The organism is Collinsella sp. HCP28S3_E12 (assembly GCF_052065595.1).
Classification (GTDB): Bacteria; Actinomycetota; Coriobacteriia; order Coriobacteriales; family Coriobacteriaceae; genus Collinsella.
On record NZ_JBQHTS010000011.1, the window covers coordinates 1 to 54,879 of the forward strand.

The 54,879-nt window shown below is 58.9% G+C and carries 54 protein-coding genes, 6 tRNA genes and 1 pseudogene; 43 read left to right on the plus strand and 18 right to left on the minus strand.

The genetic code is table 11. The annotated features are described in order from the left end of the window. The first annotated feature begins 427 nt into the window (after positions 1–427). The 16 genes and pseudogenes from ACTNBY_RS05600 (at position 428) to folB (ending at position 11,490) form a co-directional block, all read left to right on the plus strand. Positions 428–517: transfer RNA gene (locus tag ACTNBY_RS05600), tRNA-Leu, on the plus strand. Positions 518–576: 59 nt separating this feature from the next. Beyond that, positions 577–2,922 (plus strand): GAF domain-containing SpoIIE family protein phosphatase, encoded by a 2,346-nt coding sequence (locus tag ACTNBY_RS05605; protein ID WP_441063735.1) that lies wholly within the window; start codon positions 577–579, stop codon positions 2,920–2,922. Positions 2,923–3,003: 81 nt separating this feature from the next. Beyond that, the gene (locus ACTNBY_RS05610) at positions 3,004–3,750 is read left to right on the plus strand and encodes an anti-sigma factor antagonist (RefSeq protein ID WP_441063736.1); all 747 of its coding nucleotides are present in this window, start codon (positions 3,004–3,006) and stop codon (positions 3,748–3,750) included. Positions 3,751–3,855: 105 nt separating this feature from the next. After that, positions 3,856–3,931: transfer RNA gene (locus ACTNBY_RS05615), tRNA-Gly, on the plus strand. A 35-nt stretch (positions 3,932–3,966) separates the two neighbouring features. Further along, positions 3,967–4,040 (plus strand) — tRNA-Cys (locus ACTNBY_RS05620). 42 nt (positions 4,041–4,082) lie between these two features. After that, positions 4,083–4,158 (plus strand) — tRNA-Gly (locus ACTNBY_RS05625). Between the two features lie 312 nt (positions 4,159–4,470). After that, positions 4,471–5,070 (plus strand): annotated as a pseudogene (locus ACTNBY_RS05630) (alpha-amylase family glycosyl hydrolase); the annotation flags it as partial. A 32-nt stretch (positions 5,071–5,102) separates the two neighbouring features. Next, the gene (locus ACTNBY_RS05635) at positions 5,103–5,369 is read left to right on the plus strand and encodes a hypothetical protein (RefSeq protein ID WP_441056995.1); all 267 of its coding nucleotides are present in this window, start codon (positions 5,103–5,105) and stop codon (positions 5,367–5,369) included. A 33-nt stretch (positions 5,370–5,402) separates the two neighbouring features. Further along, a tRNA-Gly gene (locus ACTNBY_RS05640) sits at positions 5,403–5,478 on the plus strand. A gap of 3 nt (positions 5,479–5,481) precedes the next feature. After that, positions 5,482–5,556 (plus strand) — tRNA-Val (locus ACTNBY_RS05645). Between the two features lie 203 nt (positions 5,557–5,759). After that, the gene (locus tag ACTNBY_RS05650; RefSeq protein ID WP_427794838.1) at positions 5,760–5,954 is read left to right on the plus strand and encodes a hypothetical protein; all 195 of its coding nucleotides are present in this window, start codon (positions 5,760–5,762) and stop codon (positions 5,952–5,954) included. A gap of 567 nt (positions 5,955–6,521) precedes the next feature. Beyond that, on the plus strand, positions 6,522–8,744 hold the full coding sequence (nrdD, locus tag ACTNBY_RS05655) for an anaerobic ribonucleoside-triphosphate reductase (RefSeq protein ID WP_441063738.1): 2,223 nt from the start codon (positions 6,522–6,524) through the stop codon (positions 8,742–8,744). Between the two features lie 426 nt (positions 8,745–9,170). Further along, positions 9,171–9,752 carry an anaerobic ribonucleoside-triphosphate reductase activating protein gene (gene nrdG, locus ACTNBY_RS05660; protein WP_441015851.1) on the plus strand — a complete coding sequence of 194 codons (582 nt, stop codon included), beginning with the start codon at positions 9,171–9,173 and terminating at the stop codon, positions 9,750–9,752. Positions 9,753–9,819: 67 nt separating this feature from the next. Then, a complete protein-coding gene (gene folE, locus ACTNBY_RS05665; RefSeq protein ID WP_427795955.1) occupies positions 9,820–10,377 on the plus strand; it encodes a GTP cyclohydrolase I FolE in 558 nt (185 codons plus the stop codon). A gap of 2 nt (positions 10,378–10,379) precedes the next feature. Then, positions 10,380–10,961 (plus strand): HD domain-containing protein, encoded by a 582-nt coding sequence (locus ACTNBY_RS05670; protein ID WP_195838586.1) that lies wholly within the window; start codon positions 10,380–10,382, stop codon positions 10,959–10,961. Between the two features lie 43 nt (positions 10,962–11,004). After that, on the plus strand, positions 11,005–11,490 hold the full coding sequence (gene folB / locus ACTNBY_RS05675) for a dihydroneopterin aldolase (protein ID WP_427718610.1): 486 nt from the start codon (positions 11,005–11,007) through the stop codon (positions 11,488–11,490). A gap of 6 nt (positions 11,491–11,496) precedes the next feature. On the opposite strand, the gene ACTNBY_RS05680 is transcribed toward folB, so the two are convergent. Beyond that, on the minus strand, positions 11,497–12,273 hold the full coding sequence (locus ACTNBY_RS05680; RefSeq protein WP_441063739.1) for a M48 family metallopeptidase: 777 nt from the start codon (positions 12,271–12,273) through the stop codon (positions 11,497–11,499). Positions 12,274–12,347: 74 nt separating this feature from the next. Then, complete coding sequence (locus tag ACTNBY_RS05685; RefSeq protein WP_441063741.1) at positions 12,348–13,361, minus strand: dipeptidase; 1,014 nt, start codon at positions 13,359–13,361, stop codon at positions 12,348–12,350. Between the two features lie 120 nt (positions 13,362–13,481). Here ACTNBY_RS05685 and ACTNBY_RS05690 point away from each other — a divergent pair, with 120 nt between their 5' ends. From ACTNBY_RS05690 to ACTNBY_RS05700, 3 genes are all read left to right on the plus strand, one after another. After that, entirely contained in the window at positions 13,482–13,910 is a 429-nt protein-coding gene (locus ACTNBY_RS05690) for an FKBP-type peptidyl-prolyl cis-trans isomerase (RefSeq protein WP_117640821.1), read from the plus strand. A gap of 3 nt (positions 13,911–13,913) precedes the next feature. After that, on the plus strand, positions 13,914–14,492 hold the full coding sequence (locus ACTNBY_RS05695) for an urease accessory protein UreE (protein WP_441048578.1): 579 nt from the start codon (positions 13,914–13,916) through the stop codon (positions 14,490–14,492). An 83-nt stretch (positions 14,493–14,575) separates the two neighbouring features. After that, a complete protein-coding gene (locus ACTNBY_RS05700) occupies positions 14,576–15,373 on the plus strand; it encodes an HAD-IIB family hydrolase (protein ID WP_427718600.1) in 798 nt (265 codons plus the stop codon). 75 nt (positions 15,374–15,448) lie between these two features. Here the strand turns inward: ACTNBY_RS05700 and ACTNBY_RS05705 are convergent, their stop codons facing one another. From ACTNBY_RS05705 to ACTNBY_RS05725, 5 genes are all read right to left on the minus strand, one after another. Next, complete coding sequence (locus ACTNBY_RS05705) at positions 15,449–15,829, minus strand: Fur family transcriptional regulator (protein WP_154517406.1); 381 nt, start codon at positions 15,827–15,829, stop codon at positions 15,449–15,451. Positions 15,830–15,890: 61 nt separating this feature from the next. After that, positions 15,891–16,301 (minus strand): acylphosphatase, encoded by a 411-nt coding sequence (locus tag ACTNBY_RS05710; RefSeq protein ID WP_441063743.1) that lies wholly within the window; start codon positions 16,299–16,301, stop codon positions 15,891–15,893. Between the two features lie 2 nt (positions 16,302–16,303). Continuing rightward, complete coding sequence (locus ACTNBY_RS05715; protein WP_427795949.1) at positions 16,304–17,410, minus strand: Gfo/Idh/MocA family protein; 1,107 nt, start codon at positions 17,408–17,410, stop codon at positions 16,304–16,306. Positions 17,411–17,484: 74 nt separating this feature from the next. Then, on the minus strand, positions 17,485–17,970 hold the full coding sequence (rnhA, locus tag ACTNBY_RS05720) for a ribonuclease HI (protein WP_427727777.1): 486 nt from the start codon (positions 17,968–17,970) through the stop codon (positions 17,485–17,487). A gap of 140 nt (positions 17,971–18,110) precedes the next feature. Continuing rightward, entirely contained in the window at positions 18,111–19,058 is a 948-nt protein-coding gene (locus tag ACTNBY_RS05725; RefSeq protein ID WP_427747969.1) for a LysR family transcriptional regulator, read from the minus strand. 274 nt (positions 19,059–19,332) lie between these two features. Here ACTNBY_RS05725 and ACTNBY_RS05730 point away from each other — a divergent pair, with 274 nt between their 5' ends. From ACTNBY_RS05730 to ACTNBY_RS05740, 3 genes are all read left to right on the plus strand, one after another. Then, the gene (locus ACTNBY_RS05730) at positions 19,333–20,643 is read left to right on the plus strand and encodes an O-acetylhomoserine aminocarboxypropyltransferase/cysteine synthase family protein (RefSeq protein WP_441056953.1); all 1,311 of its coding nucleotides are present in this window, start codon (positions 19,333–19,335) and stop codon (positions 20,641–20,643) included. 312 nt (positions 20,644–20,955) lie between these two features. Continuing rightward, the gene (locus ACTNBY_RS05735; protein ID WP_427747967.1) at positions 20,956–21,732 is read left to right on the plus strand and encodes a hypothetical protein; all 777 of its coding nucleotides are present in this window, start codon (positions 20,956–20,958) and stop codon (positions 21,730–21,732) included. Between the two features lie 185 nt (positions 21,733–21,917). Further along, the gene (locus ACTNBY_RS05740; RefSeq protein WP_154517389.1) at positions 21,918–22,136 is read left to right on the plus strand and encodes a hypothetical protein; all 219 of its coding nucleotides are present in this window, start codon (positions 21,918–21,920) and stop codon (positions 22,134–22,136) included. A gap of 91 nt (positions 22,137–22,227) precedes the next feature. Here the strand turns inward: ACTNBY_RS05740 and ACTNBY_RS05745 are convergent, their stop codons facing one another. Together ACTNBY_RS05745 and ACTNBY_RS05750 are read right to left on the minus strand one after the other, a co-directional pair. Then, positions 22,228–23,142, minus strand: a complete 915-nt coding sequence (locus tag ACTNBY_RS05745; protein WP_441063744.1) for a ketopantoate reductase family protein — start codon at positions 23,140–23,142, stop codon at positions 22,228–22,230. Positions 23,143–23,259: 117 nt separating this feature from the next. Next, complete coding sequence (locus ACTNBY_RS05750) at positions 23,260–24,030, minus strand: cyclase family protein (RefSeq protein WP_441063745.1); 771 nt, start codon at positions 24,028–24,030, stop codon at positions 23,260–23,262. Positions 24,031–24,192: 162 nt separating this feature from the next. On the opposite strand from ACTNBY_RS05750, the gene ACTNBY_RS05755 reads away from it, so the two are divergent. The 7 genes from ACTNBY_RS05755 (at position 24,193) to ACTNBY_RS05785 (ending at position 31,171) form a co-directional block, all read left to right on the plus strand. After that, a complete protein-coding gene (locus ACTNBY_RS05755; protein WP_441063747.1) occupies positions 24,193–25,383 on the plus strand; it encodes an aldo/keto reductase in 1,191 nt (396 codons plus the stop codon). 90 nt (positions 25,384–25,473) lie between these two features. Next, complete coding sequence (locus ACTNBY_RS05760) at positions 25,474–26,493, plus strand: Gfo/Idh/MocA family protein (RefSeq protein WP_441063748.1); 1,020 nt, start codon at positions 25,474–25,476, stop codon at positions 26,491–26,493. Between the two features lie 166 nt (positions 26,494–26,659). Then, a complete protein-coding gene (locus tag ACTNBY_RS05765) occupies positions 26,660–27,526 on the plus strand; it encodes a deoxyribonuclease IV (RefSeq protein ID WP_441063749.1) in 867 nt (288 codons plus the stop codon). A 147-nt stretch (positions 27,527–27,673) separates the two neighbouring features. Further along, positions 27,674–28,534: an ABC transporter substrate-binding protein gene (locus tag ACTNBY_RS05770; protein WP_441063751.1), complete on the plus strand. Its 861-nt coding sequence runs from the start codon at positions 27,674–27,676 to the stop codon at positions 28,532–28,534. A 116-nt stretch (positions 28,535–28,650) separates the two neighbouring features. Next, positions 28,651–30,012, plus strand: coding sequence for an ABC transporter permease subunit (locus ACTNBY_RS05775; protein WP_233540353.1), 1,362 nt, complete (start codon positions 28,651–28,653; stop codon positions 30,010–30,012). Between the two features lie 12 nt (positions 30,013–30,024). After that, positions 30,025–30,777 carry an amino acid ABC transporter ATP-binding protein gene (locus tag ACTNBY_RS05780; RefSeq protein WP_022094423.1) on the plus strand — a complete coding sequence of 251 codons (753 nt, stop codon included), beginning with the start codon at positions 30,025–30,027 and terminating at the stop codon, positions 30,775–30,777. A 175-nt stretch (positions 30,778–30,952) separates the two neighbouring features. Next, complete coding sequence (locus ACTNBY_RS05785; protein WP_441063753.1) at positions 30,953–31,171, plus strand: heavy-metal-associated domain-containing protein; 219 nt, start codon at positions 30,953–30,955, stop codon at positions 31,169–31,171. A 20-nt stretch (positions 31,172–31,191) separates the two neighbouring features. Here the strand turns inward: ACTNBY_RS05785 and ACTNBY_RS05790 are convergent, their stop codons facing one another. Then, a complete protein-coding gene (locus ACTNBY_RS05790; RefSeq protein ID WP_441048588.1) occupies positions 31,192–31,617 on the minus strand; it encodes a hypothetical protein in 426 nt (141 codons plus the stop codon). Beyond that, a complete protein-coding gene (locus tag ACTNBY_RS05795) occupies positions 31,610–33,127 on the minus strand; it encodes a Y-family DNA polymerase (protein ID WP_441063754.1) in 1,518 nt (505 codons plus the stop codon). Before ACTNBY_RS05795 ends, ACTNBY_RS05790 begins: the two co-directional genes overlap by 8 nt. A gap of 289 nt (positions 33,128–33,416) precedes the next feature. Between ACTNBY_RS05795 and ACTNBY_RS05800 the strand changes: the two genes are divergently transcribed. Beyond that, positions 33,417–33,920, plus strand: coding sequence for an iron-containing alcohol dehydrogenase (locus tag ACTNBY_RS05800; protein WP_441063755.1), 504 nt, complete (start codon positions 33,417–33,419; stop codon positions 33,918–33,920). A gap of 199 nt (positions 33,921–34,119) precedes the next feature. Next, entirely contained in the window at positions 34,120–35,814 is a 1,695-nt protein-coding gene (pgi, locus tag ACTNBY_RS05805) for a glucose-6-phosphate isomerase (protein WP_118345572.1), read from the plus strand. A 141-nt stretch (positions 35,815–35,955) separates the two neighbouring features. On the opposite strand, the gene ACTNBY_RS05810 is transcribed toward pgi, so the two are convergent. From ACTNBY_RS05810 to ACTNBY_RS05820, 3 genes are all read right to left on the minus strand, one after another. Continuing rightward, positions 35,956–37,260: a VirD4-like conjugal transfer protein, CD1115 family gene (locus ACTNBY_RS05810; protein ID WP_441063757.1), complete on the minus strand. Its 1,305-nt coding sequence runs from the start codon at positions 37,258–37,260 to the stop codon at positions 35,956–35,958. Then, positions 37,253–37,870: an ATP-dependent Clp protease proteolytic subunit gene (locus ACTNBY_RS05815; RefSeq protein ID WP_427718549.1), complete on the minus strand. Its 618-nt coding sequence runs from the start codon at positions 37,868–37,870 to the stop codon at positions 37,253–37,255. Before ACTNBY_RS05815 ends, ACTNBY_RS05810 begins: the two co-directional genes overlap by 8 nt. Positions 37,871–37,933: 63 nt before the next feature. Further along, on the minus strand, positions 37,934–38,824 hold the full coding sequence (locus ACTNBY_RS05820; RefSeq protein WP_427718547.1) for a hypothetical protein: 891 nt from the start codon (positions 38,822–38,824) through the stop codon (positions 37,934–37,936). Between the two features lie 489 nt (positions 38,825–39,313). Between ACTNBY_RS05820 and ACTNBY_RS05825 the strand changes: the two genes are divergently transcribed. Both ACTNBY_RS05825 and ACTNBY_RS05830 read left to right on the plus strand, forming a co-directional pair. Continuing rightward, positions 39,314–40,156, plus strand: coding sequence for a Cof-type HAD-IIB family hydrolase (locus ACTNBY_RS05825; RefSeq protein ID WP_427795939.1), 843 nt, complete (start codon positions 39,314–39,316; stop codon positions 40,154–40,156). A 64-nt stretch (positions 40,157–40,220) separates the two neighbouring features. Further along, positions 40,221–40,880, plus strand: coding sequence for an HAD family hydrolase (locus ACTNBY_RS05830; protein WP_427794852.1), 660 nt, complete (start codon positions 40,221–40,223; stop codon positions 40,878–40,880). A 60-nt stretch (positions 40,881–40,940) separates the two neighbouring features. Here the strand turns inward: ACTNBY_RS05830 and ACTNBY_RS05835 are convergent, their stop codons facing one another. Together ACTNBY_RS05835 and ACTNBY_RS05840 are read right to left on the minus strand one after the other, a co-directional pair. Further along, on the minus strand, positions 40,941–41,723 hold the full coding sequence (locus ACTNBY_RS05835) for a TatD family hydrolase (RefSeq protein WP_441063760.1): 783 nt from the start codon (positions 41,721–41,723) through the stop codon (positions 40,941–40,943). A gap of 14 nt (positions 41,724–41,737) precedes the next feature. Continuing rightward, complete coding sequence (locus ACTNBY_RS05840) at positions 41,738–42,535, minus strand: tRNA threonylcarbamoyladenosine dehydratase (RefSeq protein WP_441063761.1); 798 nt, start codon at positions 42,533–42,535, stop codon at positions 41,738–41,740. Between the two features lie 300 nt (positions 42,536–42,835). Between ACTNBY_RS05840 and ACTNBY_RS05845 the strand changes: the two genes are divergently transcribed. The 3 genes from ACTNBY_RS05845 (at position 42,836) to ettA (ending at position 45,672) form a co-directional block, all read left to right on the plus strand. Next, entirely contained in the window at positions 42,836–43,114 is a 279-nt protein-coding gene (locus ACTNBY_RS05845; RefSeq protein ID WP_441063763.1) for an autorepressor SdpR family transcription factor, read from the plus strand. Then, complete coding sequence (locus ACTNBY_RS05850; RefSeq protein ID WP_441063764.1) at positions 43,107–43,808, plus strand: SdpI family protein; 702 nt, start codon at positions 43,107–43,109, stop codon at positions 43,806–43,808. The genes ACTNBY_RS05845 and ACTNBY_RS05850 overlap by 8 nt, the downstream gene beginning before the upstream one ends. 184 nt (positions 43,809–43,992) lie before the next feature. Beyond that, a complete protein-coding gene (gene ettA, locus ACTNBY_RS05855) occupies positions 43,993–45,672 on the plus strand; it encodes an energy-dependent translational throttle protein EttA (RefSeq protein WP_055251458.1) in 1,680 nt (559 codons plus the stop codon). 59 nt (positions 45,673–45,731) lie between these two features. Here the strand turns inward: ettA and ACTNBY_RS05860 are convergent, their stop codons facing one another. Continuing rightward, a complete protein-coding gene (locus tag ACTNBY_RS05860; RefSeq protein WP_441063765.1) occupies positions 45,732–47,039 on the minus strand; it encodes a hypothetical protein in 1,308 nt (435 codons plus the stop codon). A 139-nt stretch (positions 47,040–47,178) separates the two neighbouring features. Next, entirely contained in the window at positions 47,179–48,141 is a 963-nt protein-coding gene (locus ACTNBY_RS05865) for a hypothetical protein (protein WP_441063767.1), read from the minus strand. 203 nt (positions 48,142–48,344) lie between these two features. Between ACTNBY_RS05865 and ACTNBY_RS05870 the strand changes: the two genes are divergently transcribed. The 7 genes from ACTNBY_RS05870 (at position 48,345) to ACTNBY_RS05900 (ending at position 54,863) form a co-directional block, all read left to right on the plus strand. Next, complete coding sequence (locus ACTNBY_RS05870) at positions 48,345–50,324, plus strand: NAD(+) synthase (protein ID WP_441063768.1); 1,980 nt, start codon at positions 48,345–48,347, stop codon at positions 50,322–50,324. A 118-nt stretch (positions 50,325–50,442) separates the two neighbouring features. Beyond that, positions 50,443–51,606: a pyridoxal phosphate-dependent aminotransferase gene (locus ACTNBY_RS05875; protein WP_427718501.1), complete on the plus strand. Its 1,164-nt coding sequence runs from the start codon at positions 50,443–50,445 to the stop codon at positions 51,604–51,606. 201 nt (positions 51,607–51,807) lie between these two features. Then, positions 51,808–52,758, plus strand: a complete 951-nt coding sequence (locus ACTNBY_RS05880) for an L-lactate dehydrogenase (protein WP_441063770.1) — start codon at positions 51,808–51,810, stop codon at positions 52,756–52,758. Between the two features lie 172 nt (positions 52,759–52,930). Then, positions 52,931–53,935, plus strand: coding sequence for a nucleoid-associated protein (locus tag ACTNBY_RS05885; protein WP_441063771.1), 1,005 nt, complete (start codon positions 52,931–52,933; stop codon positions 53,933–53,935). 12 nt (positions 53,936–53,947) lie between these two features. Beyond that, a complete protein-coding gene (locus tag ACTNBY_RS05890) occupies positions 53,948–54,370 on the plus strand; it encodes a hypothetical protein (RefSeq protein WP_441063773.1) in 423 nt (140 codons plus the stop codon). Then, positions 54,367–54,711, plus strand: a complete 345-nt coding sequence (locus ACTNBY_RS05895; RefSeq protein ID WP_441063775.1) for a type II toxin-antitoxin system RelE family toxin — start codon at positions 54,367–54,369, stop codon at positions 54,709–54,711. The genes ACTNBY_RS05890 and ACTNBY_RS05895 overlap by 4 nt, the downstream gene beginning before the upstream one ends. Continuing rightward, a complete protein-coding gene (locus ACTNBY_RS05900) occupies positions 54,708–54,863 on the plus strand; it encodes a hypothetical protein (protein WP_441063776.1) in 156 nt (51 codons plus the stop codon). The genes ACTNBY_RS05895 and ACTNBY_RS05900 overlap by 4 nt, the downstream gene beginning before the upstream one ends. Positions 54,864–54,879: the final 16 nt, after the last annotated feature.

Genomic DNA, 54,879 nt, shown 5'->3' on the forward strand with positions numbered 1-54,879 from the left:
GCGATTCCTTGATCGCTCACTTAATCTAATAAAAAATTGAGCGAGGCCGGAGCTTTAGCTCCGGCCTCCCCATAAAAGGGCTCGGCAAAGCCGAGCCACTAAATTAATATCAGCCCCCAGAACATGTTTGAGAACTGTGCATGAAGCATGTGCCCCTAGGGCAGGAATGAGGTTGACTTCCAACGCATTCCGCAGGGGGCGGCATTATTTTGTAGCGCGAAGCGCAGATCAAAATAATGCCGCATGCCCGAGGACGCGTTGGAAGGCAACCCCATTCCTGCCCGAACAGGTCAGTCTACCTGCGCATTTTCAAATTCGTAAACTTTTTTGAAAAAAGTGCTTGCACAGTTCTCGAATCATAGGTTATTATCTTCCTCGTTGAAAGCGCGGGTCCAACAAAACGAACTGCGAATCAACAACATAGCATGTCGGAGTGGCGGAATTGGCAGACGCGCTAGCTTGAGGTGCTAGTGACCGCTTTTTGGTCATGCGGGTTCAAGTCCCGCCTCCGACACCATCGCATTTGAGAAGCCTCTTCGGAGGCTTTTTTGTTACCGATAGACGGTGAGGTTCACGATGGAAACGCTTGAGCGCAATGAGTGGGTTGACGTTGCCCAATTGGTCGATATTACGAGCGATGCTGTCATTATCTGCGAGCTCGACGGAACCATTTTGCATGTAAACAATCGCTTGCTCGACTTGATCTGCGAGGAACGTTCCGATGTGATCAACGGGGACGTTAAAGATCTCTTGTACTCGTCAGCATTTGAACGCGCGACAGAACATCGTCTTCCTTTTGAGACCAATGGTACCGAGAGCGAGTTGATGCTTAAGCTCAGTGACGGCTCCTTTATTCCCGTCCTAGTTTGTGCCGGCTCGGTTACGCCGCCTCGTATCTTTGGCCGCCGTGCGCCGCGTGTCCTCGTGGCGCTCCATAGTATCGAAGAGCAGTATTCGCATGACCGTCAGCTCAAGCGTGCGCTTTCGGAGCTCAGAGTGGCGAATAAGCGCCTCTCGGGCACGTTGTCGGTCATTATGAGCACGGTGGGCTCCGATGAGCTGCCTAGTTTGTTGGATACCGTTTTGAACCAGCTTGTAGGAACCCTCGATGCCTCGGGTGCTGCCATCTATTTTTCTGAGAGCGGCGGTTTTAAGCTTCGCGGTGTTTCCAAGGAGCTGTATGACAGCTACCTGCCCGAGTTTATGCCGTATGGTGCGGGTATCCCGACGTATGTGCTCCGTGAGTCTCGTGCCTGCCGCCTGTCGATTCAGCAGGACCTCGAGGGCGATAGGGTTGCCTCGGGTATGTTTATGGACCTGGACAATCGTTCTAAGCACCTGCTACGCGTGCAAGATATGCCTCCATACCGCAGCGAGATATGTCTTCCCGTGTTTTATGGCACTCAGGTGCTCGGTGTGTTGGAGGTCGGTTGGAAACGTCCGCAGGCGCCGCTTGCCTATGATGTCAACGTGCTCGAGGTCATTTGCGATTATCTCTCCATCCAACTAGTCGGCATGGCATCGAGTCTGCGTTCACGTCGCACGGCAGAGCTTGGCCGTTCTCTCAACGTGCTGCGCGATGAGTTGTTTGCCTATCTCGATGATCCTATTGCCGCCTCGCGTGCGGTGTCGACCGAAATCTGCGCTGTGCTCAGTTGCCATTTCTGCCCCGTGGAGTATGATGCGGGCCTCGGAACCTATGTCATCGATTTTGAAGGCGGCAGTCGTGTGGCATTGCCGGGCGATCCGGAGTCACTCTTCTTTTCTGTCACGACGCCGGCGGCGCGCCTGGGGGCAATTTCCGATGGATTTGAGACATCGGTGCTGGGTGGGACGAGCGCCGACGACCTCAAGCACGTGCGCCTTACGCGCGTGGACGAATCCACGACTATGGGCGCATGGTTGAGAGCCCACGGCCTGCCGTGTCAGGGACTTTATGTCGATTCCGGTATCGAGGCGGGGCGCTGCCACTCGGAGGCGGATGGTACGCGAAGCAACGATGCAATCGTGCCCGCTGATATCGCCAAGGGACCGACGAGGCGCGTTTTGCTGCTCCGTGATGGCAGCCAGGAGCCAATCGACGACCTTGAATACGATTACATGGTGCATTTGGCACACGACTTTGAGCTGATCTATGAGGGCGAGTCTCAAAAGCGTGAAGAGCGTCATATCGCTCAGACGCTTCAGATTGGCATGAGAAATTCGCTCAGCGACGTTCCGGGCATCGCAACCGATTCGGTATACCTGTCGGCAACGAATTCGGCGTTGGTCGGTGGTGACTTCTATACGCTTGTCCGTCTTCCCGACGATTGCGCCGTTATGATATTGGGCGATGTCTCCGGCAAAGGAATTGAGGCGGCGTCGATGTCGGCGCTCGTCAAGACGGCGTTGACGGCTTATGCCTGGGAGGGTGCGGGACCCGCTCGCATGGCCCGCTCGCTCAATAGCATGCTCATGGGCTTTTCGAGGGTCGAGACGTTTGTGACGGCGTTTATCGCCAAGATTGATCTTAAAGCGGGCCGCGCTACCTATTGCTCTGCGGGACATCCTCCCACTATGGTCATTAGGCCGTCGTCGACGCCGCATGGCGGAGGAGAGACCTGCGGGGGAGAAGTGGAGCTCCTTGGGTGCCAATCGGGCGTGATCGGTGCCTTTGAGAGCATGGTGTACGAGACGGGCGTGTTTTCGTTCGATCCTGGTGACATGCTGTTTATGTATACCGACGGAACGATCGAAGCACGCGACCGCTCGGGTGCTTTCTTTGGCGAGCAACGCCTGCGCGACCTTCTACTCTCTGTTTCGGGTGAGGGCGTATCGGGCATCTGCGGTAAGGTCTTGGGCGAGCTTGACCGCTTTACCGACTCGGCGCTGGACGATGACATTGCATTGGTGTCCCTTGAGTTTTTACGGGGTCGATCGTAGGTCGCGACGTTGGGCATACAGAATCCTAACGGTTGCAGAAAAGTGTGCATCGAGCGAGCTCTTTTGGGGAACCATGGTCGCATGAATGAGTGGAATGACATAGCGGTTTTGACGCCACCGGGCGATATCGATATCGCCTCGGTGCCCGAGCTGCGCCGACGGTTGGATAATTTAATCGACCGGGGCGTGCGCCGTGTTGTCATCAATTGCCAGACCGTGGCTTTTATCGACTCGACGGGTTTGGCGTTTTTGCTTACGCGTGCCAGAGAGCTTATGAGACGAGAAGGGCTGCTTTCGCTTGTTAACGCCTCCGATGAGGTCGTTCGCTTTTTGGAGATTGCCCGACTTGTCGACATCCTTCATGTTGCGGGTCCGGTGCGGGAGTCGATTCCCGCCATTCCGGTGGGGGAGTTGCCGCGATGGAGCAAGAGCGTCAAGGTGCAGCGAGGCATCGAGAATCTCCCGTATTATCGGCACCGTGTGGCCGAGATTCTCGAATCGCTTCCCCTGAGGCGTGATGAGCGCTATGACGTCGCATTAGCGTTGGGGGAGGCATTGGGTAACGCATATGACCATGCGGGCGGTGTTGGCTGTATCCTGACGATTCAGGCCTATGGGGACCGTGTTGTGCTTGAGGTGCTTGATCGAGGTTCTGGCTATTCTATCGATGGGGCGAGCGAACCGATGGCATCCGAGGAACGCGGACGAGGTATCAAGCTTATGCGCATGCTCGTCGATAATGTGGAGGTTGCCCGTCGCACGGATGGTGCCGGCACACGCGTTCGGATGGTGAAGCTGTTTAGCTCGGCATTGGAATCGTGCGCTTAGCGCCTTGGGTCGACATGATTTTCCTGCGTGAACTTGCTTTGGGCAACTTTTTTGAAAAAAGTACTTGCGTCTTTTGGATAACTCGCGTAAATTAATAACCCGCAAGCGGACATGGCTCAGTTGGTAGAGCACAACCTTGCCAAGGTTGGGGTCGCGGGTTCGAGCCCCGTTGTCCGCTCCATTGCATTTCCGGACCGTTCTTAACGGTCCTTTTTCGGCGAAGTGGCCAAGTGGTAAGGCAGAGGCCTGCAAAGCCTTTACCCCCGGTTCGAATCCGGGCTTCGCCTCCAGGCAACATCCGGGCGCTCCGGCGCCCGTTTTGTTTTACATATGCGGACATGGCTCAGTTGGTAGAGCACAACCTTGCCAAGGTTGGGGTCGCGGGTTCGAGCCCCGTTGTCCGCTCCAACTATCTTACGCGGTTCTAACGAACCGCGTTTTTTGTTGACGCTGCGCGAGCCCCGGGCACCCCATCTTGCCCCTCAATCGTCGGTCGCGTACATAAAGTACGCTTCCCTCCTCTTTCGCGGCAACCTGGGGCACCCGGAGCCCGCTCGCTGTCGTGGCCGGGGGAGTGGGTTTTCCGTTCTTTTCACTAATCGGTCGATTCGTCCCGGGAGGCTCGAACCCGAGAGGGGGCGAGCGTCTTGGGGCGTGGCCGTGGCGTTGTTTGCCGCGAATAACAGCTTTGGGCGTATCATCGTGGGCATTACCCAGCAGATGGACTATCTTGAGCGGCTGGGCATCGAGGCCATCTGGCTGAGCCCGTTTTACCCATCGCCTCTTGTCGATGGTGGCTATGATGTGGCGGACTACTGCGATGTCGACCCACGTCTCGGCTCGCTTGACGACTTCGATGACATGGTCGCTGCGGCTCACGCGTGCGGCATCAAGGTCATCGTCGACATCGTGCCCAATCATTCATCCAACCAGCACCCCTGGTTCAAAGCCGCTCTTGCCGCCGGCCCTGGATCGCCCGAGCGCGCCCGTTATATCTTCCGCGATGGTCGCGGCGAACATGGCGAGCTGCCTCCCACCAATTGGAATGCCAACTTTGGCGGCCCCGCCTGGACGCGTGTTGCGGACGGTCAGTGGTAGCTGCATATGTTTATGCCCGAGCGGCCGGACTTTGTCTGGTCATGCCCCGAGGTTCATGCGTTCTTTTGCGACGTCCTGACGTTTTGGAGCGATCGAGGCGTTGATGGCTTTCGCATTGATGTGGCGCACGGTCTCGCCAAGGACCTCGACCGCGATGACCTTGACCGGTGGCATCTCGCCGAGGGCGATGACATGGTTGACGACGGCACCCATCCGCTGTGGGACCGCAACGAGGTCCACGAGATCTATCGCGCGTGGCGACGCGCTATGCCCTGCCGCAAATCAAGGCGACGCGCTACCACCAGATTGCGCTCGACTGGCTCTTACGCGACGGGTCGTCTTATGACGAGGACCGTGAACTCGGCGAGCGCCGCGCGCGGGCGGCCCTTTTGCTTGAGCTGGCGCTTCCGGGCTCGGCATACGTGTATCAGGGTGAGGAGCTCGGCCTTTTTGAGGTGACTGATGTCTTCGTGAGGTTCGCGAGGGCGTCGCAAAACTTTTCAAAAAAAGTTCTTGCATAGGATGCGGGCATCACGTAAGATTAATCCCCGTAAGCGGACATGGCTCAGTTGGTAGAGCACAACCTTGCCAAGGTTGGGGTCGCGGGTTCGAGCCCCGTTGTCCGCTCCATTTGGGCGTTTAGCTCAGGGGGAGAGCGCTTCCCTGACACGGAAGAGGTCACAAGTTCAAATCTTGTAACGCCCACCAAATGTTCGCAGTCCAGAGGCTTTGCTTCTGGACTGTTTTGTTATAAACACACATAATATGCCGTCAAATTATCGACCTCGGTCGCTTTTCACGTTGCATTTGCTGCCCAGCATAATTTGTCGTTATTGGCCTCTTGGTCTCGTGGGAGATGATTATTTTGATCATAACCGTGCACGTCGCCCGCGTTTCCATGGTTGACCCCCATGCAATCTTTTATGGTGATCGGTTTTGGCGAGATTGCCTTCCAGGGAGGATTCGGAACGATTGAAGGCCGTACGTTCTTCGCGCGCTGGGCGGGCCTTGTCACAAAGGGGTGGGCTTTTGTGGTTATCGCCGGCGTGCTGCTCGATCCCTTTACAGCGGCTCTCGGCCGCATGATAGCTCGCGAAGAGAGGTAATAGCTCCTCGCCTATCGAATGCCGGCGGACGGGGTGCCGGGGCTGTAGTCTTCCGAGCGTTTGCAGCCCCGTCGCTCCGTCCGCCGGCATTCGACCGCAACATGTTGGTCAAGCATAATCTTTTGGATTCTTTTCGCGTGAGCGGCTTGGTTTTGGTAGGATTTGTCGGCGGCTTGACTAGGGGGTTTTATAACTGCCTTGCAGGTAGCCGCGTTGGTAACGTTTTACCGACTTGCCGAGAAACCCTCATAATTAATGTGTCTGTAAAATGACCAATTGCTTTGACCTGCTGAAACACTATATGTTGTGTTTGACCTAAAAAAAGAATACAGGATATAGAGGCGTCTTTGTCGTATGATAGATGGCGGACAGAGAACGAAGACCTTGTTCGTCCCATTTGGACACGCCTTTGAGCCGCTTGATCGGCCGCGAGGATTGTCCGCATGAGGACCTATGGTTTATCGAGAGCACAGATTGCGCGACGGCGCCGCAAGACAGGGACAAGCCCTGCCAGGCATCGTTTGGCTCTGAAGCGCAATGGGATTACGACGCGAAAGAGGCAAGAGGATGAAGATCATCAAGCGCAGCGGCACCGAGGTTGCCTTTGACATCGATAAGATCGTCAATGCGATTCGCGCCGCCAACTTGGAGGTCGAGGAGGGCTCTCGTCTTACCGACCGCCAGGTGATCTACGCGGCGCAAAACGTCGCCGAGGCATGTGAGAAGGCCGGCCATACCGTATCGGTCGAGGAGATCCAGGATCTGGTCGAGGACGAGATCATGCGTCTCGACTGCTACGAGGTCGCTCGCCGCTACATCATCTATCGTTATGTTCAGAGCCTGAAGCGCCAAAAGAACACGACCGACGACAAGATCCTGTCGCTGATCGAGTGCAATAACGAAGAGGTTAAGCAGGAGAACTCCAATAAGAATCCGACCGTCAATTCCGTTCAGCGCGACTATATGGCCGGCGAGATTTCCAAGGACCTGACCCAACGCGTGCTGCTGCCCCAGGAGATCGTGGATGCCCATAATGAGGGCCTGATCCATTTCCACGATTCGGATTACTTTGCCCAGCACATGCACAACTGCGATCTGGTGAACCTGGAGGACATGCTCCAGAACGGCACCGTTATCTCGGGCACGCTGATCGAGAAGCCGCACAGCTTCTCGACCGCCTGCAACATCGCGACGCAGATTATCGCCCAGGTTGCTTCCTCCCAGTACGGCGGTCAGTCTATTTCGCTGACCCATCTCGCCCCGTTCGTTGAGGTGAGCCGTCAAAAGATTCGCGGCGAGGTCACTCGCGAGCTTGAGGAGCTCGGTGTTTCGGCATCTGCCGAGAAGGTTCGCGAGGTCGTTGAGGAACGCCTGCGCGATGAGATTCGTCGCGGCGTCCAGACGATTCAGTATCAGGTCGTGACCCTTATGACCACGAATGGCCAGGCGCCGTTCGTGACGGTCTTTATGTATCTCAATGAGGCCCGTACGCCCCAGGAGAAGCACGACCTTGCCATGATTGTGGAGGAGACGCTTCGTCAACGCTATGAGGGCGTTAAGAACGAAGCCGGCGTGTGGATCACCCCGGCGTTCCCCAAGCTCATCTACGTGCTCGAGGACGATAACATCCGCGAGGATTCGCCGTACTTCTATCTGACCAAGCTCGCCGCCAAGTGCACCGCCAAGCGCATGGTGCCCGACTACATCTCCGAGAAGAAGATGCGCGAGCTCAAGCTGTCTAAGGGCGAGACCGCCGGCAACGGCGATTGCTATACCTGCATGGGTTGCCGCAGTTTCCTGACGCCCGACCGTTCGGGCAACGGCTTTAACAATGTCGCCAACGCTCTGAACTATGACCCGACCAAGCCTAAGTACTATGGTCGCTTTAACCAGGGTGTTGTGACCATCAACCTGCCCGATGTTGCGCTGAGCTCGCATCAGGACATGGACAAGTTCTGGAAGATCTTCGATGAGCGCCTTGAGCTGTGCCACCGCGCCCTGCTGTGCCGTCATGAGCGCCTGATGGGCACGCTTTCGGATGCTGCGCCGATTCTTTGGCAGTACGGTGCCTTGGCGCGCCTTAAGAAGGGTGAGACGATCGACAAGCTGCTCGTGGGCGGCTATTCCACCATTAGCCTGGGTTACGCCGGTCTGTATGAGTGCGTCAAGTACATGACGGGCCACAGCCACACCGAGAAGGAGGGCACGCCGTTTGCCATGGCCGTCATGCAGCACATGAACGACAAGTGCGCCGAGTGGAAGGCCGAAAGCGATATCGACTTCTCGCTGTACGGCACTCCGCTTGAGTCGACGACCTACAAGTTCGCCAAGTGCCTGCAGCGCCGTTTCGGCATTATCCCGGGCGTGACGGACAAGGGCTACATTACTAACAGCTATCACGTCCACGTGTCCGAGGAGATCGATGCCTTCGACAAGCTTAAGTTTGAGGGCATGTTCCAGCAGCTTTCGCCGGGCGGTGCTATCTCCTACGTTGAGGTTCCCAACATGCAGGACAACCTCAAGGCGGTCATTCGCGTAATGCAGTACATCTACGACAACATCATGTACGCCGAGCTCAACACCAAGAGCGATTACTGCCAGGTGTGCGGCTATGACGGCGAGATTCGCATTGTCGAGGACGATGGCAAACTGGTGTGGGAGTGCCCCAATTGCGGCAATCGTGACCAGGAGAAGATGAATGTCGCCCGTCGCACGTGCGGCTACATCGGTACCCAGTTCTGGAACCAGGGTCGAACCGAGGAGATCCGCGACCGCGTGCTGCATCTCTAATAACCATCCCAGGCTGCCCCGTAGCGAGGCCCCGGACCTTTACTCGCCATTTCGGACAGTCCTGGCTCACGACGGAGGCGCCACTGGCGCCTCCTGTTCGTGCGGAACTCATATCGAGCAAAGGTCCGGGGCCTCGCTACGGGGCAGCCAAGTTGATGTAGCTGAGATGCAGCATGCGGTCTGCTCACTCCTCGAAGTTCTTAGCGGAAATAATTCGAGCTGCAGCTGCGATTTACTTGAGATGGCGGTTGAGCCGCAACCCAGTTTTTATTGGACCTCGAACCCTATGCTCGATGTTCGCTTTGTTCACCGAGTGTCGCTCGCGAGGGATCTGGAGCATATCGTCCCGCCCGCAGTTTCGCAGGCCGAAGGCCGAGAATGTTTGAGGACGGGATGATATGCTCCAGACCCCCAGGAAGGTTACCTATGAACTACGCGAACATTAAGTATTTCGACATTGCTGATGGAGAAGGCGTTCGTACATCTCTGTTTGTGAGTGGGTGCCGTCGTGGGTGCAAGAATTGTTTTAACTCCGTCGCGTGGGACTTTGCCGCGGGTGAACCGTTCGATCGTGCCGTCGAGGACAAAATCATCGAGAGTCTTGATCATCCCTTTATTGATGGCCTGACGATTCTGGGCGGGGAGCCTATGGAACCCGAGAACCAGGCGGGGCTCGTTGATTTTATCGAACGCGTGCGTGCGACCTATCCTGTGGAGTCTGGGAAGACCATTTGGTGCTTTACCGGTGACGTGCTCGAGGAACTAATGCCGGGCGGCCGTCACCATACCGACGTGACGGACCGTATCCTTGCTTGCCTCGACATGCTGGTAGACGGTCCGTTCGTTCAAGATCTGTACGATATCTCGTTGCGCTTTAGGGGCTCGAGCAATCAGCGCGTGATCGACATGAACGCCTCGCGCGCTCGTGCTGCGCGCGAGGGCGTTGCGCTTTGCGACGCTGTGGAGCTTTGGCGGGACGATCCGGTCTATTCGACCCATACTATGTAGCTGGAAGAGGTTGCGTGCCAGCGTGGTACCATAGCGCGAACGCGAAATCGAAAAAAGTGAGGCCCAGATGGTCGATCAGGAAAAAGTCGAGACTGCTATTAAGCTGCTGCTTGAAGGTATAGGCGAGGACCCAACTCGTGAGGGCCTGCTGGAGACCCCGGCACGCGTCGCCCGTATGTATGGCGAGATTGCCGGCGGTATGGGCCAGAGTGCCGAGGAGCACCTGTCCAAAACCTTTGCCGTCGCTTCGAACGATTTGGTTATCGAGCGCGACATTACGTTTTACTCGCTGTGCGAGCACCATCTGCTGCCGTTTTATGGCAAGGCTGCGATCGGCTATATCCCTAACGGTCGCGTGGCGGGTCTGTCTAAGCTTGCTCGCACGGTTGAGGTTTATGCCCGTCGTCTGCAGCTGCAGGAGCAGCTGTGCGCGCAGGTTGCCGATGCCCTCATGGAATATCTTGCTCCCCAAGGGGCGATCGTGCTGATGGAAGCCGAGCATATGTGCATGACCATGCGCGGCGTGCAAAAGCCCGGTACCAAGACCGTAACGCTTGCTCGTCGCGGTGTCTTTGAGACCGATCCCGCGCTCGAGGAGCGATTCTTTAGGATGCTGGACCGCTAACCATGAGAGTCGTCAACGACTTTACATCGAAGACCGATGAGGGGACGCCGCGTCGCGGTTTTATGGCTTCGGGCCTGACTCCCTTTGGCGCCATGCCTCGCATTGATTACATTTGTGCCAACGGGCTGTTCCGGCGGCACCTGGGCAACATTGCACAGTTGGAATCGGGGCGCATCTTTTGCCGCCACGGTATTGACCATCTGCTGGATGTCGCGCGCATTATGTGGATTAAGAATCTTGAGGAACAGCTCGAATTTGACCGCGAGGTCATATACGCCACGGCACTTCTTCACGATATCGGCAAAGATGAACAGTATGAATCGGGTATATCCCATGATGTTGCAAGCGAGCGCGTCGCTGATGCGATTCTTGGCGGCATGCCCGATGACGTGGCATTTGATCCGGCCGATGCCGCGGCCATTAAGACGGCCATTTTAGGCCATAGAAAGCTGCGCGTGAACAGCCAACCGCTTGAGCGTCTGCTCTATGCAGCCGACAAAGCATCGCGCGCCTGCTTTGCATGCCCCGCGCGCAATGCCTGCAACTGGAGCGATGATAAAAAGAACCTGTCGATTCGCGTGTAGTTGGTTTGCGCGGTCGGGGTTCTAAACGAAGGAGACGAACGCGATGACCAACAAGAAACTGCCCGAGAATGCAACCAAGACTGAAGGCGCCGAGCTCGCCCGCCGTGGAAGGGGCGAAATATCCACCGCAACGGCGGTGCCCCACGTGAGCTATGACGATCTGCGCCATGCCGATCGCATCACCGTTGAAGGTCTTGAGGTCTTTGCCAACCACGGCGTGTATCCCGAGGAGAACGCCCTGGGCCAGAAGTTCATCGTGTCCTTGGTGCTCTATGCCGACCTGCGTGCAGCAGGGGAGCACGATAACCTGGATGCCTCGATTGACTACGGCTCGGTGTGCCACGATGTCGATGGCTATCTGCGCGAGCATACGTTTAAGCTCATCGAGGCCGCAGCCGAGGGCGTGGCCCAGATGCTGCTACGTCGTTACCCTCTGCTGCTCGGCGTGCGTGTTAAGCTCGATAAGCCTTGGGCGCCCGTCGGTCTTCCCCTGGCAAGCTGCGGTGTCGAGATCGAGCGCGTGCGCTAACCGGTTCTAATACGTCTCTATGGGTGGCTGCTTGAGCCGCTGCGACAGAGCTCTATTGTTGGGGCAGTACGTGTCGAGCAGGGCGTGAAACCGCTGATTGTGGCTTGGCTCGAGCAAGTGGACGAGCTCGTGGGCGACAACCATGTCAAGGCACTCGACGGGGTAGGCGGCAAGCTCGCGTGCGATGCGAATGGCACCGGTTTTGGGCGTACACGAGCCCCAGCGCGTCTTCATGCTGCGCACGGAAACGCGGGAAGCGGCGATACCCATTGCGATTTCGTATGTGCGCACCATATCGCGCAGCGCCGTGGTGACCTCGGATGTATAGAGCTGGTCGATGCGGGCTTGGAGCTCATCGGGCGTTAGGCCGTCGAGGATTGCGTGCCGCTTGGCCTGTGGGTGTTCGTCTGGCTCGTCGGTACCCATAAAACTTGCGAAGGTGGCCTGTTTGGGTCGCGGTGCGGGTGATGCAAAGTTGTGATCGAGCGCATCTTGTACCGTGATGGGCTTGCCCCAAAGCGCAATGATGGACGAGGGGCTGAGCGGCTCTCGCTCCGTCGCCTGACGTTGCTCGCGCTGGGCAAGTCGGCTGATAATCCAGGCGCTGTTGCGCTTCACAAATGCTTCGATACGCTCGCGGGTGGCACCGAGCGGTGCGCTTGCGTGGACCTCACCGCTCGATGTGACGCGTAGGTTGAAGTTCTTGACACGCTTTTTGGTAACGACGACGGGGATGGGCATCCCATCCGGTCGGGATACGGAAATCGTAAACTGCTGCGTCAAAAGCGGTCCTTCAGATTGGGGACGGGCCGGCATGTCGACCGTTCGGCATGCCGGCCCGCTCAAGGGATGTGAAATTAATAACGCTCAAAGAAGGCAAGCGCGTTGTCGCTGCAGAGCTTTTGCATCACGGTCTTGCCAAAATGCTTGGAGAGCATGTTCTGGAACTCGGGCATCTTGCTGGCATCGGAGAGGAAAGCGGGCACCGTGGCGCCGTCCCAGTCGCCGCCGAGCGCGATGACGTCCTCGCCGCCCAGGTCGAGCCAGTGCTCGATATGTGCCGCCAGCTGATCGAAGGTGACGTCTGCGGCGGTCTTGTCGGTTGCATCGTTGGAAAGGAATTCGCTGCAGTAGTTGAGGCCGACGATGCCACCCATGTCGCGAATGGTGCGGAACTGGTCGTCGGTAAGGTTGCGTTTGGCGCCGCAAACCGCACGGGAGTTGGAGTGGCTGGCGACGAAGGGACGCGTGGCGCGGGCGGCGACCTCGTCAAAGCACTCATCGTTGAGATGGGAGACGTCAAGCACCATGCCGGCGTGCTCCATCTGCGTAAGTGCCTCGATGCCGGAGGCGGTGAGGCCGGCGTGGGTATCGTGTCCGCTCGCGAGCGGCCCCTGCGCGTTCCAGCTGAGTGACGACATGAGTACGCCCAAGCTCTTGAGCACCTCGATCAGCGCGGGGTCCTCGGCAAAGAACGTGGCGTTTTCGATGGTGTGGATGCAGGCGACCTTGCCGTCCTTGAGCGCAGGGCGAATGTCAGCGGCGCTGCGCACGTTGACCATGCGATCGTGGTTGAGCATGGCCTGGCCGCTCATATGCGCCATGATCTGCGCCTGGAAGCGCGCGGCGTGGGCGGAGGGAATCTCGTCGGGGACAAACGTGGCGAAGCACTGTGCCCACGGTGTGTTGCCGATCTTTGTGAGCGAGATGGCGCAGGCGTTGCCCTCGATGAGGTCGAAATCTTGCGGATGCGTCTCGTCGCCGGGGAAATAACCGTCGGTTCCGGCGGTAAAGCGCAGGTCGAGATCGAGCGTGGCCCAGCCGATGCGGTCGGCGGTGTCGCAGTGCAAGTCAAATACGGGATATGCCATGGTTCCTCCGGTTGCAGCGTTTCTTTGCAAACTGTCTTCGAATTGTATGACTAGGGTATAGTTAGCGCCATACGTTCATGGCGGCCCGCGTTGTGTGCCGCCCTTATCACGGAGGTTTCCATGTCCAACCAGGGCAAGAAGGTCAAGACTCATTATCGCGGCACGCTCGACGACGGCACGCAGTTCGATAGCTCCTACGATCGCGGCGAGCCGCTGGAGTTCACCTGCGGTGCCGGTCAGATGATCAAGGGCTTCGATGCCGCCGTTGTCGACATGCAGGTGGGCGAGAAGAAGACCGTGCACATTCCTGCTGCCGATGCCTACGGCGAGCACAATCCCGAGATGGTTATCACCTTCCCGGCCGAGCAGGTTCCCAACATCGAGCAGATCGAGAAGGGCATGAAGCTCTTCCTGTCCACGCCGAGCGGCATGCCTGTCCCTGCCGTTGTCATCGATGTGACGCCCGAGGCCGTGACGCTCGATGCTAACCACGAGCTGGCCGGCAAGGATCTCAACTTTGATATCGAGCTCGTCGAGGTCGAGGATTAGAGTATGCCTGAACGCTTGGTTTCGACGACATGCTTGGGAAATCTCAACGATCCGTCCTATGAACTCCTGCTTCGTCGGGAGCTGGGTGGCATCTTTGAAGTTGACGAGCTGCTGCTCGATTGGGACCAGGCTGACGTATGCGCGTTTGCGGGCGTGACGGAGCTGGGGCGCACGGTCGATGTTCGGCTAGATGCTGCCGACGGCAGTCGTCTTGCCGACGGCGACGTGCTCGCCATCGACCGTTCGGGCATGGTGCCCGTGGCGGTTGTCGTGCGCCTGCGCAGCGCCGAGGTCTATTTGGTCGAAGTCGACCGCATGGATCCGATTGCGCTCGCGCATGCGTGCTGGGAGATCGGCAACATGCATGCGCCGCTTTTCCGAGGCGATTCGGACGAGCATACCGTGCGCATGTATACGCCGGTGCAGCCTGTTTTGGGCCGCATGCTCCGGGGCGTCGAGGGCGTTATGCTCTCGGTGGTTAGCCGTGAACTCGATACGGACCGGCGTTTTGCGTCGAGTGCGGCGTATGCCGTTGTGAGCATGGCTCCCGACTTTACGATCGTAAAAAAGGCGCGCGGTTAACGTGCGTATGAGCAAGACGGACTTTGAGAGGCAGCTATTCAAAGTCCGTCTTGCTGTTGATGAGGTGCTGTGGGGGAAAGCATATGGGTCTTGAGGGAATCAAGCTGATTGCATGCGATTTGGACGGCACGTTGCTGCATCCGGGGGAGTGCGAGCCGCGTTCCGAGGCCTTTGAGCTCATCGATGAGCTGCATCGTCGTGGCATCGTGTTTATGCCGGCGAGCGGCCGTCAATATGCGAGCTTGCGCTATCTGTTTGCCCCGGTGGCCGATGAGCTCGCCTATGTATGCGAAAACGGAGCCCTCGTGATGAGCGAGGGGCGTGCCGTTGTCAAACGTTCCATGGAGCGTAACCTTGCTATGGATATCGCGAATGCCGTGGTTGCGTATCCCCATGCCGACGTGACCCTTTCCTGCGAGGGACACCTCTACACCATAAGCGGCAACGATGCATTCGTCGACCATTTGCGCTACGAGGTCCATTGCGATGTTGCGGTGGTCGACCGCCCCGAGGACATCGACGAGGACGTCATTAAGATCGCGTTTCAAACGCCCGAGACAGAGCAGCCGGCGGCGCTGGAGTATTTCGTCCGTCGCTTTGGCGACCGGGTCGATGTGATGACGTCGGGAACCGAATGGACCGACTTTATCGGCTTTGATTCGGGCAAGGGGTCCGCGCTTGCCGATTATGGTCGTGCGCTGGGGATCTCACCTAACGAAATGATGGCGTTTGGCGATAATGAAAACGACCGCGACATGCTCAACGTGGTGGGCCATCCCTATCTGATGGAGAGCTGCAATCCCAGCATGCGCGGTATCAACGACCGCGTCCGTTACGTGCGCACGGTCGAAGAAGAGCTGCGTCGCCTACTTGCTGAGTAGACATTTGGGACATGCCTGGAAATCTTCCTTTTGCCGCAATCGGTGAAAAGTTGCTTTTAAGGCATGTCCCAAAATCTACCTACAGTTGGGGCAGAGGCCTTCGAAGATGGTGTAGTGCGAGCTGACGCTCCATCCGATTTGTTCGGATGCCCTGGCGTCGAGCTGGGTATTGAAGGGGAGCGGCACATCGATGACGCGGCCACACGAGGTGCAGATGATATGCGCATGCGGCTCGATGGCACGATCGAAGCGGCTGCCGCCCGGCGTTTTAATCGAGAGAATCTCCCCGGCATCGGCCAAGAGATTGAGGTTGCGGTAGACCGTACCGCGGCTGATTTTGTCATCCTGCGCGCGCACAGCGTTGTAGATCTCTTCGGCGGTGGGATGGTTGTAGCTTTGGCGCACGGCATCAAGAACTAGCTTTCGCTGCCTGGTATTCCTTCTTTGCACCGCCATGCGCCTCGCCTCTTTTCTATTAACGGTCGTAGGTAAATGATACCGTATTTAGCACACAATACTAATAATGAGGAGTGAAACCGCCTTCATTGGCAAGTGGGGCTCGGACCTGGGCGTCTACGAGGCGAAAACGCGTTCCCATGCGCTCGTAGGAGGCATGAAGCGCCTCGAGATGAGATAGGATGTTTGCTGGAGCTCCCTGTATCTCCATCTCGACTGAGCCGTCTTCCATGTTACGCACCCAGCCGGTGAGTGCGCGTGCCTGCGCGAGGTTGGTGTTGGTAAAGCGAAAACCAACGCCTTGGACCTGTCCCTCCCAGCGCAGGAAATAGCGCAGGGGAGTGTCTTGAGTGGCCTCGTCGTTTGCGAGCACAGTAAGCCTGCGGCGCAGCTCGAGCTCGACGCCAGAGGGCTTTTGGGGCTCGCGGCTGCCGCCGGCGACGCCCGAGAAAAGCTTGTCGAAAATACCCATCGCTAGGCCTGCTTGACAGAATCGGCGGGGAAGGTAATGCCGGTCTGTTGGCGCACGGCATCCATGATGCGCAGCGAGACAAGCGTGACATCGCGATAGTGGCCAAGCTCGTGACGTCCCGCCGGGGTCTCCCAAATCTCTTCCTTGACGTTATCGATGCCGCCGATGGCGGTGATAAAGTCTGCGAGTTCGTATTCCATGGTGTTGCTCGATTTGGGAAGGTCGAGCACGCGGCCGTTGTCGCTCTGTTCGCGCGGCGCCTCGGTCGCCGAGCCGCGTACGACATCGCCGCGATAGTCGATGCGGACGTTGCGGGGCGTGGACAGATGGTCAATCTGGATAGTGCCACGCTCGCCTTCGATCTGCGAGGGCAGTAGGTCATTCGTAATTTTGGAGTGCGCGAGCTCGACGGAGATACGGCCACCGCCGTAGCTGGCGAGGATGGAACCGCAGCCATCGATGGGGCCATGGGTGAGCTCTTGCGTGGTGGGGTCGAGCAGAGTAGCCATGCTCGTAAGGCCGGAGGGCATGCCGAAGATCTCGACCATGGGCTCGACGGTGTAGACGCCAATATCCATGAGGGAGCCCGAGGCCATGTGGCAGTCGAAGATGTTGGTGGCGCGTCCCGCGAGAACCTCGTTGTAGCGTGAAGAATACTTGCCAAAGCGCAGTGAGGCGCGACGAATGGGCGCAATCTCGCCCAGGGCGTCCTCGATGGCGTGGAAAGCGGGGTCATGGAGCGGGCGCATGGCCTCGAGGGCTACGACGCCCGCCGCCTCGGCGGCGCGGAAGACTTCCAGCGCCTGCGCCTCGGTGGCGCAGAAGGGCTTCTCGACGATGACGTGCTTGCCGCTGGCGATGCAGGCAAGGGCCTGCTCGTAGTGAAGTGCGTTTGGGCTGCCGATATAGACGGCGTCGACGTCGGCGGCTGCTGCAAGCTCATCAAGTGAAGTAAAGTTTCGCTCGCCGCCGTGCTCGGCAGTAAAGGCGGCGCCGCGCTCGGCGTTGCGCGAGAGCGTGCCTACGAATACAGCCTGGTCGTTGGCATTGACGACCTGGATAAAGTCGTCGGTGATCATGGATGTGCCGATGGTCGCGATGCGCAGCATACGTCCCCCTTGCGTTGTTTTGGTCTACAGGATGAGTGTAGCGCGTGGGGATATAAAGCTGCGCGAAAACGCTATTACAGGTCGCTCTCGTTAAAGCCGGTGTCGATATCGAGGTTGACTCCATCGGCCGCAGTGGTGGCGAGCTCGTCGCAGCGCTCGTTGAGCTCGTGGCCGGCATGCCCCTTAACCCAGATGAACTCCACCTTATGCTTGCTCTTTGCGGCAAGCAGGCGCTCCCACAGGTCGCGGTTCTTAACGGGCTGCTTGTTGGCAGTTTTCCACCCGCGCTTTTTCCAACCGTCGATCCAGTGCTTGTTAAAGGCGTTGACGACGTACTGCGAGTCGGAGTGGACCTCGACCTCGCAGGGACGGTTGAGTGCCTCGAGCGCCACGATGACCGCCATGAGCTCCATGCGGTTGTTGGTGGTCTTGGCGTAGCCACGCGAAAGCTCGGAGGTGAAGGTCTTGCCGGCGGGGTTGGTGTATTTGAGCACGGCGCCGTAGCCACCGCGTCCCGGATTGGATCGAGCCGAGCCGTCGGTATAGATGATGACCTTCACAGACTTCCTTTCGTCGAGTTCCTCTCTTGCGGCTGTCTATTGTATCGCCGGTCCATCCTGTTTTATGCGAGGCGCGCCGCTCCACAAGGATGGTGGAGACGTTGTCGCCAAGAAAGATGGGCGACCTGAATTGTCAAGAGCTAGAGGGCTTTTAAATCTGCCATTTCTATCCCGTCCCCAAATGGTTGGTTTTCGTGGATGATGCGATCGAGTTCGTCGAGGTATTGCCGCAGCAGGGGAGAGGGCTTGCGCTCATCGTGCATGATGTAGCCCACGCGCATCGTTGGAGCGTCTGCCAACGGGATCGATGCCATGCCCCATTGCATTTCATTGGAGAGGACACCGGTCGACAACGTGTAACCGTTCGACGTGATGAGCAGATTGGTGAGCGTGCCACGGTCGGAAACGCGGATGTTGCGGTCGCAGGGGATATAGCTAAACGGCTCCTCGGCGTAATAGAAGGAGTTTGAGGTCCCCTGCTCAAAGCTGTAGCGCGTATAGGGCGTAAGGTCGGCAAGCGATAGCTGGGGGCGGCGTGCGAGCGGATGGCGCTCGCTAACGAAGACGTGGACCGTTGCATCGAAGAGGGGATGGAAGCTTGCGCGGGCGTCGGCGAAGGCCTTCTGCAGGACGCGGGCGTTAAAGTCATCCAGATACAGAATGCCGATATCGCTGCGAAATGCGCGGACGTCGTCGATGATCTGTGACGTGGTGGTCTCGCGCATGATGAACTCAAACTTACTGTCGCGGCAGCGCTCGACGACGTTGACAAAGGCTTCGACCGAAAAAGCGTAGTGCTGGGCCGAGACGGCAAGGCGTGCCTGGGGTGTGCCGCCGTCCTCGTAGCGGGCCTCGAGCATATCGGCCTGCTCTACGACCTGGCGCGCATAGCCTAAAAGCTCGGTGCCGTCGTTGGTGAGTGTGACGCCGCGGCTGGAGCGCGTAAAGATTTCCAGACGGAGCTCCTGCTCTAGGCTTTTGACGGCGTTGGAGATATTGGATTGCGCGGTATAGAGGCGCTGAGCTGCGGCGTTAATTGAGCCGGATTCTGCCACGGCGATAAGAAAACGAAGCTGCTGGAGGGTCATCGGCACCCGTCCTTTCGATAGCTATCTAAAAAACCGATAACAGGTTAGCGCTTTTAAGTGATTGACCGCGCGAAACAATGCTCGTACTATTCAAAACACACAAAGGCGGTAGGTAATTAAGCCGACCACGAGAACGGGATGTCAAAAGGAGGACCGCATATGAACTGCTTACTAAGACGAATGCCGGGCTCCTGCTTGCGCCCGTCGGCGTGATCAGGAGACGGCGACTTACTTCTCTTACTCATATTACTTTTGTTCGATCAAGGAGATCATCATGAGCCAGTTTATCAACAACCCCGAGCACACCTTTGGTTTCGACACCCTGCAGCTGCACGTTGGCCAGGAGAGCGCCGACCCCGCATCCGATTCCCGCGCCGTGCCTATCTACCAGACCACGAGCTATGTGTTCCGCAACTCCCAGCACGCCGCTGACCGCTTTGGCCTTGCCGACGCCGGTAATATCTACGGTCGTCTGACCAACTCCACCCAGGGCGTCTTTGAGGACCGCATTGCCGCGCTCGAGGGCGGCGTTGCAGGTCTTGCCGTCGCCTCTGGCGCCGCCGCCATCACCTATACCCTGCAGGCCCTCGCTCAGGCCGGCGACCATGTGGTGGCCCAAAAGACCATCTACGGTGGTTCCTACAACCTGCTGGAGCACACGCTCTCCCAGTTTGGTGTCGAGACCACCTTCGTCGATGCCCACAACCTGGACGAGGTCGAGGGCGCCATCAGGGACAACACCACGGTCATTTACCTCGAGACGCTCGGCAACCCCAACTCCGATATCCCCAACATCGACGCTATCTCCGAGGTCGCTAAGAAGCATGGTCTTCCGGTTGTTGTCGATAACACCTTCGGCACCCCGTATCTGTTCCGTCCGCTGGAGCACGGCGCCAACATCGTCGTTCACTCTGCAACTAAGTTTATTGGCGGCCACGGCACCTCGTTGGGCGGCGTGATTATCGATGGCGGCAACTTTGACTGGAAGGCGAGCGGCAAGTATGCGCAGATCGCCGAGCCCAATCCCTCCTACCATGGCGTCTCGTTTACCGAGGCCGCCGGCCCCGCTGCCTTCGCGACCTATGTCCGTGCTATCTTGCTGCGTGACGAGGGCGCCTGCATTAGCCCGTTTAACGCCTGGGTCCTGCTCCAGGGCACCGAGACCCTGTCGCTGCGCGTTGACCGCCATGTCGAGAACACCAAGAAGGTCGTTGAGTTCCTGATCGGTGACGGCCATGTTGCCAAGGTGAACCACCCGAGCCTGCCCGAGCACCCCGACCATGAGCTGTACCAGAAGTATTTCCCCCGTGGCGGCGCCTCGATCTTCACCTTCGAGATCAAGGGCGGCCAGGAGGCTGCTTGGAAGTTCATCGACCACCTGCAGGTGTTCTCGCTGCTCGCCAACGTAGCCGACGTCAAGTCGCTCGTCGTGCACCCGGCTACCACCACGCACTCCCAGCTCTCTTCCGAGGAGCTTGCCGAGCAGAACATTACGCCCTCTACAATCCGTCTTTCCATTGGTACCGAGAACGCCGAGGACATCATTTGGGATCTGAAGCAGGCCTTTGCTGCGCTGGACGAGTAAGGCGACTTGTGCAAGGGCCCCTTGCGACTCGATAGGTATAACTGCATAAAACCCCTGCTCAAGGCGCCTGCGCGAACAATGGTTGCGCAGGCGCCTTTTTTGCATAGGAAGGGCGATATTACAGGGTTTTTGGCATGCTTTATGCATGCGAGTTGTGGAAAACTCCTGTTGAGAGGATGTGAGTTTTACGCAAATGACGTGCACCTTTTGAGAAAAACCGCAGGTCGCGATTTACTCGGGGTACTATGCAGCGCGATCGAATCACACGCAGCTTAAACGCAGCAAAAACTCACTACGGAGGTTTCCAGCTACATGAGGATCGATTCACGAAAACCGAAGGCCGCCGCCCTTTCTGCCACGCTTGCCGTGGCGCTTTTAGTGGGTGCCGGCGTAACCGATGCCCACGCGGCAACACTGTCCGACGCGGTCGGATCAACGCCGTCCGAGGCGACCCTGATGCAGCCCGTCGACTATCGTGGCGACGGCTTTGGCTCCATGCAGGAGTGGAACGCCTCGATGGGGGCCAAGCGCGATTCCCTAGAGGTCCGCGCGCAGATCATCATGAACATGTACGGTGACTATGCCACCGATGACGAGCGCGCTGTACTGCAGGGTTGTATCGACGGTGCGGGCAGTCTTTTGACGATGGAGGAGGTCGACGCGAAGTCGGCCGAGCTCGACGAGCTTCGCTCCACGCTCGAGGATGCTAAGCGCGAGGCGCTCGAGGCTGCGGCCGTCGAGGCAGAAGCTGCCGAGGCCGTTCAGGCTTCGTATTACAACGCCGGCTCCGGCTCGTCTTACGCGTCTGCTGCGTATTACGCGAACGGCTCGGGCCTGACGCGCTCGAGCGGCGTCAATAACTACAACGGTCGTCGCGAGACCTATTACAGCAGCAACGTGCTGTATCACCACCGCACGGGTGAGTGGACGCTGGATTCCGAGGGCTTTTGGCGTGATTCCGACGGCTACTACGTGGTGGCTGCGAGCGATAAGTCCCAGGGCTCGACCTTTACGGGCTCTAAGGGCGAGTGCAAGGTTTACGATTCGGGTTGCGCAGCCGGAACTACCGATTACTACACCGGTTGGTAATCTGTCGGCACCGATTGCACATGATGGACGGGCGTCTTTACTGAGCTTTCGGGCAATGTAGGGGCGCCTGTTTTTATATGCATTTGGGTTAACAGAGCCCTTACCGTGGCACTACGTTGGGCATATGGGCGCGGGGCACACTAAGTCATGAGAAACAAGGTCTTTCTCGTGGAGGAAGTGATCCCATGAACGCTCGAGATGTCGCTATTGCCGTCGTTGCCCTTTTGATCGGATGTCTTGGTCCGACGGCGGCGTTAGTTGCCGGCTTGCAGTCCACTACGGGTGCTGCTCCTGTGGTTGTGAGCGCCTTGATTGCAGCGGCGCTGTTGGGAAGCGCCGGCGTGGTGCTTTGCCGCGATGACGAGGACGAGGTCCCGGAGTCGCAAAACGAGCCTCAGTTTTAGCCTCGGCCTAAATGCGACAGGCCTTCGCGAGCGATGGGATCCTCGCGAAGGCCTGTCTGCTTACATTGCGCGCGTCGCCGTGCGGGCGAGGCTACCAGCTGCTTTCTATTTCGCGAATCCTCTGGTAGAGCCAATCGTTTTGCGGCACTTGGATATCGTGTTTGGCGGCCAGGCGGCAGATGGTGCCCGCGAACTCCTCGACTTCGGTTTTACGTTGTGCGATGCGGTCCTGCGCCATCGAGGGCATGCCGGCGGGATCGATTCCCTCGATGAGGTGCACCATCTGCGTCAGGTCTGCCTCGGTCAGCTCAACGCCCTCGGCGTTGGCGACCGCAAGTGTCTCGCGCATGGCGGAAACAAAGCAGCGACGCTGCTCGGAGTCCTGTTCCGTGGCGCTCCCGTACGTGCCGCCGTAGGCCATGCAGGTCTGGTTGATGCCATCGTTGAGCATGAGTTTGGCCCACATGCGGTGCGCAATGTCGCTCTCGACGGTATGGGCGATGCCGCAGCGCGTGTAGAGCTCATCGATGGCGGTGACGGTTGCGGGCTCGGTGCCTGCTGCCGCGCCAAAGCGAATCTCGCCCGCATTGGTAAAGGTGAGCGCGCCGTTAAGGAATACGGCGTCCATGCCCTGGCAGATGCCCAGGACGGTGTGCTTCCAGCCAAAGCGCTCGGCTATTTTTTGCTCGCTCGTAATGCCGTTGCACAGCGAGGCGATGAGCGTGTTGGGTCCCACGACGCGCTCCATAGTCTTGAGTGCTTGGTCGAGCCCTGTCGTCTTGACCGTGAGAATGACCAGATCGGCGGGCGTTGCCTCGCTGGCGCGGACGGACTTGAGCGCGCAGGGCTTTCCGTTGACGGTGAGCGCATCGCCCACGTGGCGCTCGAAACGCGCGTCATCCATGACGTATTCGACGGCATCGTTGCCGAGGGTCTTGGCAATCATGCTGCCGTAGAGCAGGCCGACGCCACCCTTGCCGATAAAGGCGACCTTGTTGATCTGCATGTGAATCATCTCCCCATATAAAAGGCGCCCGCATATGGGGCGCCTGATGGATTGTATGCCGCTGGGGCATGTGGCGTACACCGGAGGCTGAATTTAGAAGAACAAATGCATGGGAACTTATGCCGCGGGGCAGATGGCAAAAACGCGTGCGGGATATCCAACGCCATCGCGCACCTTGGGGAAGGTGCAGAAGATGACGGCGCCTGTGGCGGGAAGCTCGTCCAGATGGTCCATGACCTCAATCTGATAGCGGTCAACCGAGAGGATGTACTGCTCGCCGGGGTAGGGGTAGGCGTCCTCGCGTGTGGTCACGGATGCGGGGTCGGTGTCTGCCGGCTCGTGGCCGATGGCGCCGATGTTGCGCTCTTCTACAAGCCATTTGATGGCGTCGAGGTCCCAGCCGGGGTAGTGGGGCTGGCCGTCCTCGTCCTTGTTTTCGAGGTCGGCGAGCTTGGACCAGTCGGAGCGGAAGGCGACGAAAGCGTCCTCGGGAATGCGACCGTGCTCGTCCTCCCAAGCTTTGAGGTCATCGATAGTCAGGATAAAGTCGGGGTTTGCGGCGCACTCCTCGTGCTTATCGATCACGCAGAGCGGATGCATAAACTCGACGGGCTCGATCTCGCCGAGGGAGCGGCCGTCAACATGAAAGTGGCGCGGCGCATCGACGTGGGTGCCGTACTGCGAGGCGACCGAATACTGGAAGCAACGCATGGGCGCGAGCATATCCTCGGGCGTGCCGGGCAGGTAGTCGAAGAGCTTGGTGGACTCAAATGGCTTAAAGCCAAACCAGTGCGGGGTGTCGCACGAGAGCGTGTGGGTGAGGTCGATCCAGCGATAATCGGTGCTTTTGAGCTGGGATGCGAGGTTCCAAAGGTCGAGCGCGGGCATAGGCGACTCCTTTCATCGGGCTTTTTGCTGATGTTAAAGCGGTGCCGTGACAGCTCGATTTCTGCTGCGTTACGATACGTTCTCGATTGCGATTCCAATGTGTTTCGATGGCGTGGCCGTTGTGTTTCGCCTCATTAGGGCTTCGAGGGGAGAGGAGGGGCAGTGCAATATCGCGTTGACCCCAAAAGCGGTAACCGTATCTCGGCGTTGGGGCTGGGGTGCATGAGGTTTCCCGGTGCGCCGGGACGCCCCGATGCGAAGACAGCCGATGCTATCGTTTCCCGCGCCGTGGAGCAGGGGATAAATTACCTGGATACGGCTTATCTTTATCCCGGCAACGAGGCTTGCGTAGGCGCTTCGCTTGAGCGCTTGGGCCTGCGCGACCAGGTTTTGCTCGCGACCAAGCTGCCGCACGCCTCGTGCAAGTGCGCGGAGGATTTCGACCGTTTCTTTGATGAGCAGCTGCGCCGCCTGCGGACTGACCATATCGACTACTACCTCATGCACAACATCACCTCGCCCGCCCAGTGGGAACGCGTGGTGGCGTTGGGTATCGAGGATTGGATTGTGCGCCAAAAGGCTGCGGGGCGTATTCGCCAGATCGGTTTTTCGTACCACGGCAGTGCGGCGGACTTCCTCACGATGCTCGATGCTTATGAGTGGGACTTTTGCCAGATCCAGTACAACTACGCTGGAGAGCACTATCAGGCGGGGACGGCGGGGCTCATGGCCGCCGCCGAGCGAGGCCTCGCGGTGTTTGTGATGGAACCGCTTTTGGGCGGACGTCTAGCAGGCAAGCTGCCCCCGCGGGCCCGCGCTGTGCTCGATAGCGCCTGTGACCCGCATTTGCGCACCCCTGCCGCTTGGGGGCTTTCGTGGGTGTGGAATCATCCTCAGGTGACGATGCTGCTTTCGGGTATGACCGATACCGCGCAGGTGGATGAGAACGCGGCGTTGGCCGATCGGGCCCTGCCGGATTCGATGACAGCTACTCAGCTCGATGCCATCGCGCACGTGCTGACGGAGTTTGAAAAATCGAATCGCGTGCCCTGCACGGGATGCGGCTATTGCATGCCGTGTCCTAAAGGCATCAATATTCCTGGGTGTTTTGCCGCCTACAACGCAAGCTATGCGCACAGCTGGTTTACGGGTCTATCGCAGTATTTTACGGCGAGCGCGGTGCGCACAAGCGAGCCCAAGTTGGTGAGCAATTGCGTCAAATGCGGCAAATGCGCGCGGCACTGCCCGCAGCATATCGATATTCCCGAGCGTCTCGACGACGTACGCCGCCGTTTTCAGCCTGGACCCGTGACGGCGGTGCTTAAGGCCTTCGGCAAAACGCGCTCCTCATGACCCTTTTATAACTTGCGGTGGAATAGTTCCTGTTTGCGGCAGAATAAGGCATCAACAGGAACTATTCCACCGCAACTGATGGGGGTTATCTTGGTCGATCGAGGTTTACGTGATGATTCGCGTGATGTTCGCTGGGGCGTTTTGGGCGCGGGGCGCATTTCGCATCGATTTGCATCGTCGCTCAAGGAGGTTGATGGGGCACGGCTGGTGGCTGCGGCCGGCCGCACTCCTGCGCATGTCGAGGAATTTTGCCGAGCGTTTTCGATCGATGCCGCCCATGGCTATGCCCTGGCTGACGATAACGGCGATACGGCTTATGACGCGTTGATCGCCGATCCCGATGTCGACGCAATCTACTTGGCTCTTCCGCATGGTATGCATGCGCACTGGGCCTGTCGCGCCCTGCGTGCCGGAAAGGCCGTGCTGTGCGAAAAGCCGGCCGTTCTGAGTGAGGAAGAGGCCCTCTCGATTGCCTCCACCTCTCGCGAGTGCGGCGTACTGTTTATGGAGGCGATGAAGAATCGGTTTTGTCCGATACGCACTCGCGTGAAGGGCCTGCTTGCGTCGGGAGAGCTTGGCCGCATTGTCTCGATTGAGAGTGTGCAAAAGCTCGATTACGGCGAGACTCCTTCGGGTTATCTGCTCGACCCTTTGCAAGGCGGCTGCCTATATGACATGGGCTGCTATGCAGTCGGTTGGTTTGAGGCTTTGCTCGCGGGCGCGTGCGATGTTTTGTCTCGTGAAGTTCGCTGGCGTGACGTATCGGGCGGCCGCGTGGATTGGGCCGATGAGATCCATATGAGCGTCGGCGGCGTACCCATTCATATGGCGTGCGACGGCAAAGCAGCATATGAAAGCCGCTTAACGATTGCCTGCGAGCGGGGCTCGTTGGAAATCGAGCGCCTCCATCGCCCCGAGCTCGCCCATGTGAAGTACTCCGACGGACGAATGCTCGAAATAAATGCCCCGTTTGAGGTCGATGATTTCTACGGCGAAATCCAGCATGCGACCCAGCTCATCCGGGCGGGAAAACTCGAGAGTCCCGTCATGCCCCTTGCCGCCACGCAGCGTTGTGCGCGTATTATCGATGCAATCCGTCTGACCTTCTAGAACTTGACGCTGGCGCGTAGGGGATCATGACGCCGGCGCCCGCAGTGCTTGGCGTCACGCATCTCTGATGACCCTTTTATAACTTGCGGTGGAATAGTTCCTGTTTGCGGCAGAATAAGGCATCAACAGGAACTATTTCACCGTAACTGATGAGGGGGAGCTGGGGATGCTGACGATTGGGTGTCACCTATCCACGACGAAGGGCTATCGGGCGATGGGGGAGACGGCGCTATCCATTGGCGCCAATACCTTTGCATTCTTTACGCGCAATCCGCGCGGCGGCAAGGCGAAAGACCTTGACATGGATGACGTGGCGGCCCTGCGCGAGCTTATGGAACAAAACGATTTTGGTCCCCTCGTGGCCCATGCTCCGTATACCTATAACCCCTGCTCGGCCAAAGAGCGGGCGCGCGAGTTTGCCCTGGAGGCCATGGCTGAGGATCTGCAGCGTCTGGAAGCGCTGCCCGGTAACTACTACAATTTCCATCCCGGTGCGCATGTGGGACAGGGCTCCGACGCCGGCATTCAGATGATCGTCGACACCCTGTGCCAGGTGATGTTTGAGGGCCAGCAGACGACGGTGCTGCTCGAGACCATGGCTGGCAAGGGCACCGAGGTGGGCCGCAGCTTTGAGGAACTGGCGATCATCATCGAGGGCGTTGCTGACAGGCGCCCCGAGCTGTCGGCCAAGCTGGGCGTTTGCCTGGACACCTGCCATGTAAATGACGCCGGCTATGATATCGTCCAAGATCTTGACGGTGTGCTCGACGAGTTCGATCGTGTGGTGGGTATCGAGCGCCTGCGCGCTGTGCATATCAATGATTCCAAGAATCCCCGCGGTGCCCATAAGGACCGGCATGAGTGCATCGGCAAGGGTTACCTCAGCAGCGAGGAACTTGGCGGTGGAATGCAAGTTATGCAGAATATTGTATCGAATAGCCGCCTGCGATCACTGCCATTCATTTTGGAAACGCCGAACGAACTTGCAGGTTATGCGGCTGAAATTAAACTATTAAGGTCATTGCAGCAGTAATGACTGTCATAAAGTGGAGTGTTCCATTCACGTTATGGGTTTGTTTCAATCAGTTTTCTAATTGCAGATTCTCTCACGCGGGTGCATAATAGCCCTCAGTTTTTGCAGGCCCCTGAATCACATGGGGCCATTGGAAGGAGACTGATTATGAAGCTGAAGAAGCTTGGCGCATTTGCCGCCACGGGCGCCATGGCGCTCGCCCTCGCACTGACGGGCTGCGGCTCGTCCAACGCCACCTCTGGTTCTGATGCCGGTTCCAGCAGCTCTGACGACGCTAAGGTCGAGAAGGTCGACGGCTCCAAGGAGTACGCGCTCGTCAAGGATGGTACGCTGACCGTCGGCACCTCTGCCGAGTACGCTCCGTTTGAGTACAAGGATGACAACGGCGATTATCAGGGCTTTGACCTTGAGCTCATCAAGGCTATCGGCGACAAGCTGGGCCTGGATGTCGAGTACGTCAACAACGACTTCGACACGCTGGTTCCGGGCGTCGCTTCGGGCGCCAAGTATGACGTCTCCATTGCGGCTATCACCGACACGCCCGAGCGTGAGAAGGAAGTCGCTTTCTCCGATTCCTACTACATGGACGATCAGGCTATCGTGACCAAGGTCGATAACACCGACATCACGGCCGACAATTACAGCGAGAAGCTCAACAATGCCGACGCTACCATTATCGTCCAATCTGGCTCGACCGCCGAGGCCTTTGCCCAGGAGAACTTCCCCAAGGCCAAGATCGTCCCCTACAAGGACGCTACCGAGTGCTTCAGCGCCCTGCAGTCCGACAAGGGTGACGCCGTGGTCACCAACCGCTCCGTTGCCAGCCAGCTGACCGCCGAGCAGTTCAACACCTGCCATACGGTTAAGCAGATCAGCACCGGCGAGGAGTATGCCATCGCCATCAACCAGGGCAATACCAAGCTCAAGGACGACATCAACCAGGCCATCAAGGACCTGACCGACGACGGTACCGTTGACGCCCTCATGGCTAAGTACAACATCAAGTAAACAGATACTTGATTGCGTGTGGGCCCTTTCCGTTTAGCGGAGAGGGCCTTTGCGCCTCTCTCGACGGAGAGTGTTTCCGTCTCTTTTTGCCGGCAACTTCTACGATAGGAGCCACCTTGTCTCGACTGAACAAAGGGGCCGCGGAGCAGCGTTCTTCACTACCCGCCTTGCTCCAAAAGCTAGCCTGTGTCATGGCCGTGGCGCTCGCGCTGGTGTGTGTGGGGGCATCTGCGCCCTCGACTGCCCAAGCGCTTGAGACCGCAAAGATTACCGCCCGACCCAACACCGGTTCGGGCAGCGATGTGGTCGGCGGCACCGAGACACGCATTACCTGGGAAGTTCAGGCCGATGCCGACGAGGAGCTGAGCGGTCTTTCGCTGACGTTTGTCGACGGCACGACGTTTGGTACCGATGACACGCGATTGACGATGCTCTCGGGCGAGGACCTCATGGATCGCACACCCATGAAGCCCACGTGCACGGCTGATGGCCAGACGCTCAAGATCGACTTTGGCGAGACGGCGCCTGCCGGCGGCTTTTTCCGTGTCGAGGTGTACGGCGTGACCTTCCCCGTCGAAGGCGGCGACGAGGCCTTTAGCGGCACCTATACGCTCGCCGACGGTTCGACCAAGAAGATTTCCAAGATTCCTTCCGTCGAGATTAAGGGCGTGACGGCCTTCGATAACTTCCAGGCCGATCTTAAGGAACAGCCGTGGGTCGAGGCTTGGAATTCCAATATGTTCCTGCGCCTGTTCTTGAACCCGGTCATTTTGGTCCAGAGCCTGCCGGTCGTATTTAAGGGCTTCCTTATGTCGCTCTCGATCGTGCTTGTGGCGTTTCCGCTGGCAATCCCCTTTGGCTTTGCCTTGTCGCTCATGCGCATCTCCAAGTCGCGCATCCTGCGCTGTCTTGCCGGCATTTACGTGAATATCATCCGTGGTACGCCGGCGTTCCTGCAGATCTATATCGCGTTCTTTGGCCTGCCACTTGCCGGCGTCAAGGTGGACGACTACGTCTTGGGCGTTATCGTCATGGCCATGAACTCGTCTGCGTACCTGTGCGAGATCTTCCGTGCCGGTATTCAGTCGATTCCCAAGGGCCAAAACGAGGCTGCCCGCTCGCTGGGCATGAATGCTTTCCAGACGTTGCTCTACGTTATGATTCCGCAGACGTTCCGCAATGTCCTGCCTACGCTGACCAGCGAGTTTATCCTGCTTTACAAGGATACGTCGCTGCTCGCCGCCGTGGGCGTGGTCGAGATCGTCATGAACGCCCGCACCATCGTGGCGACGACGGGCTCCATCACGCCGTATGTGGTTGCCGCTCTGTTCTATCTGGTCATTACCCTGCCGCTTGCGCGCTTGGTGAGCGGTCTTGAGGCGAGGCTTCTGGGGACGGCCGAAACCAAAAAGAAGCGTCCCACCAAGAGCGCCGGACAGGTTGTCGCGACACCCGCCGATCATATTGCAGGCCTGTAAGGAGGTTCTATTATGAGCGAAACCAATAACTCGAACGAGGTCGTCGTCAGCATCAAGAATCTCCAGAAGGCCTTTGGCGATAACGTGGTCCTGCGCGACATCGATCTGGATGTGCACAAGGGTGAGGTCGTCGTGGTCCTGGGCCCCTCGGGCTCGGGCAAGTCGACGATGCTTCGCTGCATTAACCGTCTTGAGGAGCCCACGAGCGGCTCGATTGTCGTTGAGGGCGTGGATGTGTGCGCCAAGGGCGTCGACCTCAATAAGGTGCGTACGCACTTGGGCATGGTGTTTCAGCAGTTCAATCTGTTTCCGCACCTGTCGGTCAAAAAGAACGTCATGCTTGCGCAACAAAAGGTGCTCAAGCGCAGCAAGGAAGAGGCCGAGAAGATTGCCGTCGAGGAGCTGACCAAGGTCGGTCTGGCCGAGCGCATCGATTTTATGCCGAGCCAGCTTTCGGGCGGCCAGCAGCAGCGCGTGGCCATCGCCCGCGCCCTGTCGATGAATCCGCACGTGATGCTCTTTGACGAGGCTACGTCGGCGCTTGATCCCGAGCTCGTCCGCGACGTCCTTGGCGTCATGCGCGATCTTGCGCGTGACGGCATGACGATGATCGTGGTGACGCACGAGATGGGCTTTGCCCGCGACGTCGCTGACCGCGTCGTCTTTATGGACGGCGGCGTTATCGTGGAGGAGGGCACGCCGAGCGAGGTCTTCGACCATCCCAAGAGCGAGCGCACCAAGGCGTTTTTGGGCAACATCTCGTAGCTGCTTTATGTGGCTGACATAGCAGAAAACTGCAAACATCATTGTGCTTGCCGTAATTGCCGCCGGCTTATTTTTTGGATTCCGGCGTATTGTCGCATCGACGCATGGCACATGCTGTTGCGGCGATGGGGCGGGCAGAAAGAAGATCAAGAGGGTCGCGGTCGCGGACACCGATGTGTCTCACTATCCCTATAGCGATGAACTGCTTATTGGCGGTATGAGCTGCCGCGGCTGCGCGCAAAATGTGACGAACGCCCTCAACGCTCTCGATGACATTTGGGCCACGGTGACGTATACAGACCACACGGCGTGCATCCGTTCTAAAAACCCGATCGATCGTGAGGTGCTTGAGGCTGCCGTGAGGGATGCGGGCTATTACGTCATAAAGCCGTAGGGCCGGGCGTACGCTTGCGCTTAGGCTCGGCCGCGAAGCTCGATGTCTTGGATATCGTCGAAGCCGATGGCGATGTCTCGGAGTTTGAGCAGCTTGAACGCGGGGAGCACTTCGTCGAGAATGCCGGTGCGGCTGCGATAGCCGTATGTATCGTAATAAGTGACGCGCACCAAGTCGCCGCGTTTGAGGCCCTCGAGCTTTTTTGAAAGTTCGAGGGCTTTTTCTTCCGTGAGTTCGCATTTGGGCTCAACAGAGATCTCTTGTTTGCGCACGAGCTCATAGTATCCTGTGAGGGCGGCAAAGGGCATAAACTGCGCGGCGCGGTTGGCGCGAACGGCACCGTTGGCGGTGAGCCTGGGGTCGGCGGCGCGACGCCTTCCATCGGGGTCCGCCAGGCGTTCAAAAGGTGTCGGCGGCCGCATCGGCTGTTGTTGGGCCTTAGGCACGGTGTCCTCCTACCTGATCGTTGCGTTCGCGTGCGGTGGCGCCGGCGGTAAAGCTTAATCCCTTGACTAGGGCGTTCTTGCCGTACTTGCCCTTCACGGCCAGAACGGCGCGGGCCAGGTCGCGCTCGCGTTCATCGGCCTTAACATCGCTAAACAGATCGATGGTGGCAAATTCCTCGGGCATGAGGTTGCCAAAGCCCAAATTGATGCGCTTGACCGGCCGTTTGGGATCGACGGTCTGCGCCCAGAGCTCATCGAAATAGCCCATGATCTTCTTAAACGAATTGGTGCGCTCGGGCAGCTTGCGCGAAGCGTTAGAGTGCGCAAAGAGCGCGGCATAGCCGCCACGCGGTTTGCCGCCATGCTCTCCCACAAAGATGCCGTCGATTGCCTGTGCCTCGCGCACCAGACGGCGTCGTTCGTCATCGCGCTGGACGGGCTTGGGTGCACGGGGTGCGAGCTCGGGGCCGGCGGTTGCGGCGGGTTCGATGCTCGACGTGCTCGAACGCAAATGTCCGCATCCGTCTACATATTGCGCTGTGCCGCTGGCGTCGAGGCGGCGTATGTCGGCGCGCTCGCTCGCGTAGCCCACAAAGAGCGAGATGCTGTCGCAGACCACGTGCTTATCGACCAAGTCCAGTACGGCGGCATCGACCATCTCGCGCAAGACGGTGTAGGCCTGCTCGTAGGCATAACCCTTCGAGAGCACTTGTCCTGTGGTGGTTGAAGTTGCCTGCGGGCGATAGGCCTGAATATCGGCGATAGTTGTCGGCTCGCGCCCAAAGGCGTGGTCGATGAGATACTCGGCATTGACGCCGAGTTCGTCGTAAAGCAGGTTTTCGTCGAGCGCGGCGACACCCATCAGATCGTATACCCCGTACTTTTCGAGGCGGGCTGCCACGCCGGGGCCGATACCCCAGATATCGGTGATGGGGCGATGGGGCCAGATCTCCTTGCGAAAGGTCTCGTCGTCGAGTATGCCGATGCGGCTGGGTACGTGCTTAGCGGTAATGTCGAGCGCGACCTTGGCCTGGAATAGGTTGGGGCCGATACCGACTGTCGCCGTGATGCCGGTGCGCGCGAGGACCTCATCGCGCAGCATGCAGGCAAAGCTTTTGGCATTGGTATGGTAGAGCTCTAGATAGGGTGTCACGTCGATAAAGCACTCGTCAATTGAGTAGACGTGAACGTCTTGCGGACTCACGTATTCAAGGTAGATACCGTAGATCTGCGCCGACACCTCCATGTAGTGCTGCATGCGCGGTACGGCCTTGATGTAGTCGATGCCGTCGGGAATCTCAAACAGACGGCAGCGGTTGTGTATCCCGAGGTCTTTCATGGCCTGGGTAATGGCGAGGCAGATGGTCGTACGCCCGCGTGATTCGTCGGCAACGACCAGGTGGGTGGTGAGCGGATCGAGCCCGCGGTCGACGCACTCGACGCTGGCGTAAAACGTCTTGAGGTCGATGCAGATATAGGTGTGACGCCCGTGCCCCACGCGTTCTCCCATCAAACACATGTTCTTATCGAATACATGTTCGATAATACCCGCTCGTCCGGACATCGTCAAAACCTGCCAAAAAGGGACAGGTTTATTTTGGTAGGTAAAACGCTTGACCGACCAAAACAAACCTGTCCCTTTTTGGCAGGTATGGTCGGGCGGTTGCATCGGGTTTTAACGCAGCGCTAAAGAGCGCGAAACAGCCCGGAAAACCTCGCTTCGTAGCATGAGCCTAACGATCGATACCACCATAAAGCACGGAAGGGTTGTGGGGATAATGGTCAACTATGGGTTTGGTATGCCGACGCGCCTTGTTGCGGATGGAGACGTGGCTCGCTGGTGTGGACGATTGGTCGCTCACTACGGCGGCACCAAGGCGCTGGTGGTGCTGGGTGGCGACAAACATACGCGCGATGAGCTTGTCTCGGCGGCGCTCGGCTCGCTTGACCGAGCTCTGCTCGAGCGCGTGCTTTTTCGTTGCGGCTCGGTTGAGGGCGACGGGGGAGACGAGCTGATCGACGAGGCCGTGGCCCTGGCGACCGACGAAGGCGCGGACTTTGTCCTGGCGATCGGCGATGCCGATACTGCTGGCTTTGCGCGCGAACTCGCGCGTCGCATGGCGGCGCTCGATGCCGGCGAAGACGGTTTTGTCCCTTATGGATGCATTGTCTCGGAGGGCAAAGTGCCTGCTGTCGTGGGGGCCGGTGAGGTTCCCGTTTTTGCCATTATCGCTCCCGAACTGCTTGAGGGCATTGGGTCTCCTCTGCGCGAGTTGCTCGGCAGCGTGTGCGCCGCGGCCTAATGTCTGCCATAAAGAGATGGGCTATTTTTGGTAGGTAAAGCGTTTGACCTGCCAAAATAAACCTGTCCCTTTTTGGTCGGTCGCCGTTTGGGGGCGGATTGGCAACGCTCGCTGATTACGGTCTTGACCTGCGCTAGAATAGGGGCATCTGATTATCCGGGCGCATGGAGGTTTGCGCCCGTATGTTGAGGAGGACTTTATGGCAACTGTTGCCGCACCTATCGACGCTACGTCGACCGCCGCTTGGAAGGCGCTCGAGGCTCATCAGGAGAAGCTCGAGGCCGAAGGTATCGACCTCAAGGCCTGGTTCGCTGCCGATGCAGAGCGCGTGAACAAGCTGAGCTTTGACGCCGGTGACCTGCACTTCGACCTGTCCAAGAACCTGGTGACCGATGAGACCGTCAAGCTGCTGTGCGATCTTGCCCGCGAGGTGAAGCTCGAGGAGCGCCGCGACGCCATGTTCTCCGGCGAGCACATCAACACCACCGAGGACCGTGCCGTCCTGCACACCGCGCTGCGCCGCCCGGCAACCGAGAAGGGCCAGCTCATCGTCGACGGCCAGGACGTCGTCGCCGACGTGCACGAGGTCCTCGACCGCATGTACGCCTTTGCCGAGCGCGTGCGCTCCGGTGAGTGGAAGGGCGTTACCGGCAAGAAGATCGAGCATCTGGTGTCCATCGGCATCGGCGGCTCCGACCTGGGCCCGGTCATGGCTTACGAGGCCCTGCGTCCCTACGCCGACGCCGGTATCGACTGCCGCTATATCTCCAACATCGACCCCAACGACCAAGCCGAGAAGCTCAAGGGCCTGGATCCCGAGACCACGCTCGTGATTATCGTCTCCAAGACCTTCACCACGCTCGAGACCCTCACCAACGCTCGCGAGGTCAAGACCTGGATGCTCGAGCAGCTCAAGGCTCAGGGTGCCATCGACGGCTCCGATGAGCAGAACGCCGAGGCCGTGGCCAAGCACTTCGTTGCCGTTTCCACCGCACTCGACAAGGTCGAGGCCTTCGGCATCGACCCCGCTAACGCCTTTGGTTTCTGGAACTGGGTCGGTGGCCGCTATTCCGTTGACTCCGCCGTGGGTCTGTCGCTGATCGTCGTGCTCGGCCCCGAGCGCTTCCAGCAGTTCCTCGAGGGTTTCCACGCCATCGACGAGTACTTCTGCAATACCCCGCTCGAGAACAACGCCGTCGCGCTGATGGGCCTGCTCAACGTCTGGTACGTCAACTTCTTCGGTTCCAAGAGCCACGCCGTGCTGCCGTACTGCCAGTACTTGCACCGCTTCCCGGCCTATCTGCAGCAGCTCACCATGGAGTCCAACGGCAAGCACGTCCGCTGGGACGGCAGCGCCGTGACCTCCGACACCGGTGAGATCTTCTGGGGCGAGCCCGGCACCAACGGTCAGCACGCCTTCTACCAGCTGCTGCACCAGGGCACCGTGGTGGTCCCGGCCGATTTCATCGCCTTCGCCAATACCGCCAACCCTGCGACCGATAGCGGCCAGGACGTGCATGAGCTGTTCCTGGGCAACTTCCTGGCCCAGACCAAGGCACTCGCCTTTGGTAAGACGGCCGACGAGGTCCGTGCCGAGGGCACGCCCGAGCAGATCGTCCCGGCCCGCTGCTTTGAGGGCAACCGTCCGACGACCTCGATCTTCGGCGACACGCTGACCCCGTTCGCACTCGGCGAGCTCATCGCCCTGTACGAGCACATCACGTTTGTCGAGGGCACGGTCTGGGGCATCGACTCCTACGACCAGTGGGGCGTCGAGCTGGGCAAGCAGCTTGCCAAGCAGATTACCCCGGCCTTCCACGACGACGCCGCCAAGGCCGAGCAGGACGCTTCGACCCAGGCGCTCATCGAGTTCTATCGCGCGCATCGTAAGTAGTCGCTGCTGTTAACGCATCGCGCCTTATAGTCAGGGGCCCGTATCCTATCGGATGCGGGCCCCTTTGCTTTGCCGTAGTCCCGGGGCGCACGGCCTTTGTGGAACATCGCCGGGGCGCCGCGCGCCGCGAGAACCCTGCGCCTAGATCTCGGCCTCCGCATGGTCTCGCTGCGCCTCGGGCAGCTCCCCGTAGAGCGGATGGTCTTCGAGCCTAAAGCGCTCGACCTGTTCGGGAGTGTGGCCGCGCACAAAGAGCCACGAGCGATCGATCGGCGTCGCCATGAGCGTGCTGGGCAGCGCGTCGGCGCGTTCGGAAAACACCCGGGCACTCTCGGGATCCTGGAACGCCAGCACCAGATGCGTGTCGCAGTTGCCCATGATGGAGTGTGCGCGTGCCTCGCCATAGAGCGCATCGAGCTGGTTGGTCGACTGCAGCAGCAGCGTTGCCCAGATGTTGCGGCTTCGGATAATCGAGAGCACGTTGTCGATCTGGGGGATCTGCAGATTTGCGAAGTCATCGAGCATAAAGCGCACGGGCACGGGCAGGCTGCCGTCGGGCTGCCTATCGGCCTCACGAATGAGGCCCATAAACGCCTGCGAAATAAAGAGGCCGGTCAGCGGATCGAGATTGCGGTCAATATCGCTCACGGTTACAAATAGGGCGCAGGGGGTGTGTCCCATGGAAGCGAAGTCCACCTGATGGCACTCACGATAGAGCTGTGCCGCACCGTCGAATCCCAGACACATGACCTTTTCGGCAAGGATGCCGACGATGCTCGCGTGCATGCGCTCGGCATTTTGCGTAATGGCGTAGCGCCGCCATATCGAGAGGGCATAGCTTTGGGGGTCGATCGTGATCAGGTCGTCAAACAATCGACCCGTGGCACCGTCCTGCAGGTGCTCGATCAGCTTGATGACCGAGCTGATCGTCTGCTCGTCGGCGGGTAGCTGTTCGGTGACGTAGGCGATAAGACACGACAGCAGGTTTGCCGCCGCATGATCCCAAAAAGGCTGGTTGTTGTCCTCGATGGGGCAGATGGCCTTTGCCACCGAGAGGATGTCCTGCTGGTTGGGCCTGCCGTCCGCCTTGCGGCGAATGTGCCTCAGGGGGTTGTAGCCGCAGCGCTCGATGCCGGGCGCAAGGGCCGGGACGGTGTTGAGGTCGGCGAAGTTGAGACATTGCACGCGGTAGCCGTGGGCTGCCAGCACGGGTCCCACTTCGCGACAGAGCGTGCCTTTGGTGTCGAGCACGATGTAGCTTGCGTTCATTTGCAGCAGGTTGGGCTTGAGGACGTTTCGGGTCTTGCCGGCTCCCGAGGGGCCGATCACAAGTGCGTTGTTGTTGAGTCCCGTTTGGCGGGTGTCGCAGGAAAGCATTCGATCCTTGGCGAGGATGGTGGACGATGCGGACTCAGATGCGGCGAGGCGGCTGGTGAGGTTAGACATGGGCGACCTCCTTGGTGGTCGAGAGGATTTCGTGGGCAAAGCCGAGCTCGACGGCGCGCTCGGCCGAAAGGTAGGTGTCTTTTGCGGTGAGGGACTGGATGCGCTTGGGCGTGAGGCCGCTGCGGTCCGAGAGGATTTGCGTGAGGGTCTTGCGGGTCTGCATGAGACGCCGGCTGGTTTCCTGCAGCGCAAGTGCCGAGCCGCCTGCCCCCTGGGGGATCAGCGGGTCGTGAATCATGAGCTCTGCATGGGGCGCCATACGGCGATCGTCGCCGCCCATAAAGATCACGGCGCCCATGGACGCGGCGAATTCCAGGCAGACGGTGCGGATGGGGCACGATGCGAGGCGCATGGCGTCATAGATCGCAAGACCCGATCGCACGCTTCCGCCGGCGCTGGCGACAAATATGGTGATGGGGCGGCTGGGGTCGGCGGCATCGAGCAGGCGGATCTGCTGGCATAGGTCGTGGGCCATCGGGGTTTCGATGTTTCCCATGACGGAGAGCTCGCGACGGGCGAGCATCTCATCGTAAATGCTGGTGAGCGTGATACCTCGGGCGGATTCACGCATGGTGAGGGGGCTGATGATGGGGGAATGATTGGTGTCCATGAGGACTCCTTTCTGTTGGTTGTGTTGTGGAATAGGATTGTTGCCCGCGGAGGGGCTGGCGGGCTACAGGGTTCGTCCGAGCCTGAGATCGAGCTCGGTTGTGGGGCAGGCTGCCTGTTCGTACGGCTCGCAAGCGCCAAGGGCTCCAAAGCGATGGAGCGTTGCGACGGGCGTGGTGTAGGCGAGCCGCAGCTGATGCTCGACAGGGGCACATCCGTCATTTTTGTAATGAGCCGCGTAGTACTGCGCGATGCTGGCGTTCATCTCGCTGCCATTGCGATGGCGCTCAAACTGGCGTCTGCAGGTCTCGATGATCTTTGCTACCGACTTGGGTGCCGTCGCGGGAACAAGGGCGAGATAGCCCTCAAATAGCTCGTTGATGCTCAGGAGGCACAGCAGGTCGATCAGCGTCCTTATGGCTGCTCCCTCGGCGGAAAAGTGCGCGGTCATGCGGTTATATCGGTTGCGGTCGACGATGGCCGCATGGGGTCTTGGAGTTTTCTGCCCCGTGGTCCCGGGCTTTTGCCGCGCCTGTGTATTGAGCTCGACGTTGCAGCGCTTGAGGCCGTCCAACGGAAGGAACAGTGCGGTGCGCAGGGTGTTCCGCTTGCTTTCGAGTTCATGACGCTCGTCGGGTTCCCATTCGAGCTTGAGTTTCGTGTCGAGCGCCGTAAGCATATGGGCTAGGCAGCCTACGGCAAGAACGTACGAATCGTTGCCGCGTTTTGGGGCATAGGGGTCTGTCAGCTTGCGAATGTCGGGGTCGCCCATGATCTTTGTGCAGCGCTTCAGCAGTTGAGGGTGGTCGGCCAAGATCGTCGCGAGCGGTAGCGACGCGTAGTTCTTGATGGTCGCGGCGGCAAAGGCGGCGTCATATTCGTTTGCATATGCTCGCTCAATGCGGGCATCCAGAATGCTTTTCTTATCGCCGTCTTCAGCGTGGTGGTTTGTCATAGCTTCTCCAATCGGTTGATGTTCGTGCTGTTTGTTGATGTGTTGGTTGTCGTGAGTGATGTGCTTGCCGTGGGTGATGTGCTGACGTTGGGGTGCTATGCGGTTTTCAATGAGCCCGTGAGACAGTTGCTGCAGGGGCGGGATGGAACGGCCCATGCAAGGCGGAAGGCATCGTGCTCAAAATCGAGACAGCAATGCCCTAGGTGCCTCACATGTGGCAGTTACCTCATTAAGTTGTCATTACGTTTGGGGTTGTACTTTGCCGATCTTCCTTCTCTTACACGCTAAAACTCAAACTTCATATGCTCGATCTACTTAAAACCGCAACGGCGGTCTTTTATCAACTTATATGTCGGAACGCGTCTTTGCAAGTACTTTTTTGCCTTTGTTTCAAATGGGGTGGTTTTGCAACCGTCATACGTGCGCTGTGCGAACGTGCCCCGGCTCGGATAAGATAGTGCGCGATAAAAACGATGCAAGGAGGCGCATATGGCAATCAAAGCCATCGCAATGGATATCGACGGTACGCTCACCAACGACCAAAAGGTCATCAGCCCGCGTACGCGCGAGAAGCTGCTCGCGGCGCAGGAGTCGGGCATTAAGCTCATTTTGGCTTCGGGCCGTCCCGCATGGGGGCTGCACGCCTTGGCGCAGGAGCTCGACCTTCAAAACCATGACGGTCTGCTGGTGGCCTTTAATGGCGCTCACGTCGTCGATGCCCAGACCGACGAGGTGCTGTTCGATCAGGCTATGCCTACCGATGAATTGCATCGCCTGATTGATCATCTGCGCAATTTCGACGTGATCCCTATGATTTCACTCGGTCGCGATCTGCATGTCGAGGATTCGTACCGCTGCATGATTACGCTGCCGGATGGCTCGCAGAAGAATATCGTCAAGTATGAACGCGACGCGTGCGATCTTAAGATTCGCGAGGTGGAGAGCCTGCATGAGGTCGTGGACACTTATCCCGTGGACAAGCTGCTCACTGCGGGCGACCCGGCCTATCTGCAAGCGCATCACGAGGAGATGTATGCGCCCTTTACTCAGACGCTTTCGGGTATGTTTACGGCCGACTGGTACTTTGAGTTTACGGCGCCCGGTATCGACAAGGCCCGCGCGCTCGAGGGTGCCCTGCCCAAGCTCGGCATCGATGCCAGCGAGGTCGTCTCTTTTGGCGACGGCCAGAACGACAAGTCCATGATTGAGTGGGCCGGCACCGGTGTTGCCATGGGCAACGCGGTTGACGAGGTTAAGGCCGTGGCCCAGATGGTGACTGCCAATAACAACGAAGACGGCATTGCGGTGGCGCTGGATAAGCTGCTGGGTTAGAATCGCCGATTAATGCATGGTTCGGGCGCCTGCTTACAGGCGCCCTTTTGTTAGGGAGGGTGCCGTGTCCGCATTTCCGTTCGACGCCGTTATCTTTGACATGGACGGCGTCATTGTCGATACCGAGTATTACTACCTGGGCGAGACTGCCGCGTTTGCCAAGGAGCTTGGGCTTAACCTGACTCAAGAGGAGTTGAACGGGCAGGTCGGTACCTCACATCAGTTCTTCCTGCATATGCTGGTCGATTGGTTTGAGCGCGCCGGTAAGGGGCATTTATCTGGCGAGGAAGCGTTGGCCCGTTGGGACGAGTGGGCGCATAAGCGTCCGCGCGACTATCAGGCTTTGATTAACCCAGGCGCCGTGGATACGATTCGAGAGCTGCCGCGCCGCGGCGTTCGCGTGGCGCTTGCCAGCTCGTCTCCCATGGATAGCATCGAGGAAGTGCTCAATGCGTGCGGGCTGTCGGATGCCTTTGAGTATGTGGTGAGCGGCGAGCAGTTTAAGGAGAGCAAGCCCGAGCCCGACATCTACCTGCATGCGCTGGACCTGCTGGGACTGCCCGCGAATCGCTGCTGCTGCGTTGAGGATTCGGTGCCTGGTATCACTGCCGGCAAGCGAGCCGGCCTGACGGTCATTGCCAAGCGCGAGGAACGCTTCGGCTTTAGCCAAGATGCCGCGGACAAGATTATCGACCAGCTGCCGGAGTTGCTGGAGCTTGCGTAGGACTTGGACGGCACGTCTACCGTCATAATGGTATCGTTGTCGTCTTTTTGCATACAGGGGCTAGCGAAGGCCAAAAATAGAGTGCGCATTTGCTAAAACTGCCGATTCGATGCGCTTTGCGTCACAGTTTTTGAGTGAGGCAATGCGCATCGAGGTCCTTGTGAGCGATTTGATGAGCGACTGCGCGCTTGTTTCTGTGTTTGCCTCCGCTGGTGCATCGGTCTCGAGCAGTAAGCGGTCGAGCGGAATCTGTCGTGCGTATTCGCGACCGCGCTTGGTGGCGAGCATACGATCGTTCACGGAAAAATAGCAGCCCACATTACGCGCGCGGACGAGTTCGTCCGAAGTGCCGCTAAACCAGTGGAAGATGATAGCGGGGGAGTCGGGGCTTGGGATGAGTAGACCATGCGATTCGAGGACGTCCAGTACGGCTCCTGCCGAACGAACGGCGTGAATCGATATTACGCGCCCGGCAAGAGGACACTGCACGAGCGCATCGCAGAGCCGGTCAAGTGCCTGTATTTGCAGCGGTTCGCTTCCGGCAAAGCGCGCGGAAAAGTCGAGTCCGACTTCGCCGATGTAGCGCTCTTGGGCAGCAACTTTGCAAAGCAGATTGACTTCGGCAGGACCGCAGCGGCCGTCGGCGAGCCACCAGGGATGGAGGCCAACGCCCGCGATAATGTTTGGGTAACGGCTGGCCCGCTTTTTTGCTGCCGCGAAGTCGCGCGGGTCGACCCCGCAATCAAAGACCCCCAGCCCTATAGCCGCAGTTTCGTCGGCAACAGCATTCGGGTAAGCCATCAAATCAAGATGGCAGTGTGCATCAATTAACCGGGGCTCCATCTCGGCGCGCTCCGCTAGTCCAGGCGCTGGCCATCGGCGCGCACGTGCTCGGTGCCGCGCCCACTGATCTGGCGGATAACCTCGCCGGCAATCATCTGACCCATGATGGGCGGCATAAAGCTGGCGGTTCCTAGCTCGGTACGCTCGTGGATGTTGGAAGGGTCGCGGGGCTGTGTCTTAACCGATTCCTCGCAGCTAAACAATACATGTAGGCTCTTGATTCCGCGCTTCTTACATTCTTTGCGCATAATGCGGCTCATGGGGTCACGTACCGTATCGAAGATGTCGGCAAAGCGGAGGCACTCGGGATGGAGCTTGTTAGCCCCGCCCATGGAACTAACCAAACGAATGTCGTGGTCCTGAGCATATTTGGCAATAGTGAGCTTGGCCGAGATGGTGTCGATGGCGTCGACGACGTAATCGAGCTTGCCGTCCGTCTGCTCAAAAACGCTCGCAAAGAATTCGTCGATGTTATCGCTCAACAGGTATTCGGTACGCTTGATAACGGTGGCGGCGGGATTGATATCGCGAATCATGGCTTCCATCACGTCCACCTTGCGCTTGCCGACGGTGCTGTGGAAGGCGATGGCCTGGCGATTGATATTGCTGGGCGCGATGATGTCCTTGTCCAGAATGACGAAATGACCGATGCCGCCGCGGGCGAGTGCCTCGCAGCAATTGGAGCCCACACCTCCGCAGCCGAGCACCAGCACCGTAGCATCGGCGAGCTTATCGAGTGCCTCGCGGCCCATGATGATCTCGAGCTTGGTGTCGCGTGTCTCGATGGCGGCTGCGGCAGCGGTTTCGGTCATAAATATCCTCCGATGGGGAAGCAGGTCGTGTTTTAGCTATCGCCATTATAGGTATTATCACGATTCCATTTGAACCCTTGGGGTTTGTTGAAATGGGATCGGGATTCGCATAAGATTGAAGCAGATGGCGCCCGTTGCCGCGGGTTAGCCAACTCCGAAACACGTTTATGGCGTGAGAAGTGGCCGTCTTCGCATTACGCGGGGGCGGCTATTTTTTTGAGTATAAGATTAGATAATTAGACAAACATTTAAATATCGAGTATAGTGTGCGCGTCGAACGAAATGATGAGAGGAGGTCCTATGCCGGGAGAGGGTTTTAAAGCGCTGGCCGATCCTACGCGGCGGCGCATTTTGGAACTACTACGCGAGGGCGACCGCACGGCTGGGGAGCTTGCCGAGCATTTTGACATCAGCAAGCCGTCGTTGAGCCATCATTTGGCGACGCTCAAAAACGCCGGGTTGGTGACCGATGAACGTCATGGCCAAAACATCGTTTACAGCTTAAACACCACCGTCATGCAGGACTTGATCGGTTGGTTTATGGGCTTTACAAACACTGAAGGTGGTAAGGATGAATAACGAAAACAAGGGCATTCACGCCACGGGGGTATCGCCACGCGTGTGGATCGCGCTGGTCGCTCTATGCGTCGCCAATATCGTAGCGCACCTTATGGTGATGCCGAGCTTGCCTGCGCAGATTCCCACGCACTGGGGCGCGAACGGCGTTGACGGTTGGGGTCCCAGCTGGAAGGCCTCCGCGCTTGGCGTGCTGCCCCTGGTGCTTCTCGCAATGTTCTACGTGGTGCCGCGCATCGATCCCAAAGGTGAGGCATATCGAACCTCGGGCAAGTTCTATCAGGGCTTCGTAATCGCCTTCACCCTGTTCATTTGTGGTATAAGCTGGCTGGGAGAGCTTACGGTCTGGGGCGTGGTGCCGGCGGTCGGTTCGGTCAACGTGCTGATTTCCGGTGCTGTCGGTTTGCTGTTCATTGGCGTAGGCAACTACTTGCCGCGTGTGAAGCAGAACTATACGCTTGGTATCAAGACGCCCTGGGCGCTTGCCGATCCCGAGAACTGGCGCCGTACGCACCGTTTTGGCGGTGCCTGCTTTATGGTGCTGGGTGTTGGTCTGATTGTGATGGGCGTTGCGGGTAGCGTGCTTTCAAGTGAAGTTGTCGCCGCGGTGATTGCGGTTCTGGCGTTTGGTTCGGTCGGAGTCGTCTACGTCTACTCGTATCTGCTGTGGCGCAAATCGCAGCGAGCTGCTCGTTAAGGTTGCGGAAAACTAGCGTACGCAGTTCATAGTATGTTCCGGGGGACTTTTCCCAGGTAGTATTAGGGGGTATGGGTAACCGTGCCCCTTTTTCGTTACGTTTTAGAGCTGGTTTTCTCATCTCGTTTCCACTAAAGCGAAACAAGAATAGGGAAACAGCAGGTAGAAAGGATAAAACAGGCAAATGGCAGAGTTTATCTACCAGATGTATCAGGCTCGCAAGGCTCATGGCGACAAGGTGATCCTTGACGACGTGACCCTGAGCTTCTATCCCGGTGCCAAGATCGGCGTCGTGGGCCCTAACGGCATGGGCAAGTCGACCCTGCTCAAGATCATGGCCGGCATCGAGGAAGTCTCCAACGGCGATGCCAGACTTACCCCCGGCTACACCGTGGGTATCCTGCAGCAGGAGCCGCCGCTCGACGACGACAAGACCGTCATCGAGAACGTGCGCATGGCATTTGGCGACATGATCGCCAAGGTCGATCGCTTCAATAAGATCGGCGAGGAGATGTGCGACCCGGACTGCGACATGGATGCCCTCATGGCCGAGATGGGCAAGCTCCAGGACGAAATCGATGCCGCCGACGGCTGGGATATCGATTCCAAGCTCGGCCAGGCTATGGATGCCCTGCAGCTGCCCGATTCCGACATGCCGGTCAATGTGCTTTCCGGCGGCGAGCGCCGTCGCGTGGCCCTGTGCAAGCTGCTGCTCGAAGCTCCCGACCTGCTGCTGCTCGATGAGCCCACCAACCACCTGGACGCCGAGTCGATCCTGTGGCTCGAGCACTTCCTGCACAACTACCAGGGCGCGGTGCTTGCCGTCACACACGATCGCTACTTCCTGGATAACGTTGCCGAGTGGATCTGCGAGGTCGACCGTGGTCACCTCTATCCCTACAAAGGCAACTACTCCACGTATCTGGAGACCAAGGCCGCGCGTATCGAGGCTCAGGGCAACCGCGACGCCAAGCTCGCCAAGCGCATGGAGGCCGAGCTCGAGTGGGTGCGCTCCAGCCCCAAGGCCCGCCAGGCCAAGAACAAGGCCCGTCTGGCTCGCTATGAGGAGATGGAGGCCGAGGCCCGCGCAAGCCAGAAGCTCGACTGGACCGACATCCGCATCCCTGTGGGCCCGCGTTTGGGCAACAAGGTGCTCGAGGCCCATCACCTGCACAAGGAGTTCGACGGTCGCGTGCTCATCGACGACCTATCGTTCACCCTGCCGCGCAACGGCATCGTGGGCGTCATCGGCCCCAACGGTGTGGGCAAGACCACGCTCTTCAAGACCATCGTGGGCCTGGAGCCGCTGACTTCGGGCGAGCTCGAGGTGGGCGAGACCGTCAAGATCTCCTATGTCGATCAGAACCGCTCCGGCATCGACCCCGACAAGAACCTGTGGGAGGTCGTCTCGGACGGCCTGGACCACATGATGGTCGGCGAGACCGAGGTCCCCAGCCGCGCGTACGTGGCGAGCTTTGGCTTTAAGGGCCAGGACCAGCAGAAGCGCGCTGGCGTACTTTCCGGTGGCGAGCGCAACCGTCTGAACCTGGCGCTTACGCTCAAGCAGGGCGGCAACCTGCTGCTCCTCGACGAGCCCACGAACGACCTCGACGTCGAGACGCTGTCCTCGCTCGAGGCGGCACTGCTCGAGTTCCCGGGCTGCTCGGTGGTCATTAGCCACGACCGTATGTTCCTGGACCGCGTCGCCACGCACATTCTGGCGTGGGAGGGCACCGACGAGAATCCGGGCAACTGGTATTGGTTTGAGGGCAACTTCGAGGCCTATCAGGCCAACCGCATCGAGCGCCTGGGCGAGGACGCAGCCCAGCCGCATCGTATTCACCGCAAGCTGACGCGCGATTAGTCGAGCTCAGGTGACCTAACGAGAAAGGGACGATAACCTTGAGGGTTATCGTCCCTATTTTACTTGGTAGAAGGCTCGACTTTGTCGATGGTCCAGGTGGCTCCAAGACCGCCGGTGGTGTTGCGGCGGATGCGCACGGTGACTTCGTGGCGCTCGCCGGCCTGCGTGTAGCGCAGGGGGAAGCTTGCGCGGTTTCGCGTGGCCTCGATGGTACCGCGCTCGCGGGCGATCCAGTAGTACTCGCCGACGATGCCGAGCGTGTCGGCGCCGTAGGGGAGATAGGTCGACAGCTGGTGTAGCAACGGGCCGGGGCAGAAGACCTCGGTTGTGAAATCGACGGGGAAGTCCTCGGGGATGGTCGGTGCTGCGGGTGCGGGGGTTGGGACCGCCGCGGGTGCCGAAGCCGGTGCCGGTGCGGGAATTTGGCCGCAAGCAGCGGCGGGCACGGACTCGATGACGTGTGCGGGCTTTGGCGTCGCTTCCGGCTTGATCGTAGAATCTGCGGGCTCCACGGTGACGGGCGCGTCTGCGGCTGCGGTTTCAACCTCAACCTGCGTCGCGTTCTCGTTCTCGACGCTCGACTTTGCCTCGGCTGGCGTGGAGGCCATGGTGGTGATGCCGGCGTTTGCGTTCTCGGGGTCATAGACGACCGTGAGCGAGATGGCGGGCTGCGGCGTCTCGGGCTCTGGCGTCGACTCGGTAGCGTCTTGATCGTCGGGCTCGTCGGACTGATCGTCCTCGGCCTCGTCGCCAAAGACATCGCTGTTTTGGAACGCAGACGTCTCGGGTTGGTTGGCGGCTTCTTCGGTTGTCGACTTGGGAGCCTCGTCGAGCTCCGCAGTGGCTTCCTGCTCTGATATGACCTCGGGATCGGTCGTGGCGGCGATTTCGGTTTCGGCTCCTGCCGTTACCTCAATAGCGACTTCGATCTCTGTCTCGGGCTCGGGTTCCGGTACGGCTTCAACCATGGCTTCTGGCTCGGGACGCTTAACGTGCTTGGGGCGCACGGCCTTCAGGTCCTTCTCGCCGCGCTTTTTCTTTTTGTAGGACTGCTTGGCGCCCTTGGCAGCCTTGGGCTTGTCCTCGCCTTTGGCAAGGGCGGCATCCCAGGCCTCGTTGGCGATGACGGTGGCATACAGGCGGCCGCCTTTAAAGACGGTCAGCTTAATGCAGTCGTCGAGCTCCTCGAGCAGCTCGCGCGTGGACTCGAAGCCCAGGTCATAAGCGGCCATGTCACCAGCGGCGAGCGCCTCCTCGACCTGCGTCATAAACGTTTGCTTGCCGCACCCAATCGCATCGCGCAGCAGGCGATACAGATAGATGTGGTTGCCCAACGATAGTGTGGGCTTAACTATTGTCTTGCTCATGGCAAATCTCCTCTATACACACCAAAGCATCTTACCATCGCATGGGGCTTGCCATCTCGTCGCCCATGGCAAACGGGCGCGACCGTTTGCCGGTTCGCGCCCGTTATGCAGGTCGGTTATCTATGAGAGGCAAACGTGCTTAGTTGCCCGATGCCGTGCCTTGGCTCGAGCTGTCAGATGGCGTGCCGGACGCGGATCCGCTCGAACTGTTCGAACTGTTCGAGCTATTGGTGTTGCTGTTGTCGGTGGAGCTTGTGCCCGATGTATTGCCGCTCGTCTGGTCGCCCGTGCTCGGTTGAGAGCCGTCGGTCGTTTGGCTTGAGTCAGTCGTGCCGGATTGCGTGCCGCTGTTGTTCACAGAGGAATCGGCGTTCTGCGATTGATCGGGGGCGTTCGAGGACGAATCGGTGGATGCGGAGTCGCCCTGCGAGTCGTCCTGCTGGCTTTGCGATTGATCTGAGCTATCCGCGTCGTGCTCGGTCATGCGCGACGATAGGATTGGCTCGGGGCGCTCGCCCAGACCCTCACCGGCGGTGGTGATAAGGATGGCGCCGGCGCAGGAGATGACCGCGACGATGGCGATGGCGATCGAGAAGACGATGACCTTCTTTTGCGTCTGGCTGCGCTCTGCCGCCGCCTTGGCACGCAGACTGTTGGGGGCGACGCGCGCCGTGGTCGCGCGCCCCGCAACCTGGCGCATCTCCTGCGTAGTCGCGGCGCCGCCCAGGTGCTCCTCGGCATTAAGGTCAACGGGCTCATAAGCGCCGGCAGGGTAGTCGACGGCGGCGTGCGTACCTTTGAGGGCTTCGGCGCTGGCAGAGATAAAGTGGCGGTAGACCTGCGAGGACACAACGGTGATGACCGAGCTCACGGCGGCACCGATCACCGATCCGGCGATGCCGATCTTGGAAGCAAGTGCGACGCTCGTGGCGGCAGCTGCGGCGCCGGCGATGATTTGGGGAATGGAAATGTCGTCGAACAGGCCCTTTTTGGGCGCGATGGCCATGGTCTGTCCGATGGAATGGTTTTCGTGAACGCCGTTGTTGAGTGCGGCCGGTGTCATGACGCGCGTGCGCGGCGCGTCGGTGTACTTGGTTGTCATACGGGGCCCTCCCGGTGTAAATCTGCTTCGTTTCGTGTAGCCATCAGGGTACCCACCAGATGTGAATCGTACGTGACATTTAACAGATACCATCAACTCATCAATAGCTCACCAAATTGGTGGGATGCGGTTACACCCGGCGGTTGAACTACAATAGGGCTTGCTAATTGTTGTGAATGGCGTCTACGCACGGGAGCATTCTTATGAATCTTCACCTTTCTCAGTCTGATGGCTTTTTGCGTGTGGCGGCGGCCTCGCCGCGGATTCGCGTGGCCGATGTCGAGGGCAATGCCGAGGTTGCGCTGGCGGCTGTTCGCGAGGCGGTCGAGCGCGGTGTTCGTGCTCTGGTGCTGCCCGAGCTTAATCTGACTGGCTATACCGCGGCTGATCTGTTTCATAACCGCACATTACTGCATACCTGCGAGACTGCACTGGCACATATTCTCGATGAAACCCGCGAGCTGCCGATTGTCTTTACCATCGGTCTTCCCGTTGCGGTGGCCGAGAATATCTACAACTGTGCCGCCGTGTGCTGCGCGGGCGAGCTTTTGGGCCTCACGGCCAAGAAGTATCTGCCCAACTATGGCGAGTTCTATGAGCGCCGTTGGTTTGCTCCGGCGCCCGCCGATCCCGTGTGGGTTGAGTTTGCCGGTCAGGGTCCGGTTCCGCTGGGTTCGGGGCTTGTCTACCGCTGCTGTGATGAGGGCGTCGAGGATTTGGTACTCGGTATTGAGGTCTGCGAGGACCTGTGGGTGCCGGCGCCCCCTTCGACCGAGATGGCGCTTGCCGGTGCGACGGTGATCCTCAATCCGTCGGCCTCGGACGAGATTATCGGTAAGGCAGACTATCGCCGCAGCCTTATCTCTAACCAAAGCGCGCGCCTGTACTGTGCCTATGCCTATGCAGACGCGAGCGAGGGCGAGTCCACGACCGACATGGTCTTTGCAGGCGAGAACCTCGTCTACGAAAACGGTTCGAAGCTCGCCGCCACGAAGCTCCTCACCTGCGATATGGCGGTGGCCGATGTTGACCTCGACCGTCTGGTTGCCGAGCGCCGTCGTTCGACCACGTGGACGCGCGCGGACGATGCGCCGGAGGCCACGACCGTTGAGTTTTCGTTTGAGGGCGTGCTGGCCGAAGAACCTGTCCTGCGCGATGCGCTCGACATCGACCGTGTCTTCCCCCGCGCGCCCTTTGTGCCGGACGACCATGGTGACCTGGCCGGGCGCTGCGAGACGATCCTCAATCTGCAGACTGCCGGCCTCAAGACTCGCCTTGCCCATACGGGTACCAAGGCTGCAGTCATCGGTCTTTCGGGCGGCCTGGATTCCACGCTGGCACTGCTTGTGACCGTGCGTGCCTTCGATGCGCTGGGGCTGCCGCGCACCGGTATCACAGCCGTGTCCATGCCCGGCTTTGGCACGACACATCGCACCAAGTCGAATGCCGAGTCGCTCGCTCGCGACCTGGGTGTGAGCTTCCGCGAGGTTTCGATCCACACGGCCGTGGAGCAGCACTTCAAGGACATTGAGCACGACCCGGCAGTTCAGGACGTGACCTACGAGAACAGCCAGGCCCGCGAGCGTACGCAGATTCTGATGGATCTGGCTAACCAGGCTGGCGGTTTTGTCATCGGCACGGGCGACCTGTCGGAGCTGGCGCTTGGCTGGGCTACCTATAACGGCGACCACATGAGCATGTACGCCGTCAACGCGAGCGTGCCCAAGACGCTTGTGCGCCATCTGGTACGTTATGCCGCTGATGTCTTTGGCGGGCGTATTGCCGAGGTCTTGCTCGATATCCTCGATACGCCGGTGTCCCCCGAGCTTCTTCCGCCGACGGGCGACGGTGAGATTGCTCAGAAGACCGAGGATTTGGTGGGCCCGTACGAGCTGCACGATTACTTCCTCTATTACCTGCTGCGTTTTGGCTTTGAGCCGGGCAAGATCTACCGTATGGCGCTCAAGAGCTTTGAGGGTGTCTATGACGCCAAGACCGTCCACACGTGGTTGCGTACGTTCTATCGTCGCTTCTTTGCCCAGCAGTTTAAGCGCAGCTGTCTGCCCGATGGTCCCAAGGTGGGCTCGGTGACGCTCAGCCCGCGCGGCGATTGGCGTATGCCGAGTGACGCCAGCTCGCGTCTGTGGCTTGCGCGGATCGACGCGCTCAATCCAATTGACTAAGGTTGGCTAAATTGAACCAATACGGGGGTTGCAAGCGTTACACTTTTGCAATCTGATGGCCCGTATCGCGCGGCGCTCTTGTCGGAGCGCCGTATTTTTTATATCGAAAGGTGGCACCATGCAGGCATCGCAGCGTCTCGACCGCTTTGGCGCGGAGGTCTTCGCCTCGCTCAACAACAAACTTCTTGCGCTGAAGGCTCAGGGCAAGACCATTTACAACATGAGCGTGGGAACGCCCGACTTTAAGCCGTACGACCACGTGGTCGACGCGCTCACGCAGGCCGCCCAAAATCCCGAGATGTGGAAGTATTCCCTGCGCGACCTGCCCGAGCTTAAGCAGGCCGTGTGCGATTACTATGAGCGTCGCTTTGGCGTTTCGGGCATTACGCCGTCCATGGTGCAGTCGTGCAACGGCACGCAGGAGGGCGTGGGTCATTTGGGCCTGGCCCTGCTCGATCCGGGTGACACCATTCTGGTTCCCGATCCGTGCTATCCGGTCTTTGAGGCGGGCGCCAAGATCGCCGATGCCAAGCTCGAGTACTATCCGCTGGTGGCGGAGCACAATTACCTGCCCTATGTGGCGGGCATCGATCCCGAGGTGGCCGATCGTGCCAAGTACATGATCGTGTCGTTGCCCGCCAACCCGGTGGGCTCGGTGGGCACGCCCGAGGTCTACGAGGAGATCATCGCCTTCGCCCGCGAGCACGACCTGCTGATCGTCCATGACAACGCGTACTCCGACATCGTGTTTGACGGCGAGCCCGGCGGCAGCTTCCTGCAGTATCCCGGCGCGCTCGAGGTGGGCGTGGAATTCTTCTCGCTTTCCAAGTCGTTTAACGTCACCGGTGCGCGCATCGGCTTTTTGGTCGGCCGTGAGGATGTGGTCTCTGCCTTTGCCAAGCTGCGCAGCCAGATCGACTTTGGCATGTTCTTCCCGATTCAGAAGGCCGCCATCGCCTGCCTCAATGGTCCGCGCGATGAGGTCGAGGCGCAACGTCTGAAGTACCAGGAGCGCCGCGATGCCCTGTGCGACGGTCTTGAGGACCTGGGCTGGGAGCGTCCCAACGCGCATGGCTCTATGTTTGTGTGGGCCAAGCTTCCCGGTGGCCGCACCGATTCCATGGCGTTTTGCGAGGAGCTTATGGAGAAGGCCGGCGTTGTGGTGACGCCGGGCGCGAGCTTTGGCCCTTCGGGCGAGGGGCACGTGCGCATGGCGCTGGTCCTGCCGCCCGATCAGATCGCTTTGGCTGTCGAGGCCATCCGCGAGGCGGGCCTGTATTAGAAGACTATTTGGGCTCGTCAATAGCTCGAAACCGATTTCGTGCAGTTATTTTACGAATCCTGCAAACAATTTCGGTAAACGGTCGATTTTTGGCTGCGTATAGGAGCATAATCAAAGTCCCGATTGGATGCATTGGGATTACGTCAAGCCGCTCGGGTCGTTCCCGGGCGGCTTGTTTGTGGAGAGAGATGGGAGTTTCTAATGGTTAACGAGAAGAAGGTCGCTATTGTCGGCTGCGGTTTCGTCGGTTCGTCTTCGGCGTTCGCGCTGATGCAGAGTGGTCTGTTCTCCGAGATGGTTCTCATCGACGTGGACAAGAACCGCGCCGAGGGCGAGGCCCTGGATATTGCGCACGGCATGACGTTTGCCGAGCCGATGAAGATCTACGCCGGCGATTATTCTGATGTCGCCGACGCCGCCATGATCGTCGTCACCGCTGGCGCTGCTCAGAAGCCCGGTGAGACCCGCCTGGACCTGGTCAACAAGAACGTCAGCATCTTTAAGTCCATTATTCCCGAGATTAAGAAGTCTGGCTTCGACGGCATTCTGCTCATCGTCTCCAACCCGGTCGACGTTCTGACCTACGCCGCCATCAAGATGTCCGGTCTGCCCGAGGGCCATGTCATCGGCTCCGGTACCGTGCTCGACACCGGCCGTCTGCAGCAGATGCTCGGCGCCCACGTCGAGGTTGACCCGCGCGACGTCCAGGCCTACGTCATGGGCGAGCATGGTGACTCCGAGTTTGTCGCCTGGTCCAGCGCTCAGGTTGCCGGCGTGCCGCTGAACACCTTCTGCGAGCTTCACGGCCACCTGGAGCATGAGGTTGCCGAGAAGCGCATTGCCGAGGACGTCAAGAACTCCGCCTACACCATCATCGAGAAGAAGCACGCCACCTACTACGGTGTCGCTATGGCGGTAAAGCGTATCTGCACTGCCGTCATGCGTGACGAGCAGACCGTTCTGCCCGTCTCCTCGCTCATGGTGGGCGAGTACGGCCTGTCCGATCTGGCCATCTCCATGCCGACGGTTGTTGGTCGCGACGGTGTCGTCTGCCGCGTTCCCGTGCCGCTGAACGATGACGAGCAGCATGAGCTCACCGCCTCCGCAAAGGCCCTCAAGGACATCATCGACAGCGTCGACTTCTCCTGCTAAATCAAGCTCGCTAGAGCGAAAAGCTACAATGAAGGCGTCCGGGCCCATGTGACCCGGGCGCTTTTTTATGCATTGGGGACAGGTTTGTCTGCACCAATCTTCGATGCGCCTGGGGCGGACTCGACCGCTATACTGGTTCGTGCTAAAAGCGATCTAGAACGGAATGCCGTATATGAAAATCAATCACGCGATTCTGCATATCCTGGACTTTGACTCTGCCGTCAACGTCATGAGCCAGCGCGAGCTGGATATCGAAAGCCGTACCGTGCGCAGCTTTCTGACCACGCATCTGCGCCGCGCGCGTACCTCGGCCGACAATAAGCGCGCCACGTTTGCGGAGAACTCTGCGTTTGGCGGCGAGCTCAAGGGCTATTTCTTTGGTGAGCGTGAGTTCGTGGACTTGTCTCAGCAGATTGCGGAGTTCATCTCTTCCGAACTCACCAAGGCCGAGAAAGCCGAGTCCACCGACGTGCTTGTGGCGGACTTTGACGATGATGAAGATGCCCGCTGGTTTGCCGTGATGCTGCTGGGCTCCAAGCAGGCATTCATGCACGAGGTGGGTCGCGAAGAGGGCGAGGTTCGTAACGACATCGCGCGCCACTACGCCATTTTGCCAAACCCCTCGCAAAAGGTGCCGAGCTATGCCATCGTGCGTGCAAGCACCATGGAGATCGGCTATGTGGATAAGAAGCGCAAGATTGCCGGCGAGGATCGCATGCTTATCCCTGATGGTCTGCTGCAATGCGACACGGGCGTATCGGGCAAGGAAGTCATCGACACCGTGACGCGTGTGGTCGAGGAAGTCGCCGAAGAGCACGGCGCCAACACGGCCGTAGCGCTCGCCAAGGTTAAGGCTGCCGTTGCCGAGAAGGTTGAGGATGACGAAGAACTGCCGCCGTGGGATATCGTCGATGAGGTCTTTGAGGACGAGCCGGTCATCAAGGAGAGCGTGCGTGCGGCGCTGACCGAGGAGAAGGTGCCCGAGCGCGTGCCCGTGGAGCGCAAGCAGGTCGAGCGAGCGGCCGTACGCAATCATAAGATTCGTACCGACACGGGCATCGAGATCAGCTTCCCGGCCGAGATGGGTTCAAACTCCGAGTACATCGAGTTCGTCAACGAGCCCAACGGCCTCATCTCCATCGAGCTCAAAAACATCGGTAGCATCGAGAATCGATAAGGCTTTTAACTTTTGAATAAAAGTCTGGATTATATTTTGAAGTATACTTTGAAATATAATCCAGATTATTTTTTGGAGGTCAAAATGTCCCCACTTGTTCTGGAAAAACCGGTGTTTACAAAAGACCAGGTTGTTTCTGCTACCGAAGCAAGCAAGTCCTTATCCACCATTCGTAAACGCGCAAAACGCGCGCCTCAGTTCATTGCTGATCATAATGATATCGATACCGTGATTATCGACTATGCTGCCTATGAGGAAATGTACGGCGCGCTGCAGTATCTGCGTGAACTTGAGATAAATCGCATCGCTGCGGATCGAGTCAAGCATGGTCCGCATGAGTTTGTTCCGTTTGAGGACGCCTTAACTGCCGAGGACCTCGCGGAGCTTGAGTCGATGGATCCGGACGCGATTCCCGACGAGGACCTTTTCGAATGAGCGGGCATTTTGTTGTCGGCTTTTTGAATCGAGACGTCGAGAAGGAATATCAAAAACTAGATGGATCCCAGCGCAGGCTCGTCCGTATTGCCGTCGCAAAATTAAAGACGCGCGCTGATGAAATCGGAACGCCGCTTCACGGCGAGCTCGCCGGCTGCAAAAAGATTAAATGGCGGAATGCGGGACTCAAAATAGTTTTCCGAATCCGAGAGGACGGAATGGTTGAGATTGCCGAGATTGTAGCAATAGGGCGGCGCGATCGTTCCGAGGTCTATAAGACGGCCGTAGGGCGCCTGTCAAAGCAACCCGCCATGGTTGAATACGACGGAGCCCTGAGATGATGAAGACCGAAGCCTCGGACGAGGGCTTCGGCCTTTTTACTTGGGGCTTAATCACGTTGCAGGTTGAGCATAAGTCAGCGAAAACGACCCAGAGCGAGCAAGGTGACGTGAAAGAGGAGGGCATTGACCTTCTGGTCATGCCCGACGATTGAACGTCAGATTGCCGCT

What these genes read in the sequence shown, in the direction of transcription:
- ACTNBY_RS05605 (WP_441063735.1), top strand. Translation starts at nt 577, where the DNA reads ATGGAAACGCTTGAGCGCAATGAGTGGGTTGACGTTGCCCAATTGGTC.
- ACTNBY_RS05610 (WP_441063736.1), top strand. Translation starts at nt 3,004, where the DNA reads ATGAATGAGTGGAATGACATAGCGGTTTTGACGCCACCGGGCGATATC.
- ACTNBY_RS05650 (WP_427794838.1), top strand. Translation starts at nt 5,760, where the DNA reads ATGCAATCTTTTATGGTGATCGGTTTTGGCGAGATTGCCTTCCAGGGA.
- nrdD (WP_441063738.1), top strand. Translation starts at nt 6,522, where the DNA reads ATGAAGATCATCAAGCGCAGCGGCACCGAGGTTGCCTTTGACATCGAT.
- nrdG (WP_441015851.1), top strand. Translation starts at nt 9,171, where the DNA reads ATGAACTACGCGAACATTAAGTATTTCGACATTGCTGATGGAGAAGGC.
- folE (WP_427795955.1), top strand. Translation starts at nt 9,820, where the DNA reads ATGGTCGATCAGGAAAAAGTCGAGACTGCTATTAAGCTGCTGCTTGAA.
- ACTNBY_RS05670 (WP_195838586.1), top strand. Translation starts at nt 10,380, where the DNA reads ATGAGAGTCGTCAACGACTTTACATCGAAGACCGATGAGGGGACGCCG.
- folB (WP_427718610.1), top strand. Translation starts at nt 11,005, where the DNA reads ATGACCAACAAGAAACTGCCCGAGAATGCAACCAAGACTGAAGGCGCC.
- ACTNBY_RS05685 (WP_441063741.1), bottom strand. Translation starts at nt 13,361, where the DNA reads ATGGCATATCCCGTATTTGACTTGCACTGCGACACCGCCGACCGCATC.
- ACTNBY_RS05690 (WP_117640821.1), top strand. Translation starts at nt 13,482, where the DNA reads ATGTCCAACCAGGGCAAGAAGGTCAAGACTCATTATCGCGGCACGCTC.
- ACTNBY_RS05695 (WP_441048578.1), top strand. Translation starts at nt 13,914, where the DNA reads ATGCCTGAACGCTTGGTTTCGACGACATGCTTGGGAAATCTCAACGAT.
- ACTNBY_RS05700 (WP_427718600.1), top strand. Translation starts at nt 14,576, where the DNA reads ATGGGTCTTGAGGGAATCAAGCTGATTGCATGCGATTTGGACGGCACG.
- ACTNBY_RS05705 (WP_154517406.1), bottom strand. Translation starts at nt 15,829, where the DNA reads ATGGCGGTGCAAAGAAGGAATACCAGGCAGCGAAAGCTAGTTCTTGAT.
- ACTNBY_RS05710 (WP_441063743.1), bottom strand. Translation starts at nt 16,301, where the DNA reads ATGGGTATTTTCGACAAGCTTTTCTCGGGCGTCGCCGGCGGCAGCCGC.
- ACTNBY_RS05715 (WP_427795949.1), bottom strand. Translation starts at nt 17,410, where the DNA reads ATGCTGCGCATCGCGACCATCGGCACATCCATGATCACCGACGACTTT.
- ACTNBY_RS05725 (WP_427747969.1), bottom strand. Translation starts at nt 19,058, where the DNA reads ATGACCCTCCAGCAGCTTCGTTTTCTTATCGCCGTGGCAGAATCCGGC.
- ACTNBY_RS05730 (WP_441056953.1), top strand. Translation starts at nt 19,333, where the DNA reads ATGAGCCAGTTTATCAACAACCCCGAGCACACCTTTGGTTTCGACACC.
- ACTNBY_RS05735 (WP_427747967.1), top strand. Translation starts at nt 20,956, where the DNA reads ATGAGGATCGATTCACGAAAACCGAAGGCCGCCGCCCTTTCTGCCACG.
- ACTNBY_RS05740 (WP_154517389.1), top strand. Translation starts at nt 21,918, where the DNA reads ATGAACGCTCGAGATGTCGCTATTGCCGTCGTTGCCCTTTTGATCGGA.
- ACTNBY_RS05745 (WP_441063744.1), bottom strand. Translation starts at nt 23,142, where the DNA reads ATGCAGATCAACAAGGTCGCCTTTATCGGCAAGGGTGGCGTCGGCCTG.
- ACTNBY_RS05750 (WP_441063745.1), bottom strand. Translation starts at nt 24,030, where the DNA reads ATGCCCGCGCTCGACCTTTGGAACCTCGCATCCCAGCTCAAAAGCACC.
- ACTNBY_RS05765 (WP_441063749.1), top strand. Translation starts at nt 26,660, where the DNA reads ATGCTGACGATTGGGTGTCACCTATCCACGACGAAGGGCTATCGGGCG.
- ACTNBY_RS05770 (WP_441063751.1), top strand. Translation starts at nt 27,674, where the DNA reads ATGAAGCTGAAGAAGCTTGGCGCATTTGCCGCCACGGGCGCCATGGCG.
- ACTNBY_RS05780 (WP_022094423.1), top strand. Translation starts at nt 30,025, where the DNA reads ATGAGCGAAACCAATAACTCGAACGAGGTCGTCGTCAGCATCAAGAAT.
- ACTNBY_RS05795 (WP_441063754.1), bottom strand. Translation starts at nt 33,127, where the DNA reads ATGGGAGAACGCGTGGGGCACGGGCGTCACACCTATATCTGCATCGAC.
- ACTNBY_RS05800 (WP_441063755.1), top strand. Translation starts at nt 33,417, where the DNA reads ATGCCGACGCGCCTTGTTGCGGATGGAGACGTGGCTCGCTGGTGTGGA.
- pgi (WP_118345572.1), top strand. Translation starts at nt 34,120, where the DNA reads ATGGCAACTGTTGCCGCACCTATCGACGCTACGTCGACCGCCGCTTGG.
- ACTNBY_RS05810 (WP_441063757.1), bottom strand. Translation starts at nt 37,260, where the DNA reads ATGTCTAACCTCACCAGCCGCCTCGCCGCATCTGAGTCCGCATCGTCC.
- ACTNBY_RS05815 (WP_427718549.1), bottom strand. Translation starts at nt 37,870, where the DNA reads ATGGACACCAATCATTCCCCCATCATCAGCCCCCTCACCATGCGTGAA.
- ACTNBY_RS05820 (WP_427718547.1), bottom strand. Translation starts at nt 38,824, where the DNA reads ATGACAAACCACCACGCTGAAGACGGCGATAAGAAAAGCATTCTGGAT.
- ACTNBY_RS05825 (WP_427795939.1), top strand. Translation starts at nt 39,314, where the DNA reads ATGGCAATCAAAGCCATCGCAATGGATATCGACGGTACGCTCACCAAC.
- ACTNBY_RS05835 (WP_441063760.1), bottom strand. Translation starts at nt 41,723, where the DNA reads ATGGAGCCCCGGTTAATTGATGCACACTGCCATCTTGATTTGATGGCT.
- ACTNBY_RS05840 (WP_441063761.1), bottom strand. Translation starts at nt 42,535, where the DNA reads ATGACCGAAACCGCTGCCGCAGCCGCCATCGAGACACGCGACACCAAG.
- ACTNBY_RS05845 (WP_441063763.1), top strand. Translation starts at nt 42,836, where the DNA reads ATGCCGGGAGAGGGTTTTAAAGCGCTGGCCGATCCTACGCGGCGGCGC.
- ACTNBY_RS05850 (WP_441063764.1), top strand. Translation starts at nt 43,107, where the DNA reads ATGAATAACGAAAACAAGGGCATTCACGCCACGGGGGTATCGCCACGC.
- ettA (WP_055251458.1), top strand. Translation starts at nt 43,993, where the DNA reads ATGGCAGAGTTTATCTACCAGATGTATCAGGCTCGCAAGGCTCATGGC.
- ACTNBY_RS05860 (WP_441063765.1), bottom strand. Translation starts at nt 47,039, where the DNA reads ATGAGCAAGACAATAGTTAAGCCCACACTATCGTTGGGCAACCACATC.
- ACTNBY_RS05865 (WP_441063767.1), bottom strand. Translation starts at nt 48,141, where the DNA reads ATGACAACCAAGTACACCGACGCGCCGCGCACGCGCGTCATGACACCG.
- ACTNBY_RS05870 (WP_441063768.1), top strand. Translation starts at nt 48,345, where the DNA reads ATGAATCTTCACCTTTCTCAGTCTGATGGCTTTTTGCGTGTGGCGGCG.
- ACTNBY_RS05875 (WP_427718501.1), top strand. Translation starts at nt 50,443, where the DNA reads ATGCAGGCATCGCAGCGTCTCGACCGCTTTGGCGCGGAGGTCTTCGCC.
- ACTNBY_RS05880 (WP_441063770.1), top strand. Translation starts at nt 51,808, where the DNA reads ATGGTTAACGAGAAGAAGGTCGCTATTGTCGGCTGCGGTTTCGTCGGT.
- ACTNBY_RS05885 (WP_441063771.1), top strand. Translation starts at nt 52,931, where the DNA reads ATGAAAATCAATCACGCGATTCTGCATATCCTGGACTTTGACTCTGCC.
- ACTNBY_RS05895 (WP_441063775.1), top strand. Translation starts at nt 54,367, where the DNA reads ATGAGCGGGCATTTTGTTGTCGGCTTTTTGAATCGAGACGTCGAGAAG.
- ACTNBY_RS05900 (WP_441063776.1), top strand. Translation starts at nt 54,708, where the DNA reads ATGATGAAGACCGAAGCCTCGGACGAGGGCTTCGGCCTTTTTACTTGG.